The organism is Tabrizicola flagellatus (assembly GCF_046295235.1).
Lineage (GTDB): Bacteria > Pseudomonadota > Alphaproteobacteria > Rhodobacterales > Rhodobacteraceae > Tabrizicola > Tabrizicola flagellata_A.
In genome coordinates this window covers 1-54,850 of record NZ_JBKBLV010000015.1, presented here as the reverse complement: position 1 = coordinate 54,850, position 54,850 = coordinate 1, and the positions used below count along the sequence as shown (strand labels likewise).

Genomic DNA, 54,850 nt, shown 5'->3' with positions numbered 1-54,850 from the left:
AGCCCTGCGCCCCCTTGTCCGCCCCATAGGCCAGCGCCGACGCCTGCACATCGTTCAGCCGCCCCAGCGCCGCCGTCAGCGTGCCGCGCCAGTCGGTGCCCTGCCGCGGGTCCAGGTTCAGCGGCATCTTGATCATGTCCTCGGCATGCAACTCGCGCCCCGTCACCTCGACCAGCAGGTTCGCGTGCCGCGTGCCCCCGGCGCGGGTGCGCACATCCTTGGGCGTGGCGGTCAGTTCCAGCACGAAGATCGGGTTGAACCCGTAAAGCGTGTCATGCGCCAGTTCGGACGTGGCCTTCTGCCCCTCGTCCATCACCACAACCGGCCTGATCTTGCGCAGCGCGTTGCCAAGCGAGTCCTTCACCATCGGGAACATGCCCTGATACCCGTCCAGGTTCGGCACGGCCGCCAGTTCGCGGGCATGCGCCGCCTGATCGCCCTCGGGCGGAAAGAACCCGTGCACGTCGCCCCGGTCGCGGAACATCCGCAGCGTTTCCTGCGTCTGCCGGTTCGCCGCCTGCAACATCAGCACCATGACGCAGAGGTTCGCCGCCACGTCGCGCGCATCCAGCCGGTCGCCCTTTTCCATCACCTTCACCCGCCCCGCCGCCGCGCGGTCCAGCGCCTGCCGATAGGGGTGCTGGCGGTCCTTGAGGTGCTTCAGCGTCTGGGAATAGATCGCCTCGTTCGGCACGATCCACAGCACGAACCCGGTGTTCCTGCCCAGATAGCGCCCCATGATCCGGCTGACGGCATTGACCGCCAGCCAGGTCTTGCCGCCGCCCGTGGGCACCTTCAGCGTGGCATTGGGCACCGCCCGCCCGATGCCGTCCTTGCGTGGGGAAAAGGGGATGCCCGCGCGCGAGGCTGGCAACCGCCCCGCCGCCTGCATGTTCGCCCAGGCGGTCGCGGTGAAATCCAGCGCCGGGATCGGCAGGCCGGGGTTGGCGGCGCGCAGCGCCTCCACCTGATCCGCCTCGGCCTTGCGCGCCTTGAGCTCGTCCAGCCAGGCATCCAGCGTGTCCAGCACCCGGACCTGAAAATCCAGCGTGCGCATCTACGCCCGCTCCAGCCGGTAGAGCGCGAAGGGCAGGGGCACGAATTCCACCGCCAGCCCCTCGGCATCCAGCAGGCGCTGCGAGACATGCCGCGCAGGGGCAAAGACAAGGTGCCGGTCGCCGGGGTGTTCCGCCGCCCGGTCCCGCGCATAGGTCAGCGTCAGCGCGGCGGCGGGGGATTTCAGCCAGTCCAGATCGGGGCGGTAGATCAGCCAGACATGCGCGCCGCCCGCAGGACCGACATAGCCGCGCCCCTCGTCCATCTGCGCGGGGTTCAGCGGCTGCGCGGTCGCCATGTGGAACAGCACGCCCGCCAGTGCCGCAAAGGACGGCAGGTCCGCGCCTTGCAGGATCGCGTCCAGTTCCACCGGCGCGCCCAGCGTGCAATAGGTGAATTCGCCCCCCAGCCCGGACTTCAAAGGTTCACTCATCGCGCCCGGAACACCAGCTTGGACCCGCGCAACTCGCTCGCGCGTAAGTTCGTCCGCGTAATTCTCACCCTCGACAAGAATGAAACGTCGTTGTCCTTCGTCCTTTGCATTAAGATTCATCACCGCATGCGCTGTGGTTCCAGACCCAGCAAAGCTGTCGAGAACAAACGAGTTGCGTTTTGTAGCGTAGGAGAGGATTTTTTCAACCAACTGTGTCGGCTTCGGTGTATCAAACACCTTCTTCCGATCTGGAAATATGTCACGCAATTCGTATGCGGCTGCTCGTCCATCAAGTTCAATCACGCTTGGCAATTTATCTAAAAAGTCTTTGGCGTAGACTTTCAGTTCAATTATCTTTTCGTGATCATCACCAAAAATAATCTTGTCTTGCTGCAAAAGTTCTCGCATTGTTTCTTCTGGGAATCGATACCCCATCAATGGCTGTTTGCAGGGCTTACCGGTCCGGGGATGAATTACATCGTATCTATAGCCTTCCCTTCCAGGGTTGTGGACGCTTTGGCTTCCTGTGAAGATGCCGTCCTTGTCGATGTATTTGTATCGATCAAGTGGCCACAACTCACCTTTGTGCTCGCGAAACCACTGCGTATAGGCAGATTGCAGCGCATTTTGATCAGGAAAGCCTCGCACAAATTCTTCACCAATGCGCACAAGAAGGTCCTTCACTTCTGAAAATGTAGACTTCCAAATCTTCTCAACGGAATTCTTGTTTTTTGAGAAACAAAGGATGTATTCATGTTCAACCGCAATCCGAGTAGGATTGTTGTCCGTTACGTTCTTCCAAATTATTGTTCCAATCCAATGCGATGAATCGCCGGATATTTCGTCCATCATGAGGCGAAGATTATACAGTTCATTGTCATCAATGCAGACGAATATGACTCCATCTTCCGCCAGCAACTCATGCAGCAACCGCAGCCTTGGCCACATCATCGCGCACCATTTGTCGTGGCGCAGGCCGTCCTCGATGCCGATGGGGTTGGCATCCAGCCATTCCCGGATCATCGGCGCGTTCACGTTGTCGTTGTAGCACCAGCCCTCGTTGCCGGTGTTGTAGGGCGGGTCGATGAAGATGCAGTCCACGCGCCCCGCATACATCGGCAGCAGCGCCTTCAACGCATGCAGGTTGTCGCCCTGCACGATCAGGTTGCCGTCCAGCCGCGGCGCGCCGATACCCTTTCCGGGGTGCATCACCAGCGGCCGGAACGGCACGGCAAGGTGGTGATTCCACACGAATTCCTTGCCCTTGAACAGCAGTTCCGTCATCCCCCGCCCCCCTGCGCCGTCTTTGCCCCCTTAGACCATTTCCCGCCGCCCCCGGGCAAGCCGAAACCTTCAAGCCCCACGCGACCACAGGCGTTGCGCTTGCGTGAAAGTCTGCGCGGCCTTTTGCGCCTTGCGGGATTTCAGCCAGCCCATGTCATAGCCGAAATGTTCAAAGAACGCAGCCTGAGCGGGTGTCAGCAGATGCACCGCCTGCAAGGGGGGAAAGAACGTCACCCCCTCGCCATCCCGCCGTGTCTGGCGTCCACTCGTCGTCCTGCGCTCGGCCATGAGCGGGCGCAGGTGCAACGCCACCTTGTCGGCATGGTGGGGCGAGGCTTGCTCGACCGACTGGAAGAACGCGCTGACCAGCACATCGGCCAGTTGCAGCCCGGCAAGCTGTGACGCCGGGGCGCGGTCGATCAGGCTGTAGCGCAGCACGGCCGGGTCGATGTCGCGCGTATCCAGCCAAGTGGTGCCCGCCGTGGCCTGATTGATCTTTTGCTGGATGTAGGCCTTGAACCGCCCAAAATGGTGCCCCCTGCGGCTGGCCATGACGATACGCAGGACGGGGTTTACGATCCCGTGGCGCTGGGCGTGATGGGCGACATAATGCGTCACCCGTTCCAGCAGCAGCCGCACAACCCAGTTGTAAAGATAGTCGCGCGGATTGCCCGATGCCGCCGCCGCGCGCGGGTTGTGGTGGTTCAGCATGGTCTGCTTGAGCGAACAGACGACAAAGCCCCGCGCGGGATTGCCTTTGCTGGCCAGCGTCTGCGTAGCCAGCGCCCGGCTTGCCGGTTTCAGATTGCGGAAATGCAGCACGCCGCCCGGTTTCTGCCCTATGGCGCGCAGGATTTCATCCCTGCGCCGATCCAGATCGGGTTCCGCCTCGGCCCGGACCAGATAGCCGCCCAGGCAAAGCCATTCCGAGTTTCCATCCGGGGTTTCCGGTTTCAGGCGTTCAACCTTGTCGTCGCCCGCCTCGTCAATGAACAGGGTGTAATGGTAATCCAAACCGGGTCCTTGTGCGGGGATAGACGATCATCTGGCGGTTGCGCCGGATCGTCAAGTTACACCAGCGGTTCATCTTTCAGCGCGGCTTGGTAGCAGCCCCAGACGAAGCGCGCGGCAATCATGGCGTCCCTGTCGCCTTTCCGTTTCAGATAGGCCCGGAGATCGGCCCAAGTCCGAACATCGGGCATGTTGCGGTCGCCCAGCGCATCCTTCACGAAAGGTGCGAATTCGGGTTCCCAGGACTGGGGCATGCGCAGGTATTCGATAAAGGTCATGGTGCGTTACTCCGCTGTGCGGGTGGCGTGATTGCGCCCAATCGTGAACCCAGTGAACCCGATGAACCCCCGTTTCCTATATTGCCGCCCGAGACGCGCAGCCCGCCGCTCCGGCCCCACCGCTGCCGTTCCATCGCCAAGGGTTTTGGTAGAGCCATATGGGTTCACTGGGTTCGCTACCGGTGCAAAGCACTGGAAAGGCGTATGAAAATGCTGAACCCAAGCGCCATTCCCTGCGTTCACGCCGGGTTCACCCGGTTCACCTTTCCAAAGAGCAAACGCGCTGCAACCGATGACCCGGCAAAAGCGATGCACGGTCGCAGGTGATGATTGAACCTTCCGCATCACGGCCGCACCCAACGGTTGCCGCGTCCGGTATGCTTGGATTTCCAGCCAAGCATTCTCAGCGTGCCTGCAACATGTTTGGCATTTGTGCCGTTCTGCTTTTCAATCGGGATGCGCAGAAGCGTCAGCACCTCGGCAACCGTCACGCTGTCCTTCGGTTGCCGGTCAAAGCCGTCACCTTCGGTCAAGCCGTCCAGGATGCGCCGGATAGGCTGTTCCCACGGGTGTTCTTCGCGGGCTGCCTCTTGCTCAATCGCTGCCTGCCGTTCCAGATCGGGCGGCAAGTGCCACGCTTCACCGGCCCGGAAGGCTGCGACTGCCTCAGCGAATAGCTGTTCCCGATCTGCGGCAAGCGCCTCAGTCTCGATCTTCGCGCCGCAGGTCACAGGCCAGAAGCGCCGCCCGCCGCTGGCATCCCGGAGGAAGGCGGTTTCATTCGTGGTGCCCACAAAGACGCATTGGCGCGGCACAATGTCAGCCCGGCGCGCATATGGGGCGCGGATTTCATCGGTTGCCCGAGTCAGGAAGGCTTTCAAATCTTCCGCCTCTGCCTTGCGCGAAGGGGCGAGTTCGGCCAGTTCCACCAGCCAATGCCCGCGAAGGTATAGCCCGGCTTCCCGCGCCCCGTCGCGGATCGAGGGCATGTTGTCGCCTGACCAGTCACCGCCCAGAATGCGGCAGGCTGTGGATTTCCCGATGCCTTGCGCCCCGCCCAGCACAAGAACATGATCGTGCTTGCAGCCCGGCCGCATGACGCGCGCGACCATCGCCACCAGGAAGGCGCGCCCCACGGCACGGGAATAGGGGGAAGCGTCGACGCCAAGGTAACGGGTCAGCCATGAGTCAAGGCGCGGCTTGCCGTCATGGCGCAGCGACTCCAGCCAATCCTTGACCGGGTGATAGCGGTTCAACTCGGCAACCGCCCGAACCGCGCCCGCGGTCAGGTCTGCCCCTACATTGTGCATTCCGGCCTGTTCAATCGCCACGCGGATCAAGCCCAGATCGGCATCATTGATCGGCCCGGCGCGCCATTCGTCTTGGCCGGTCATATCGTTCTTGCGGATCGAATAGCCTTGATCCCGGTTCACGTTGCGCAAAACCAGAATGGCATTGTGCAGCGTCGGTTTCATTTCCCCGTTCTTGGCGGTGATTATTCCGATCTTCGCTTGTTTCGTTTCCGTAGGAAGTGCAGGCAGATCGTCAAAGTCGCTTTCGCAGAATCCAACCGATTGCCGTTCCCAACCATAGGCTTTTGCGAATTCAAAAAGCGTCCCTATGCCGATCTTGCCCGGCTTGAATGAACGCCAGCGCCCCCAGCAATCTTCCTCACCTTTGTATTTTTCGGACTGTGCAGACCATTCGTGAAATAGCTTGAAACCTTCCCTGCTTCCCCAGAATTCAGAGTGAAGCGCCATGCCTATGTCGACCCAGCTTTTCCGATCAATCCCGCTATCAATCAAGAAAAGCGCCCGCCGCACTTCGGCCCGGTCAGCCGGTTCCCGGAAAAGGTCCGAAAGATCGGTGGTCGACTTCCCCGGCTTGGGCTGCGGCCCGATCGAGGCAACGCCCGACACGCGGTCAAGCGGTTGCCCTTCCACAAGGAAGGATTCCGGGGGGCGTTCGGCCAAGCCGCCGAAGTAATAGGACTGCGACGGGGTGAAGGACTCGGTTGCGAGGATGCCCCCAAGCGCGCCATTCAAGCGGGCACAAAGGGCTTCCCGTTCGGCCGGTTCCACCTGCCGCGCCAGAGGCGCAAGGACGCGCCAGCGGGGCGCTTGTGCGGTGTGACTGGGGGTGGTGTAGATCAGGGATGCAATGCCCGCCCGGCGCAGCCGTTCGGCCGCTTGCCGTGGTGATACTGCGCCCGCGTCATAGTCGCCTTCCACGCCCGACACGCGCAACAGGTTGGCATCGTGGCGCAGGCTGCCCTTGTCGGTTCGGGCATCCCCGAAGGTTGCCAGCTTGACCAGGGGCAGGGCTGCCTTGTCGCGCGCCGTGGTGCTGTTCAGCCGGTCTTGGAGTTGCCGAAGGCTCAGGTGATTCGGTTCGATCCGTTGTGCCTTCACGTCTGCGAACAGCGAGACGGCAAGGGGCAGATCGCAGCCGGAATTATCCGCAGTCGCGCGGTTAATATCAGCCGTCAATAAGTCCCCATGCGTTTCAGTGCATCCCAGAAGGTCGCTCAGATCAGTTGCACTGATATTGAAATGGGCTTGCGCCATCGGGCGCGTTTCGGTATATTCCTGCATATCAACTCACTTCCGCTTCTCATTGAAAGCCCCGCCAGTTTTGCCGCTGCGGGGCTTTCTTCATTCCTGCATTTTACAGGCCCGGTTATATTCGGAGAAGCGGAATTTGAATTTCACATAAAATGAGAAAGGCCGCACTCATATTGTGCGGCCCCATACGTTTCAATGTGTCTCTGTTCGTCTCAGGAAAGCAGATCGGTTAAATCTGTGTCTGACTTTTTATTCACCGATTGACTTTCTTTCTTGTCCAGAAGGTCAGAATACCAGCACATCATGCGCCGCCGTTCTTCAAGGTAGAGTGCCGCGTTATAGGCGCTGCGAACCTCATTGGCGGGGACGTGGGCAAGCTGCCGCTCGATTGCATCGGCGCGCCACAGGCCCGACTCGTTCAGGATGGTCGACGCGGTGCTGCGGAAGCCGTGAACCGATGCGCGGGAATGGTAGCCCAGCCGGTAAAGCCCATAGATCAGCGTGTTTTCGGAAACCGGCTTGTGCCCGGACTGGCCCGGCAAGACCCATGGCGAACCGCCCGCCAAGTCCTTGAGTTCCGCGAACATGGCCTGCACTTGCGGGGACAGGGGGACGATGTGTTCCTTGCGCATCTTCATCTTTTCAGCGGCAATGCGCCATGTGTCCCCGTCCAGTTCATCCCAAGTTGCCAGCCGCAGTTCGGCGGTGCGAACAAAGGTGTGCGCGATGATCTTCAAGCCGAGAGCCGTTGCCCGGTCCCCGCTGTAGGTTTGCAGGGCCTTGAGGAAGTCGGGCAGTTGATCTTCCTTCAAGGCTGCCCGGTGCTGTTGCCGGGGTGCAGACTTCATCGCGCCTGCGAGGGGCGCGGCAGGGTCAGAGGAAGCCCAGCCGTTCGCCACCGAAAAGCGAAAGATCGCGCTCATGGTCTGGCGCAGCCGTTTTGCCATTTCGAGGGCGTTGCGGTTTTCCACGTCGCGCAACAGGGCCAAGACTTCGGCAGGGGTGATCGCTGCCACGTCCTTTGCGCCGATCTTGGGGAACACGTCCGCGTCAAGGCGCGACCAGATACGCGCCGCATAGCCGCTGACCCATTGGGCTTCCCGCGCGTTGAACCATTCCCGCGCTGCGTCTTTGAAGGGCTTCACGGGCGCAGCGCCTGCCGCCGTGCCTTCCTTCGCGGCCGGGTCAATCCCCGCTGCCATCTTGTCCTTGAGTTCCGCAGCTTTCAGGCGGGCAGTCGCAAGGGAAACATCGGGGTATGATCCGAAGGCAGCGGTGCGCTGTTTCGCCTGCCAGCGATAGTTCATGCGCCACAGTTTTGAACCGCCTGGCGTCACTTGCAGGAAGAGTCCGCGCCCGTCCGACAGCTTCTGAACCTTCGCGGCAGGCTTGGCGGCGCGGCATTGGGCATCGGTCAAGGGCATGGCTGCGACTCCGTTTGTTGGTATCGCGGGCATCAGACCAACAACTCATACCAACAAAAGACGGGACGCATGGGGACGCATCGCGCGGTATGGGGACGCAAGAATGAGGTAAACCACTGTTTTTAAGTGGATTACCTTCAATCTGGGATGCATGGGGATGAATTTTTGGTAGGCCCGGAGGGACTCGAACCCCCAACCAAGGCGTTATGAGCGCCCTGCTCTAACCAATTGAGCTACAGGCCCGTAGCCGGACCCTGCCTAGCAGAACCGGGCGGGCGGTCAAGCGGGCGGGCGCGCGTTGCACGCCTGCGGGCAATCGTCTATGCGGGCCGCAGGATCGATTCCGCGCGAAGGGGCAGGCAGATGACCACGGGGCACAACGGACTGACCTATGCCGATGCCGGCGTGGACATCGACGCCGGAAACGCGCTGGTGGACCGGATCAAGCCGGCGGCTAAGGCCACGAACCGGCCCGGCACGATGGGGGGCCTCGGCGGCTTCGGCGCGCTCTTCGACCTCAAGGCCGCGGGCTACCGGGACCCGATCCTCGTCGCCGCGACCGATGGCGTTGGCACCAAGCTGCGCATCGCCATCGACACCGGCCATGTCGACACGATCGGCGTGGACCTCGTGGCCATGTGCGTCAACGATCTCGTCTGCCAGGGGGCGGAGCCGCTGTTCTTCCTCGACTATTTCGCCACCGGCAAGCTTGAGGTCGATCAGGCCGCCCGCATCGTCGAGGGCATCGCCAAGGGCTGCGCGGACTCGGGCTGCGCGCTGATCGGCGGCGAGACGGCCGAGATGCCGGGCATGTATCAAAAGGGCGATTTCGACCTGGCCGGCTTCGCCGTTGGCGCCATGGAGCGCGGGCAGGACCTGCCGCGCGGCGTGGCCAAAGGTGACGTCCTGCTCGGCCTCGCCTCGTCGGGCGTCCATTCCAACGGCTACAGCTTCGTGCGCAAGGTGGTGGAGCTGTCCGGCCTCGGCTGGGACGCGCCCTCGCCCTTCTGCGAGGGCAGCCTCGGCGCGGCGCTGCTGACGCCCACCCGGCTTTACGTCCGGCAGGTGCTGGCCGCCATCCGGGCGGGCGGCGTCCACGGCCTCGCCCATATCACCGGCGGCGGGCTGACGGAGAACCCGCCCCGCGTCCTGCCCGCCCCTACTGAAAACGGGGGGCTGGCCTGCGAGATCGACCTTGGCGCCTGGGACCTGCCGCCGGTGTTCCGCTGGCTGGCCACCACCGCGAACATGGCGGAACCGGAACTGCTCAAGACCTTCAACTGCGGCATCGGCATGATCCTTGTGGTCGCCGAGGATCGGGCTGACGCCCTCACCGCGCTGTTGCAGGCCGAGGGCGAGACGGTGACCCGCCTCGGCCGGATCGTGGAAGGGCAGGGTGTGATCTACCGGGGCCGGCTGTTGTGACGCGCGTCGCCATCCTGATTTCCGGGGGTGGCTCGAACATGCTGGCCCTGGTCAGGGACATGCGGCAGGGCGGTTACGCCGAACCCGTCCTCGTCGCCGCGAACGATCCGCTCGCGGGTGGCCTTGCCAAGGCCGCGGCACTGGGCATACCGACCGTCGCGGTGGATCACCGCCCCTTCGGCCGCGACCGCGAGGGCTTCGAGGCCGCGCTTGCCGCCCATATCGACGCCGCCCGGCCCGACATCCTGTGCCTCGCTGGCTTCATGCGCATCCTGACGCCCGGCTTCATCGCCCGCTATGAGGGGCGGATGCTGAACATCCACCCCTCGCTGCTGCCGAAATATCCCGGCCTGCACAGCCACGCCCGCGCGCTGGCCGCCGGCGACAGCCATGCCGGCTGCACCGTCCACGAAGTCACCGCTGACCTTGACTCGGGCCCGATCCTCGGCCAGGCGCGTGTGCCCGTCCTGCCCGGCGATACCGAGGCCACGCTCGCCGCCCGCGTGCTGGAAGAGGAGCACCGCCTCTACCCCGCCGTCCTGCGCCGCTTTGTCCAGGGCGACCGGACGCCGGTCTACCTGGACTGAGGCCCGTCCGGCCGCGTCAGGATGAAGGCGCAGCCCGTCGCGATCAGAAGACCCTGCGCCAACAGGATCTTCCAGCCCAGCCCCAGGATCAGCGACAGGCCGAAGACCGCCGCCATGCTGCCCACCGCCACCCGCTTGGCCGGGCGCGAAATGGCGCCGTTCTCCTCCCAGTTGCGGATTGGCGGGCCGAAAGTCGGATGCGCCAGCAGCCAGCGATGCAGCCGGGGCGAGGATTTCGCAAAGCACCCGGCGGCCAGCAGCAGAAAGGGAGTGGTCGGCAGGACGGGCAGCACCACGCCCAGAAGCCCCAGCCCCAGGAACAGGAACCCCGCCAGAAGCCAGAGCCCGCGCATCACCGTCCCCCCATGTTCCGCGCCACTTGTTCACGCGCCGCCGGCCTCTGCAAGCCCGCCCTTTCCTTTTCCGCCCCAAAGCCCTAAGACGCGGCTGCACAGGCGGGATGACCCCGCGACGAAAGGACGGCACATGCGCACGATCACCACCACCGAAGACCTCGCCGCATACTGCGCGCTTGCCAAGAGCCAGCCCTTCGTCACCCTCGACACCGAATTCCTGCGCGAACGCACCTACTGGTCCAAGCTCTGCCTGATCCAGATGGCCCTGCCCGGCGCGGGCGAGGCCGTCCTGATCGACCCGATCGAGGGGCCGGACATGTCGCTGGAGCCGCTCTACGACCTCTTCCGCCACGAGGCGACGGTCAAGGTCTTCCACGCCGCCCGGCAGGATCTGGAGATCTTCTTCGTCGAGGGCGGGGTGTTCCCCAAGCCCCTGTTCGACACCCAGGTCGCCGCCATGGTCTGCGGCTTCGGCGAACAGGTGGGCTACGAGACCCTGGTCAAGAAGATCGCCCGCGCCGATCTCGACAAGACCTCGCGCTTCACCGACTGGTCGCGTCGGCCGCTGTCGGACGCACAGAAGGAGTACGCGCTGGCCGATGTGACCCACCTGCGGGTGATATACGAATGGCTGGCCGCGCAGCTGAAGAAGAACGGCCGCGCCGAGTGGGTGGCCGAAGAACTCGCCGTCCTGACCGATCCGGCGACCTATACCATCCACCCCGATGAGGCCTGGCAGCGGATCAAGACCCGCACGACCTCGGGCCGCTTCCTGGCCGTGGTCAAGGCGCTGGCCCGCTTCCGCGAGGCCTATGCCCAAGGTCAGAACGTGCCGCGCAGCCGCGTGATGAAGGACGATGCACTGCTGGAGCTTGCCTCGACCCGGCCCACCACGGCCGAGGAACTGGGCCGCTCGCGTCTCCTCTTGCGCGAAGGCCGCAAGCCCGAGATCGCCGAGGGTATCCTGGCCGCGGTGAAAGAGGGCCTGGAGATGCGGCCCGAGGATATCCCGCGGGTCGAAAACGGGCGCGAGCAGTTGCAGGTCAACCCCGCGCTGGCCGACCTGCTCCGCGTGCTGCTCAAGGCCAAGTCGGAAAGCCTGGGGGTCGCCCCTCGGCTGATCGCCTCCTCGGCCGATCTCGACCTGATCGCCGCGGGCGAACGCAACGTGCCTGCCCTCAGCGGCTGGCGGCGCGAAGCCTTTGGCGAGGATGCGATGCGTCTCTGCAAGGGTGAGATCGCCCTTTCTGTTAAAGGCAGCGAGGTTCGGGTGGTCCAGCTCTGACGCGGCAGCGCGTCGTCGGTAGCATCACGTTTCGCGCAAGCCGCGACGAGGCGACGCAGTCGCGCGAGGAGCCGCCTAGCGCCGCGAGGCCCGCGCGTTCGTGGCGCCCTGCACCACGATTTCGCGCACGTTCTCCAGCTTGACGTTCGAGATGTAGATCGCCACGTCCACCTGCCGCGATTGCGGGGTATTGGCGGCGGTCTTCGTCGTCGGGGGCGCGACCCGGAATTCGTAAACCAGCGTGCCGCCCTCGGTCAGCGGTTGCGGCACCAACTCGGCGTTCCAGTAGCCCTGCACCGGCATCTGGCCCCGCGCTCGGACGATGGCGCCGCCGGGCATCGGCTCTACCGCCATCGTCATGACGACTTCGGCAAGCTGACGATCATCGGCTTTCGCTGCCGGCAGGCTGACCTTCGCGCGCGGCTCGGATTTGCGGAACCAGTTGAAGGGGTTCAGCTTGCTTTGCCGCAGCCCGCCACAGCCGGCAACGGCAAGGGCAAGACCAAGGACGAGGTGACGGCGGGACAGGGACATGGAGCGATCTTCCTGATGCGTTGCCTCTTGGGTAGCCGATGGCACCGCGTTTGAAAAGCGCATCTTGGGCTGGACTGTCCCGGCCCAGCGCCTTACCTGACAGGCAAACACCGGAGCAGATCATGGCGAGCCAAGCCTTCGAAGAGATTGCCGAGACCTTCGACTTCCTCGACGACTGGGAGGACCGCTATCGCCATGTCATCGAACTGGGCAAGGCGATGCCGCCCATGGACGACAGCTTCAAGGTGCCGGCGCTCAAGGTCCAGGGCTGCGCCAGCCAGGTCTGGCTGCGCCCCATCGTCGAAGACGGTCGTTTCGATTTCCAGGGCGACAGCGACGCGATGATCGTCCGCGGCCTGATCGCCATCCTGCACGCGCTCTATTCCGGTCTGTCGGTGGACGAGGTGGCGAAGGTGGACGCCGTGGCCGAGCTTGGCCGGCTGGGGCTGAACGACCACCTGTCCAGCCAGCGGTCGAACGGCCTGCGCGCCATGGTCCAGCGCATCCGCGAGGAAGCCGCTAGCCGCGCGTGACGGTCACGCTGGGGTAGAAGGCCAGATAGCCGGCGATGGCGGCCACGTCGGCCTTGGGGTCCTCATAGGTCCAGACGGCGTTTTCGATCAGACCACCCTCGCCGCGGACCGAATAGTAGTTCGCGCGGCCCTTCCACGGGCAGGTCGTGGTCTTTTCGGTCCTGACCAGCCGCGACATGTCGATGTCCTCGCGCGGGACATAGGTGATTGCGGGGTAACGCCCCTCCTTCAGTTCCAGTGCCGCCCGGCTTTCGCCCAGCCGCAGATCGCCGACCGCAACAGTGACCGGACCGTCGATCGGCGTGATGGCGATGTGGCTTCCCATGGTCTTCTCCCCGGCCTCAGATCGGGGCGCAGGACGCCCTCAGCCAGTCAAGGGTAGCGCCCGAGACCCGCTTGGCCAGCTTTTCAAGCACCTCGGCATGGTAGGCGTCCAGCCAGCGCCGCTCGGCCGGAGACAGGTCCTCGACCAGGATCAGGCGGCGGTCGAAGGGGACGAAGGTCAGCGTCTCGAAGGCCAGCTGCGCCCGGTTGTCGCCAAGGGGCGGGGCTTCCTGCACCACGATCAGGTTCTCCAGCCGGATGCCGAAGGCACCCTCGCGATAGTAGCCCGGTTCGTTCGACAGGATCATGCCGGGTTCCAGCGGCACTTCGGACACGCGGCTGATCCGCTGCGGCCCCTCGTGCACCGACAGGAAGGCGCCGACGCCATGCCCGGTGCCGTGGTCGTAGTCCTGCCCGGCGACCCACAGGTTGAACCGCGCCAGCGCGTCGATGTCGCGTCCTGCCAGACCCCTGGGGAAGCGGACCCGGCTGATCGCGATCAGACCCTGAAGGACGCGGGTATAGCATTCCCGCGCCTCCCGCCCCGGATCGCCGACCGCGACGGTGCGGGTGATGTCGGTCGTCCCGTCCACATATTGCGCCCCCGAATCGACCAGCAGCAGTTCGTCCCGCCCGATCGGGCGGTTCGTCTCCTCGGTCACCCGGTAGTGCATGATCGCTCCGTTCGGGCCCGCGCCGCAGATCGTGTCGAAGCTGATGTCGTGCAGCGCGTTTGTCGCCCGGCGAAAGCCTTCCAGCGCCTCGACCACGGAAATCTCGCTCTGGTCGCCGCGGGGCAGGGCCTCGTCCAGCCAGTGCAGGAACTCCACCATCGCCGCCCCGTCGCGCAGATGCGCCTCCCGCGTCGCCGCGATCTCGGCCGCGTTCTTGCAGGCCTTGGGCAGGCGGCAGGGATCGTCGGCCCAGGCCACCTCGATGCCTGCGCGCTTCAGGATGTCCGACACCGCAAGCGGCGCGGTCACCTTGTCCACGCGCACCGGCCCTGCAAGACCCGTCAGCGCCGGTGCGAACCCGTCCGACGGATGCACCCGGACTTCAGCGCCCAGATGCGCGCGCACCGCGTCATCCAGCTTGGCCGGATCGACGAACAGATCGACTGAGCCGTCATCGCAAAGCAGCGCAAAGCCGTGCAGCACCGGGTTCCTCGGAACGTCGGCCCCCCGGAGGTTCAGAAGCCAGCAGAGCGAATCCGGCAAGGTCACCACCGCCGCCCGCTGGCCGGCTGTCCGCAGCCCCGCCGCCAGCCGCGCCCGCTTGTCGGCATGGCTCTCTCCGGCCAGGTCCAGCGGATGCACGAAGGCCTTGCCGCAGGGCGGAGCGGGCTGGTCACGCCAGATGGCATCAACCGGGTTTTCGCTTACAGGTGAAGGCTCTATGCCCGTTCCCTCGAGTGCCGCCTCAAGTCTCCCGATTTCGTCGGCCGTGTGCAGCCAGGGGTCATAGCCCAGCCGCCCGCTGTCCAGCCGCTCCTTCACCCAGTCTCCGGGCTTCACCTCCGGCCAGGGCACCGGCGTGAAGCTGCCCAGGTCCACTTGCGCCTTGACCTGCGTGCGGTAGCGTCCGTCGATGAAGACCCCGGCGACATCCGGCAGCACGATGCAGAACCCGGCCGATCCGGTGAACCCGGTCAGCCATTGCAACCTTTCGTCGTGTGGGGCGACGTATTCGCCCTGATGCACGTCCGCTCGCGGCACGATGAATCCGGCCAGGCCCAGGGTCCCCAGCTTCGCCCGCAAGGCGGCCAGCCGCGGTGGTCCCTGGTCGGGCGAGGCATGGCTGTCGAAGGTCTGGAACATCAGGTCAGGCTTTCCGTCAAAGGGCTCAACCGGCCCGCCGCATTCCAAGCGCGCGCGCCCGCTTCTTGGGGTCCACCTCGAACAGCGCGGCCAGCTGCTCGGTCATCGCGCCCGCCAGCTGCTCGACATCGGTGATCGTCACCGCCCGCTGGTAATAGCGCGTCACGTCGTGGCCGATGCCGATGGCGATCAGCTCCACCGCCCGCCGCTTTTCCACCATCGCGATCACGTCGCGGAGGTGTTTCTCCAGATAATTCGCGGGGTTGGCGGCCAGGGTCGAATCGTCCACCGGCGCCCCGTCGCTGATGACCATCATGATCTTGCGGGCCTCGGGGCGCGCCATGATACGCCGATGCGCCCATTCCAGCGCCTCGCCGTCGATGTTCTCTTTCAGGAGGCCCTCCTTCATCATCAGACCCAGGTTCGGCCGCACCCGCCGCCAGGGCGCATCGGCCGACTTGTAGATGATGTGGCGCAGGTCGTTCAGCCTCCCCGGCATCTGCGGCCGGCCCTGGGCCAGCCAGCGTTCGCGGCTTTGCCCGCCCTTCCAGGCCCGGGTGGTGAAGCCCAGGATTTCGACCTTCACGTTGCAGCGTTCCAGCGTCCGCGCCAGCACGTCCGCACAGATCGCCGCGATGGAAATCGGCCGCCCGCGCATCGACCCCGAATTGTCCAGCAGCAGCGTCACCACCGTGTCACGGAACTCGGTGTCCTTCTCCCACTTGAAGGACAGGGGTGTCGTCGGGTTGGCCACCACCCGCGCGAGCCGCCCGGCGTCGAGTATCCCCTCCTCCTTGTCGAATTCCCAGCTGCGGTTCTGCTGCGCCTGAAGCCGGCGCTGCAACTTGTTCGCAAGTCGGCTGACCGCGCCCTTCAGAGGTTCCAGCTGCTGGTCCAGATAGGCGCGCAGCCGTTCCAGCTCGGCCGGTTCGGCAAGATCCTCAGCCTTGATTTCTTCATCAAAATCAGTGGTATAGACGGTATAGTTCGGATCCGCATCCGAATGCGGCGCGGGGGGCGGAGGCTCCAGCGGCGCCTCGCCCTCGGGCAATTCCGCCTCGTCGCCCTGCTCCATGTCGGCGCTGTCTTCCATGGTGACCTGCGCCTGGGACTGATCCTGCTGCTCGTCCTGGCTGCGTTCGGGCGAGGCCTCGGAGTCCTCGGATTCCTCCTGTTCTTCGCCGGCGGAGTCGGGGGCATCCTGATCTTCCTCGGCCTGGTCGTCGCCCGTGTCCTCGGGCGCGTCAGGGTCGTCGCCCAGCTGGTCGCCATAGCCGAGTTCGGCGATCACCTTCCGGGCCAGCCGCGCAAAGGCCGCCTGATCGTTCAGCACATGGTCGAGGTTCGACAGCGTCTCCCCCGCCTGTTCCTCAACGAAACCACGCCAGAGGTCGGCGGCATGTTCCGCCGACTTTGGCAAGGCGCGGCCCGTCGCCATCTGCCGCACCAGATATCCGGCCGCCACCGGCAGAGGCACCTCGCTCGCCTGCGTCACCTGGCCATAGCCCTTGCGGTCCGCCTCGTGCGCGATCTTCGCGTCGATGTTGCCGGCCGTCCCCGGCATGTCGCCCGCGCCCACCGCCTCGCAGCGGGCATTCTCCATCGCTTCGTAGATGTCGCGCGCCAACGGCCCGGTCGGGGCATATTTTGCCGCGACACCCTCATCATGATACTTGCGCCGCAGCGCAAAGGAATCCGCCGTCCCACGCGCGAGCAGGACCTCGTCCCGGGTCATCCGGCGCGAAACCTGGGGCAGGCGGACGCCTTCCCTGTTCATCCCCGCCGGGTCCACGGAATAGGTGACCGTCATCTCCGGGTCATCCGCCATGGTGCGGGTGGCCTCGGCGAGGGCCTTCTTGAACGGGTCGGCGGGGTTGTCGCTGGGCTTGTTCATGGCCGCGATCCTAGTGCGTCCAGCGAGGCACTGCCAGATGCCAGATCGGCCAGAAGCGCCACATGCACGTCCAGCGCATCGATCACCCGGTATGGGGTAATCTGCCCGTCAAAGGCCAGGTTCAGGTCGGTCCCGGCCAGGACCACGGCCTCGGCGCCCTGATCGGCCAGCCTTTGCCCGGCATCCAGGAACCGCGCCCGCGTAGCAGGGTCGCAAGTGCCGGCCACCGCCATCTCCTGGTAAAGCTGGCCCAGGCTTTCGATCTCGTCGTCCAGCGCCAGGGCACGGGTCTGGCGCAACTGCCCATAAAGCCGCGTGCGCATCACGACGCGCGTCCCGAGAAGCCCGACCGTTCCGATCCCCTCCGCCGCAAAGAAGGCATCCAGCGGCTCGACCGCCGAGACCAGCGGCAGGGCAGATCGCGCCCTGGTTTCGTCAAGGCAGAAATGCCCGCCCAGCGAGGTGATCGCCGCGCAGTCTGCACCGGCGGCCTTCAACCGGTCGATCAGCCGGGCATAGATTTCGGCCTGCTCCGCGCGCCGGTCGGCCAGATTGTTCGCGATCAATTCGTGGATATCGGCCTGCACGATGGTCAGGTCAAGCCGCGCAGCGCGTCGGGCCATGGCCGCGCAAAGCCGCTGATAGTAGACCACCGTCGCTGCCGGGCCGATGCCGCCGATCAGGCCGATGTGCATGGGATTTCTCCTTTGGACAAGCTACTAGAACACCCCTCGCCGCCGGCTGCAAGCCGCCGTCGTGCGCTCTTGCACAGAACCGGCGCGTCCTTGAGGAGTTGGCTTCCCGACCCCGCCCGCCAGATACAGGGGGTACCCGCAGACCAACCCTCAAGGAAGTTGCCATGGCCAATCCCAAGATCGCGATCATCGTCTCCTCGACCCGTCCGACCCGCTTTGCCGATGTCCCCACCGCCTGGATCAAGGCCCAGGCCGAAGCGCGCGGCGACATGGATGTCGAGGTCGTGGACCTGCGCGACCATCCGCTGCCCTTCTTCGACGAGGTCGCCTCGAACGCCTGGGTGCCCAGCCAGAACCCGGTCGCCCAGAAGTGGCAGAAGAAGGTGGGTGAGTTCGACGGCTACATCTTCGTCGTCGCCGAATACAACCGCTCGATCACCGGCGCGCTCAAGAACGCGCTGGACCAGGCCTATGTCGAATGGGCCCGCAAGCCGTTCGGTGCCATCGGCTATGGCTCGATGGGGGCGGCGAACGCACTGGGCCACCTGCAGAACATCGGCGTCGAGCTTCAGATGGTCCCCACCCGCAACAACGTCCGCATCGGCGGCTCGGATTTCTTCAAGGTCCACTCCGGCTTTGGCGGTTCGGGCAACCTCGGCGACATCGAGGGCGCGATTGCCCCGGCGGCCAAGGCCATGCTCGACGACGTGGTCTGGTGGGCCAACGCCACCAAGGCCGCCCGGGGCTGAGCCTGCCGGCTAGCTGAGAATCATCGCCTGACAATGCGCGGCCAGGGCTTCGGCTCTGGCCGCTGCCGTTTGCGAAAGGCGCCGGTCCGCCGCGAACCGGACCTGGGCCAGAAGCGTACGCTGTGCCACCTTGGCGTCGATCCGCCAGGCCATGACCTGGGTGGAGGCGCCCTCGGGCATCGAGGCCTCGATCACGGCGACCACGGCATGCAGTTCGGCCTGCGTCCGCTCAGACGCCGGCCCGTCGAACATCCACTGATCTTCCATGACCGCCGAAAGGCGCCCCGCGCAGACCGCGAAGTCTCGCAACAGCGGACCTGCTGCCCCGGGCACGCTTGTCGCCCCGAGCGCAAGGACGGCCAGAAAAATTTCCAAACCGCGCGCCATTTCGGCATGAGGCCCGCAGAATCAAGCGCCTTCAAGGCGGAATGAAAACCTTCTGCCGTCCGCAAAGGAAAGGGGCCGCCCCGAAGGACGGCCCCGCGGCCCGGACGCGCCGGGTTTACTTCATCGCCATCGAGGCCGCGCTTTCCGGCAGTTCCTCGGCAAAGCAGCGCTGGTAGAACTCGGCCACGGTCTGCCGCTCCAGTTCGTCGCACTTGTTCAGGAAGGTCAGCCGGAAGGCATAGCCAACGTTGCGGAAGATCTCGGCGTTCTGCGCCCAGTTCAGCACCGTCCGGGGGCTCATCACGGTGGACAGGTCCCCGTTCATGAAGGCCGTCCGGGTCAGGTCCGCGACCGTCACCATCTGGCTGATCGTCTTGCGGCCCTTCTCGGTGTTGTAATGCGGGTTCTTCGCGAGCACGATCGCGGTTTCCGCGTCATGGCTCAGGTAGTTCAGCGTCGCCACGAGCGACCAGCGGTCCATCTGCGCCTGGTTGATCTGCTGGACCCCATGGTAAAGGCCAGTGGTGTCGCCCAGACCCACCGTGTTCGACGTGGCGAACAGCCGGAAATAGGGGTTGGGAGTAATGATCTCGTTCTGGTCCAGAAGCGTCAGCTTGCCGTCATGCTCCAGCACGCGCTGGATCACGAACATCACGTCCGGCCGGCCCGCGTCGTACTCGTCGAAGACGATGGCCACCGGGTTGCGCAGCGCCCAGGGCAGGATGCCCTCGTGGAACTCGGTCACCTGCTTGCCGTCGCGCAGCTTGATCGCGTCCTTGCCGATCAGGTCGATCCGGCTGATGTGGCTGTCGAGGTTCACGCGCACGCAAGGCCAGTTCAGCCGCGCCGCCACCTGCTCGATATGGGTCGATTTCCCGGTGCCGTGATAGCCCTGGATCATCACTCGGCGGTTATAGGCAAACCCGGCCAGGATCGCGAGCGTGGTGTCCGGGTCGAACTTGTAGGTCGGGTCGATCTCGGGCACGCGGTCGGTGCGCTCGGCGAAACCCTTCACACGCATGTCGGTGTCGATCCCGAACACCTCGCGGACCGAGATTTCCTCGGTCGGTTTCATCACCTGATCCAGCATCGAAAGCGCCCTTGACTGTCGCACGGCGCCCCATTGCACCGGCCCTGCATCCTTGGAACATATCGCGGAGGGGTTCAAGGGGAAGGGAGCCGCCGCCGCCGTCGCGCGCCGCAATGCGCCTGCCGCGGCGAGGTGACACGGCGCGACGGCCGTGCGGCGCGCTAGGATTGCGGCATGGACAGGATGGATCGGCCCCGCGTGCCAGCCCCGCCCGGCAAGGACGTGATCGTCTTCGACGGGACCTGCGTCTATTGTTCGGGCTTCGCGCGGCTGATGGCGCGGTTCGACCACGCCGACCGCTTCCGCTTCGTCACTGCCCATTCGCCGCTTGGGCAGTGACTGTACGGCGCGTATGGTCTTGATCCTGTCGCGATGGAGACGAACATCGTCATTCTTGATGGACGGCCCCACGTGAAGATGGCGGCCTTCGCGGCGGCCATGGGTGCACTTGGCTGGCCATGGCGGGCGGCGGCGGTGCTGGGCTGCCTGCCAAAGCGCCTGTCCGATCCGCTTTACGACTGGATCGCACGCAACCGGTATCGCTTCGGGCGGCAGGCCTGTGTCCTGCCGAGTGCGGCCTTGCGGGCGCGGCTGATTGAGTAACCGGGTGATCGTGATCGGCGGCACCGGCGTGTTCGGCGCCCGCCTCTCTGCTGCCCTGGCCCAGGATCCCGGGATCGACCTGGTCATCGCCGGGCGCAAAGCGCGCCAGACCGCCGCCTTCGCCGCCCGGATCGGCGCGCGGGCCCTGGTGCTTGACAGGGGCGCGCCCGACCTTGCGGCGCGCCTTGCCACCGAGGCGCCCTTTGCAGTGATCGACGCCGCTGGCCCGTTCCAGCCCGATGCCGGCAAGGGCCATCCAGTCGCCCCGGCGGCCCTTGCGGCGGGGGCGCATTACCTGGACCTGTCCGACGACGCGACCTTCACCGCCGGGATCGCGGCTCTCGACGACGAGGCACGAGGCAGGGGCCTCGTCTGCCTCTCGGGCGCCTCATCCGTCCCCGCCCTGTCGGCGGCGGCGGTGCGTCGCCTCGGGCAGGGGCTGACCGACATCAACCTGATCGACAGCATGATCCTGCCGGGCAACCGGGCGCCGCGCGGATTGTCGGTGATCCAGGCGATCCTGGCGCAGGCCGGGCAGCCCCTGGCCGAATGGCGCGGCGGCATGGCCAGTCCGACCCGCGGCTGGGGGCGGCTGGCCAGGGTCGATCTCGGCTTCGGCCGCCGCTGGTCGAGCCCGATCGGCGCGCCCGACCTGACGCTGTTCCCGCAGACCTTCCGCGCCCGGTCGGTCCGCTTCTCGGCGGGGCTGGAACTGTCGGCTCTGCACCTCGGCCTCTGGGCCCTGGCGCTGCCGGTCCGCGCCGGGCTGGTGCGCAGCCTTGTCCCGCTCGCCCGCCCCCTGCGCTGGATGGCCGACCGCCTGCGCCCCTTCGGCACCGACCGGGGCGGGATGCGGGTGCGCGTCGTGGGCCAGACCCCGGACGGCCGGATGGAGCAACGCGACTGGACCCTTGTCGCCGGTTCGGGCGACGGCCCCGAGGTGCCGGCGATCCCCGCCCGAGCGCTGCTGGCCGCGCTGATCCGGGGCGACGTGACCCCCGGCGCCCGGCCCTGCATCGCAGACCTCGACCTTGCGCTGGCCGAGGCGGAAATGGCCCGGCATGACATCACGACATCGGTGGAGACCTCGGAGTTCACCCCCGTCTTTGCCCAGGCACTCGGAGCGGACTGGGCCGCCCTGCCGCCCGCCTTGCAGGACCTGCACCGTCTGGCCGACCGCCGCCACTGGTCGGGTCGCGCCCGGATCACCCGGGGCACGGGCCGCCTTGCCCGACTGACCGCCTGGGCGATGCGCTTTCCGGCCGCGGCCGCGGATGTGCCGGTCACCGTCACCCTGGACCGCCACGCCGGCCACGAGGTCTGGACCCGGAATTTCGCCGGACAGCGGTTCCGCTCGCGCCTGCGGCCCGTCGAAGGTGGCATGATCGAACGCTTCGGCCCGCTGTCCTTCCTGATCGACCTCACGGTCCGCGACGACCGGCTCTGCTATCCGGTCACCAGGGGCTGGTGCCTCGGCCTGCCGCTGCCCCACGCGCTGTTGCCGGTCAGCGACACGGTCGAGGCCGTGGACGCCCTAGGCAGGGCCACTTTCGACGTGGCGCTGTCGCATCCGCTGACCGGCCCGATCATCCGCTACCGCGGCTGGCCCACCGACGCTCAATCGCGGAAATAGCGGCTGTCCTTCAGCTGGTCCCAGGCCCAGACCACCTCTTGCAGCTGCTCCTCGTGGCTGCGGTCCCCGCCGTTCATGTCGGGATGCAGGACCTTGATCAGCCCCTTGTAGACCTTGCGGATCTCGGCCTTCGACATGGTGTCGCGCGCGTCGAGGATCTCGATGGCCTTGCGCTCGGTCGGCGGCAGCTTGCGCGTCGCGGTCGCCTGCACGCGCCCCGGGTTCTGCGTCGCCTTCTCGCCCAGAAGCGACATCGGGTCGTTCACCCCCAGCCGCGCCCATGCATTGCCGTCGCCCTGCCGGCTGAAGGGCCTGGTCTCGCGCTCCCAGACCCGGCCCTTGTCGAGGAACTTCTGGAACTCCTCGTCGGTGGTGCCCTGGAAGAAGTTCCACTTCAGATTGTATTCGCGGATATGGTCCTTGCAGAACCAGAAATAGGAGTCCAGCTGGTCCGGCGATTTCGGCGCCCGGTAGGCGCCGCGCTCCTTGCAGTCCGGATAGTCGCAGGGCCGGTCCGCCGTCTCGAACGCCCCCGACATGCCCCGCCGCCCGGTCGTCTTGCGCTTCTTCGCCGCTGCGGCGCTGATGTTGAACTCGAAGGGCGGACGACTGGACATGCTTCGGGGGCCTTTCCGACTCGGGCGCCCAAGTCTAAGGCTTTTCCCGGAAGTTGGAAGGGCAGGGGGCGCTGACATGGCCGTGAAAGACGAAATCGAGGAGCGCCTGACCGCCGCCTTCCACCCCTCGGTGCTGACCGTGGTCAACGAAAGCCACCGCCACGCCGGCCATGCCGGGGACGACGGCACGGGCGAAAGCCATTTCCACATCACCATCCGCGCCGAGGCGCTTGCCGCGATGTCCCGCCTCGCGCGCCATCGCGCGGTGCAGAAGGCGCTCGGGGACCTGACCTCGCGCATCCACGCCATCGCCCTCGATATCGGCTAGCCACATCGGAGACGGCGCTTGCCGCCGAACCGCGTCCCGTGTAGGTTATACTATAACATAACATGAGGCTGACATGACCGACTCCCGCCTGCCCGTCACCGTCCTCTCCGGCTTTCTCGGCGCCGGAAAGACCACGCTTCTGAACCACATCCTGAACAACCGCGATGGCCGCCGAGTCGCGGTGATCGTCAACGACATGTCCGAGGTGAACATCGACGCCGACCTCATCCGGGAGGGGGCCGAGCTGTCTCGCGCCGAGGAAAGGCTTGTCGAGATGACGAACGGCTGCATCTGCTGCACGCTCCGTGACGATCTTCTGACCGAGGTCCGCCGTCTGGCCGCCGAAGGCCGCTTCGATTACCTGCTGATCGAATCGACCGGAATCGCCGAACCCTTGCCCGTTGCCGCGACCTTCGATTTCCGCGACGCGGCCGGGCAAAGCCTTTCGGATGTCGCGCGCCTCGACACCATGGTCACGGTCGTGGATGCGATCAACCTCCTGAACGACTTCTCCAGCCATGATTTCCTTGCCGACCGGGGGGAAAGTCTTGGCGCAGGCGACGGAAGGACACTGGTCAACCTGCTGACCGACCAGATCGAATTCGCCAATGTGGTGATCCTGAACAAGGTGCGGGACGCGGGCCCCGACCGCGCCCGTGCCGCCCGCAGGATCATCAAGGCCCTGAACCCCGATGCCCGCCTGATCGAGACCGACCACGCCCGCGTCGATCCGGCAGCGATCCTCGACACCGGCCTGTTCGATTTCGACCGCGCCGCCGAACATCCGCTCTGGGCCAGGGAACTGTACGGTTTCGCCAGCCATACGCCCGAAACCGAAGAATACGGGATCGCCTCTTTCGTCTATCGCGCCCGCGCTCCCTTCCACCCGGGCCGTATCCATGCGGTCCTGAACGGCGATCTTCCAGGCGTGATCCGCGCCAAGGGGCATTTCTGGCTGGCCACAAGGCCGGACTGGGTGGCCGAGTTTTCCCTCGCAGGCGCGGTGTCCTCGGTCACGCCGCTTGGCATCTGGTGGGCCTCCGTCCCGCGCGAGCGGTGGCCGGCGCATCCGGAGGCGTTGAAGGAGGTGCTGTCGAAATGGCAGGAGCCCTGGGGCGACCGGCGGCAGGAGATCGTGTTCATCGGTGCCGGGCTTGACGAGGCCGCCTTGCGGGCCCGGCTGGACGCCGCCCTCGTCCCCGCCCGCGCCTTCACCCCCGAAGCGTGGACGGGTCTTTCCGATCCCTTTCCCACCTGGCAGCGCCGCGCGGCATGAACGGGAATCTCGCCTCGCCCCGCGCGCGGTGGCACAAGGCAGATCCGATGGCCGCATACGACCGGCTTCCCGCGGAACTGCGGCGCTGGCTGGCCCAGGCCGCGCTTCCCTGGAGCGCGGCCTCGGCGCTGCGGCTCTGGCACCGCGCCCTGCGCGAGACCGGCTGTCCGCGACAGGCCCTTGTCCGGCTGACCCGTGCCGAGGCAAGGAGCCTCGCGCGGGATCGGGTCACGGTCTGGGGGCCGGCCTATCCGACCGGCGACCTGTCGGACCCTGTCCTTTGCCTGTCGCCTTCCGCACTGGCCAAGGGCCCTGCGCCCGTCAGGCGCCCGCCGCCCTGTCTTGCCCTTTTCGCAAATACTCTCGGGGGGTCCGGGGGGCGAAGCGCCCCCGGGGCGGCCGAGGAGGAGGCGAAGGCCGACGACGAGACGAAAGGACTTCGCGCGTCAGCGCCCATTCTGAAAACCGCCCCAACCCGCCCGAAGCGCAGGTTAAGAAACTCCTAACGTCCGCGGCCAAGCCTTTGACTTCAAAGGATCATCAGCGATTGTCCACCGTGGACACTACCCCGCCTTCACCCGCAGCCGCCAGGCGTGGAGCAGGGGTTCTGTATAGCCCGAAGGCTGCTCCCGCCCCTTGAAGACAAGGTCGCAGGCCGCCTGGAAGGCCGCGCCCTGGAAGGCCGGGGCCATTGGCCGGTAAAGCGGATCGCCCGCGTTCTGCCGGTCCACCACGGCGGCCATCTTCTTCATCGCCTCCATCACCTCGGCCTCGGTGACGACGCCATGATGCAGCCAGTTCGCGATGTGCTGGGCCGAGATCCGGCAGGTCGCGCGGTCCTCCATCAGCCCCACGTCGTTGATGTCGGGCACCTTGGAACAGCCCACCCCCTGGTCGATCCAGCGCACCACATAGCCCAGGATGCCTTGCGCGTTGTTCTCGACCTCGCGCATCACCTGGTCGCGGTTCCATGCCCGGAAACTGGCCAGCGGGATGTCCAGGATCCCGTCCACATGCGCCCGCCGTCCCCCCTTCGCCAGCCGCGCCTGCACCGCGAAGACATCCACCTTGTGGTAGTGGAGCGCGTGCAGCGTTGCTGCGGTGGGCGACGGCACCCAGGCCGTGTTCGCCCCGGCGCGGGGGTGCGCGATCTTCTCGTCCAGCATCGCCGCCATCAGGTCCGGCATCGCCCACATCCCCTTGCCGATCTGCGCCCGCCCCGACAGCCCGCATTCCAGGCCAATATCGACGTTCAGGTTCTCGTAGGCCGTGATCCAGGACTTCCGCTTGATGAAGTCCTTCCGGCTGAAGGGCCCGGCTTCCATCGAGGTATGGATCTCGTCCCCTGTCCGGTCGAGGAAGCCGGTATTGATGAAGGCAACCCGTCCCTTCGCGGCTCGGATGCATTCCTTGAGGTTGACCGAGGTCCGCCGTTCCTCGTCCATGATCCCAAGCTTCACCGTGTTGCGGGCAAGGCCCAGGATGTCCTCGACCCGCGCCATCACCGCGTCGGCGAAGGCCACTTCCTCGGGCCCGTGCATCTTGGGCTTCACCACATAGACCGAGCCCATCACCGAGTTGCGCATGCCTTCCGTCTTCTTCAGGTCATGCAGCGCGATGGCCACCGTCACCATCGCGTCCATCAGGCCCTCGGGGACCTCCGAGCCATCCGGCAACAGGATCGCCGGGTTAGTCATCAGGTGGCCGACATTGCGCACCCACATCAGCGCGCGGCCCTTCAGGGTGAAGGGTGAGCCGTTCGGGTCCAGATACTCCCGATCCGCCGCCAGCCGCCGCTCGACCTGACGGCCGCCCTTCTTGAAGACCTCGGCCAGCGTCCCCTGCATCAGCCCCAGCCAGTTGCGATAGGCCCCGACCTTGTCCTCGGCGTCCACGCAGGCGACGGAATCCTCGCAGTCCATGATCGCGGTCAGCGCGCTTTCCAGCTGCACGTCGGCCAGAAGCGCCTGGTCGCGCGAGCCGATGAAATGCGCCCGGTCGAAGACCAGCTCGACATGCAACCCGTTGTTCCGGAGCAGGACCGAATCCGGAGCCTTCGGGCTCCCCCGATAGCCCGCGAACTTATCCGGCTGCACCAGGGGCAGATCATCGACCAGAAGCTGTCCGTCCTTCACCATATAGCGCCGGACATCTGCATGGCTGGTTCCGGCGATGGGGAAGGCCTCGTCCAGGAAGACGCGGGCCCGGGCGATTACCCGAGCGCCCCGGCCGCGCTCATACCCGCCAGACGGCGGCAGCGAGCCCATCGCGTCGGTGCCGTAGAGGCAGTCGTAGAGGCTTCCCCAGCGGGCATTGGCCGCGTTCAGCGCATAGCGGGCATTGGTGATCGGCACCACCAATTGCGGACCCGGGATGCGGGCAATCTCGGGGTCCACGTTCGTGGTCTCGATCGTGAAGGCAGGGCCTTCGGGCAGAAGATAGCCTATCTCGGCGAGGAAGGCCTTGTAGGCAGCGTGGTCATGCGGCTGGCCGCGCCGCGCGACGTGCCAGGCGTCGATCCTGGCCTGCAACTCCTCCCGCCGGGCGAGAAGCGCCCGGTTCCGCGGCGCGAAGTCGGCCAGCAGGCCTGCAAAGCCCTGCCAGAAGGCGCCCGCCTCGATCCCCGTGCCCGGAAGCGCCTCATCCTCGACAAAGCGGGCCAGCACCGCATCGACCTGAAGTCCCGCCCGGTCCAGACGTTCGGTCATCGCTTGTCCTCCTTGGGGGCCAGGGGTCGCCTTGTATGCTGTAGCACACAATAGGCGAGGGTGCGTGTCCGGGCAAAGGAAAGCGGGGCGGGAATTTCAAGCAGGGCCGAAAATCACCTGTCGGGAAATCCTGAAGGCAAAACTTAGCCGGTTTGCTAAGTTTCTGCTTGTGCGACTCGATGAGGTCAGATTGGTTAGCGATATGGCTAAGCATGATCCCCAACTCGACCTCCTGTTCCACGCGCTGGCGGACCCGACGCGGCGCATGATGCTCAACCGGCTGGCCAGGGGGCCCGCGCCGGTGACGGAGCTGGCCGAACCCACGGGGTTCAAGCTGCCGACGATCCTGCGGCATCTGGCGGTGCTGGAGGCAGCGGGGCTGGTCGCCACCCAGAAGGACGGCCGCGTGCGCTCCTGCGCCTTCCAGCCCGCGGCCCTGCGCCCGATGGCCGAGTGGATGGAAGAGCAGCGCAGGCTCTGGGAAGGGCGGCTGGACCGGCTTGACGACTATGTCACCAGACTGATGAAGGAACGCGAGACATGACCACGATCCCGGACCTGGACCCGGCAACCGACCTCAGCTTCACCCGGACGCTTTCCGTGCCCCGTGCGCTGGTCTGGGAATGCTGGACCGAACCGAGGCACATCCCGCATTTCTTCGTGCCGAAGCCGCATCGGGTCACGGCCTGCGACATCGACCTGCGCGTGGGCGGCCGGTTCAACACCACCTTCGACGTCGAGGGCAACGTGATGGAGAACAAGGGCGTCTACCTGGAGGTCGTGCCGCAGGAAAGGCTCGTGTTCACGGATGCTTACAGCGAAGGCTGGAAGCCCGCGCCCGACCCCTTCATGACCGCGCTACTGATCCTGTCCGACGCGCCGGCCGGGGGCACGACCTATACGGCCATCGCCCGGCACCGGAACCCCGACACCCGCAAGGCGCACGAGGACATGGGCTTCTTCGACGGCTGGGGCACGGTGGTCACCCAGCTGGAGGACTATGCGCGGGGTCTCCTGTAATGAGCCTGGATCGCGATTCCGACCGCTTTGCCACCCTGACCTTCGACCGCAAGGTCGCGGCCCCGGTCGAGACGCTTTTTGCCGCCTGGACCTCGCCGGCCGCGCGCGCCGTCTGGGCCTCGCCCGCGCCTTCGGTGACGGTGGAGTTCCTGGAAGCCGACGCCCGCGTGGGCGGCCGCGAGGTCTCGCTCTGCAAGGTCGCGGGCGAGCCGGACCTCCGGGTCGACGCCGGCTGGCTGGACATTGTGACCGAGACGCGGACCGTGGGCTACGAGGTCGTCTCGCGCGACGGGGTCAGGCTATCGGCGGCGCTGGTGACGGCCAATTTCCATGCCGAAGGCGCGGAGAGCCGGATCATCGTCACGGTCCAGCTTTCGTCGCTGGCCGAGGACATGGCCGCAGGCTACCGTCAGGGCTTTGCCGCCGGGTTGGCGAACCTTGTGGGCGTGGCCGAGCGGACGATGATCCTTCAGCGCGTCATCAAGGCCCCGGTCCCGGTGGTCTGGGGCGCCTGGTGGAACCCGGACTCCTTGCCGAAGTGGTGGGGGCCGGAGGGGTTTTCGTGCCGCACGGCCCGCATCGACCAGCGTGCCGGGGGTGAATGGGTGTTCGACATGATCGGCCCGGACGGGACGGTCTGGCCGAACCACCACAAGTATGGCGCGGTCATCCCCGGGGCGAGGCTCGACTACACGCTGCACTGGGGCGAGAACGGGCCGAAGCATGCCGATGCCTGGGCGATGTTCGAGGATCTGGACGGCCAGACGCGCATCACGCTGGGCATGGTCTTTGCCACCGCGCAGGAATTCCAGGAGGCAAGGAGCTTCGGCGCGGTCGAACTGGGCAAGCAGACCCTGTGCAAGCTGGCGCGGATCATCGGGGCAGACTAGGCGTCAGTTGGTGGGCGCGCCGCCCTCGGCCTTGCGGCGGGCGACATAGGCCTCCAGCGCCTCGACCGTGCCAGCGTCGATGGGCGGCGGTTCGTAGGCGGCCAAGAGGTCCTTCCAGATCCGGTTGGCGCGGGCCGGGGCTTCCTCGGCCCCCTTGGCAAGCCAGGTCGGATAGTTGTCCCAGTTCGACAACATGGGCGGATGAAAGGCGGTTTCATACTGCGCCAGCGTCTGCGCCGTGCCGAAGAAATGTCCGCCCACCCCGGCCTCGGCAATGGCGTCCAGCGAAAGCGCCTCGTCCGTCACCTGGATCGGCCGGAACCAGGCCTGCATCATCCCCAGAAGCTCGGCATCCAGCACCAGCTTCTCGAAACTGGCCGTCAGCCCGCCGTGCATCCAGCCCGCGCCATGGATCACCAGATGCGCGCCGCCCATCAGGCAGCCCCAGAGCGACATCATCGACTCGTAGGCCGCCTGCGCGTCGAGCGCATTCGCCGCCGTGGTGTTCGAGGACCGGAACGGCACCCCGATCCGCCGCGCCAACTGGCCGCTCGCCTGGGCCGCCTTGGCATATTCGGGCGTGCCGAAGGCGGGCGCGCCGGTCTTCATGTCCACATTCGAGGTGAAGCCGCCATACATGGCCGGCACGCCCGGCCGCACGATCTGGGTCAGCGCGATGCCGAACATCGCCTCGGCATGCTGCAGGACCAGCGCGCCGGCCAGGCTGACCGGGGCCATCGCGCCGGCCAGCGTGAAGGGGGTCACGATCGCGACCTGCCCGTGTTCCGCCAGCGCGATCAGGCCCTGGCTCATCGGGTCGTCCAGCTGCCGGGGCGAGTTGGTGTTGATGACCCCCATCATCATCGGCGTCCGCGCAAGGTCGTCGAGGCTCCACCCCATCGCGATGGCGGCCATGTGGATCCCGTCCATCGTGCGCTCGGTCCCCAGCGCATTCAGGTTCCAGCTCTTGTCCAGCAGCGTGCATTGCGACAGGTAGAGGTCGAGGTGCCGGGTGTTCGCCGGCAGGTCCATCGGCTCCAGCGGCCCGCCGGATTCCTGCTGGATCACGTTCAGGCTCTGGCACAGGCGCAGGAAGTCCTGCATGTCCCGCAGGGTGCCGTCGCGGCGGCCGCGGTCGAGGTCCATCACATAGGCCGGGCCGCCGACCGAGGAGAACACCATGTCGTTTCCGCCGAAGCGCAGGTCCTTCGCCCGGTTCCGCGCGGCGATGGTGAAGGTGCGGGGGACGGTGGCCAGGCAGGCCTCGATCAGTCCGGGGTCGGGGTGGACCATGTTGCCCTCGACCCGCGCCCCGGCGCGCCGGAACAGGTCCAGCGCCCGGCCGTTGAGGACGCGCATCCCCTGTTCGGCCAGCAGCCGCAGCGCGGCCCGGTGGATCGCCTCGACCTGGTCGTCGGACAGGACGCGGATCGGGTCATAGGGGCGCGGCACCTGGCCGAAGGGCGGCTGCGGAATGGCATTCGCGGCGCGGGCCGGGCGGCGCTGGCGCATCAGGGGCTCCTTTCCGGGGGCATCTCGCGGCGCGGCGGCAGGTCGGGTTCGCCGAGAAGGCGCGCGAAGCGGTGGGCAGAATAGACCGCGTCGGCGATGGAGGAAGGGGCGAGGCAGTCGCCAACCCGCGATGCCGCGATGCCGGCCGAGGACAGTTCATCGGCCAGCGCGCTGTCCGGCAGGCGTCCGGTCGTCAGGATCAGCGTGGCGCAGGGCAGGGCTTCGGTGCGGCCGGTATAGACGCAGGCAAGGGTCGCAGTCCCGCTGTCGTGCGATATCAACGCCTTGAGGGGATGAAGCTTCACACCCGCCTCGATCAGCCGGGCCTGGAGGAAGTCCTGTTCGTTGGTCATCACCGTCCAGGACGAGGCGACGGCGGCGGTCGTCACATATTGGACCTCGTGCCCCGCGACGGCCAGTTTCTCGGCCAGAGCGCCACCCATGAAATAGTGCTCGTCGTCGTAGATCACGACGGGCCCCGCGACGGGTGTGCCCGCGAACACGTCGTCGGGCGTCAGAGCCTCGGGCAAATCGAGCGGGCGGGTCGCACATACACCAACCCCGTCCCGCCGCCAGTGCGACCCGTTGGCCAGCACGACATGGTCCGCCCCGAACCCGGCCACGTCCGCCGCCGTCATCCGGCTGGCGGGATAGAGGTCCACATTCGCCAGCTTGCCCAGCATGTGCAGCCGCCAGTCCCGGACCCGCAGCCAGGTCTGCAACCCCGGCAGCGTCGCCTCGCGCAGCAGCCTGCCGCCGAACCGATCCGATGCCTCGGCCAGCGCCACCTCCAGCCCCCGGCGGCCAAGTGTCAGCGCCGCCTCCAGCCCCGCCGGGCCGCCGCCGATGACCAGCGCCCTTTCCCGGCGGGGATGGACCGCGATCCGCTCGGGATGCCAGCCGCGCCGCCATTCCTCGCCCATGGTCGGGTTCTGCGTGCAGCGCAGGCCCACGCCCTCGTTGTTCGCCGCGCGGCAGATGTTGCAGCCGATGCATTCGCGGATCTCGTCCTCGCGCCCCTCGCGGATCTTCGCGGGCAGGAACGGGTCGGCGATGGACGGCCGCGCCGCGCCGATGAAATCCTGCACCCCGCGCCGGATCTGGCTGACCATCCGGTCTGGCGAGGTGAATCGGCCGACCGAGACCACGGGCTTCGAGGTCAGGGACTTCACGAAGGCGACGTTCTCTTCCTGGAACCCTTCGCCCGAGAACCGGGCCGAGCGGCTGTCGTTGCCCAGCGCGCCGGCGACGTTCACGTCCCAGAGGTCCGGCAATTCGGCCAGCATCGCGATGATCTCGCGCCCCTCGCCGTCGGAGGTGATCCCCTCCGGCCCGTGCAACTCGTCCACCGCCAGCCGCACCGCCACGGCGCAGGTCTCCCCGACCGCGTCCTTCGTGTCCTCGATCATCTCGCGCAGCAGACGGACGCGGTTTTCCAGGCTTCCCCCGTATGCGTCGCTCCGCTGGTTGGTGCGGCGAGACAGGAACTGGAAGGGCAGGTAGTCGTGCCCGGCATAGACATAGACTATGTCGAAGCCGGCCTGCCTTGCCCGCCGTGCCGCATCCCGCTGCCAGCCCCGGAAGGTGCGGATGTCGGACAGGTCCATCGCGCGGGCGGTAGCGGGCAGATGGTAGAGCGCCGGCTGCGTCATCGGTGCGATGCCCGGAACCCGCGTCATCCGGTTCGAGGCATGGGCGCCGCCGTGCCACAGCTCGATTCCCGCGAGCGATCCGTGCGCATGGATCGCCTCGGCGGTCAGGGCGAGGGGCGCGATGTCCTGGTCGTCCCAGAGGGTCAGGAAGGCATAGGGGCTGTCGTCGGACGAGGGATGGATCGAGCAGTATTCGGTGCAGACCACGCCCCAGCCGCCTTCGGCCTTCACGCCCCGTAGCGCCGCGCCCGACTGCGGGCGCTGCCAGCCGAAGCCGGTGGCATGCGGGGTCTGGTAGAAGCGGTTGGGGGCGGTGACCGGGCCGATGCGGACAGGCTCGAACAGGATGTCGTAGCGGGGATCGCGGGGCATCGGGCGGCCTTGCTGACTGGGCCGACAGTAGGGCGGCCGTGAAAGCGGCGTCAAGCCGATCCGGCCTGCGTCACGTCCGGGGCCTGGCCGCCGCCTTCCGCCCGTCCCGGCAGCGATCCGAGCAATAGCGCACCTCGTCCCAGACCTTCGCCCATTTCTTCCGCCAGGCGAAGGGGCGGCCGCAGGTGGCGCAGGTCTTCTGCGGCAGGTAGGCCTTTTTCTGCATCCGCGCCATGGTCAGAGGTCCAGCGACAACTGGCCCGCCGGCTCGGGGCGGCGACGGCGCGGCGGGCTGCGGTCGTTGACAAAGCGCGGATCGGCGCGGCTGGCATGGCGGGTGACGATGGCGGCGATCTCGGCGCGGTCGCTGGTGCGGCGCAGGCCGAAGATCGCCTCGCGCGCGGCCCGCTGCGCGGCGGCGGGGTCCACCACGGGCGCGGGGTAACGCCGGCCAAGGAGCGCGCTCGCGCCCTCCCAGGCCCAGGGGGTTTGCAGGAAGGCATCTGGCACCCCTGCCAGTTCCGGCACCCAGGCCCGGGTGAAGGCGCCGGTCGGGTCCTGGTCCAGCCCTTGCTTGACCGGATTGTAGATCCGCGGGGTATTGATGCCGGTCGTGCCCGACTGCATCTGCACCTGCGGCCAGTGGATGCCGGGTTCGTAATCGGTGAAGCGGCGGGCGAGGATCGCCCCGGTCGCCCGCCAGTCGAGCCACAGGTGGTAGGAGGCCGCCGCCATGACCATGCTGCGCATGCGGAAGTTCAACCAGCCCGTCGCCCGCAGATAGCGGATGCAGGCGTCGAGGAAGGGCAGGCCGGTCTCGCCCGCCTCCCAGGCGGCCAAACGTGAAGCGTCGGGGTCGCGGGGGCGCAGGGTCTCGGCGGCGCGGTGCAGGCAGCGGGTCTCGATCTCGGGCTCGTCCTCCAGCTTCTGGACGAAATGGTCGCGCCAGGCCAGCCGCGACTGGAAACTGGCCAGCGCCCCGCCCCAGCGCCCGCCCGGGCGTTCCGCCTGCCGGATGGCGGTGGCCTGCATCCCCTCGCGGATCGAGAGCGTGCCGAAGGCGAAGTGGGGCGAGAGCCGCGAACAGGCCCGCTCGGCCGTGAGCGGCGAGGACATCGCGGTGCGGTAGGGCTCGCCCCGCCGGGAGAGGAAGCTGTCAAGCAGGTCCAGCCCCCGCGTCCGGCCGCCGAGCTGGCGATGCGGGCAGGGGTCCGGCGCCAGTTTCAGCGCGCGGGCCGTGGGGATGGGGCCGGGTTCGACACCCTCGACCGCGCGCAGGGCGGGGTCGGGCAGGGCGGGCGTGGCCATGAAGGCGTCGCGGCCCGCCGACCAGGCATCGCGCGAGGCAAGCCTGCGCACCACGCCCGATTGCGGCAGTTCCACCCACTCGATCCCCGCCCCCCGCGCCCAGGCCGCCACCCGCCGGTCGCGGGCAAAGGTCCAGAGGTTCCCCGTCTCCTCATGGCTGACGATCCGGGCAATCCGGTGACGCCGGCAGAGGCCCGCCAGCGCCTCGACCGCATCGCCCGTGCGCACCACCAGGGGCGCCCCGGCCCCGGCAAGGGCGGCGCGCAGATCGGCCAGGCTTTCGGCAAGGAATTCCCATTGCCGGGCCGAAGCGTCGGGTTGCATCCAAAGTTCCGGCTCGACGACATAGACCGGCAGAACCGGCCCCAGCCCCGCCGCCAGCGACAACGCGGGATGGTCATGGATGCGCAGGTCGCGCTTGAACCAGACGAGAACATTCATGGAACACATGATGTAGCGGCGCGCCGGGATTCGTAAAGCGGCAAAAGACTGTTACCCGCCGCCCCCTTGCGTCCGGGACGTTTGGCCGTAGCTTGCAAGGGCAAAGGAGTCCTTCATGTCCGAGCAAAAGACCGTCTACCTGGCCGACTACCGGCCCTATTCCCATGTCGTCGAAAGCGTGGACCTGACCTTCCGCCTGCATCCCACGGCGACCCGGGTGGTCGCCCGGCTGAGCCTTCGCCAGAACCCCGCGCGCAAGGACCGCGACCACCTTCGCCTCGATGGCGAGGGGCTGAAACTCATCTCCTGCAAACTGGATGGCCAGGCCATCACCCCTGCGGTCGATGAACGGTCCCTGACCATCGCCGCCCACGAGCTGCCCGACGGCCCCTTCATCCTGGAAACCGAAGTCGAGATCGCACCAGAGGCGAACACCGCGCTGGAGGGGCTTTACATGTCGAAGGGCATGTATTGCACCCAGTGCGAGGCCGAGGGGTTCCGCAAGATCACCTATTACCCGGACCGCCCGGACGTTATGAGCCGCTTCAAGGTGCGGATCGAAAGCGACCTGCCGGTCCTGTTGTCGAACGGCAACCCCGTCGCCAGCGGTGAAGGCTGGGCGGAGTGGGACGATCCCTGGCCGAAACCGGCCTATCTTTTCGCCCTGGTCGCCGGCGACCTGCGCGCCCATTCGGCAAGTTTCGTCACCGCCTCGGGCCGCCCGGTCGATCTGAACATCTGGGTCCGCCCCGGGGACGAGGACCGCTGCGCCTATGCGATGGACAGCCTGATCCGCTCGATGCGCTGGGACGAACAGGTCTATGGCCGGGAATACGACCTCGACGTGTTCAACATCGTCGCCGTGGACGATTTCAACATGGGCGCGATGGAGAACAAGGGGCTGAACATCTTCAACTCGCGCTATGTCCTGGCCTCGCCCGAAACCGCGACGGACGACGACTATTACCGGATCGAGGCGATCATCGCCCACGAATACTTCCACAACTGGACCGGCAACCGCATCACCTGCCGCGACTGGTTCCAGCTGTGCCTGAAGGAGGGTCTGACGGTCTTTCGCGACCACCAGTTCTCGGCCGACATGCGGTCTGCCGCCGTGCGCCGGATCGAGGATGTGGTGACACTGCGCAGCCGCCAGTTCCGAGAGGACGACGGGCCGCTGGCCCATCCGGTCCGCCCGGAAAGCTTTGTCGAGATCAACAACTTCTACACCGCCACGGTTTACGAGAAGGGCGCCGAGGTCATCGGCATGCTGAAATCGCTGGTCGGCGATGCCGGCTACAAGCGCGCCCTCGACCTCTACTTCGAGCGCCACGATGGCGATGCGGCGACGATCGAGGACTGGCTGAAGGTTTTCGAGGACGCCACCGGCCGCGACCTCAGCCAGTTCAAGCTCTGGTATTCCGAGGCCGGCACTCCCCGCCTGAAGGTCGAGGAAACCTGGGACAACGGCGTCTATACCCTGACCTTCACCCAGAAGAACCCGCCCACGCCCGGTCAGCCCATCAAGCACCCCAAGGTCATTCCGATCAAGGTGGGGCTGCTCAATCCGAACGGCGACGAGGTAGTGCCCACGATCACGCTCGAAATGACGCGTGCCAAGCAGTCCTTCCGCTTCGAGGGGCTGGCGGCAAGGCCGGTTCCCTCTATCCTGCGCGGCTTTTCCGCGCCGGTGGTGCTGGACCGGAAGGCGCCCCCGGAAGAACGCGCCTTCCTGCTCGCCCATGACACCGACGCCTTCAACAAGTGGGAGGCAGGCCGCGCGCTGGCCAAGGAGGTCATGGCCGATATCGCCCTGAAGGGCGCGCCCGTCAGCCCGGCCTGGCTGGATGCCCTGGCGGCCGTCACTTTCGACGACACGCTGGACCCGGCCTTCCGCGCGCTCTGCCTGCGGCTTCCGGGCGAGGACGACATCGCCCAGACCATCCACGCCATGGGCCGCATCCCCGACCCGGCCAAGATCCACGCCGCCCGGCGCGAGATGACGGGCGCGCTGGCGATCCGGCTTGGTGAAGGATTGTCACGCCTTTACAAGGATCTGGACGACAATGCGCCCTTTTCGCCCTCGGCCGCGCAGGCGGGACGGCGGGCGCTGAAGATCGCGGCGCTGGGCCTTCTGTCGCGGCGCGACGGCGGCAAGCTTGCCGCCTCGGCCTTCGCCCGCGCGCGCAGCATGACCGAGGAGGTCGGCGCGCTGTCGGCGCTATTGGAGGTGGGGCAGGGGCAGGCGGAACTGGTCAGCTTCGCCGCGCGCTGGGGCCGCGATGCGAATGTGATGGACAAATGGCATGCGCTTCAGATCGCTCATGCCGAACCCGCCGAGGCGGCTGCGGTGGCGGCGCGGCTGATCGGGGCGCCGGGCTTCGACTGGAAGAACCCCAACCGCTTCCGCACCGTCATCGGGGCGCTGGCCGCCAACCACGCGGGCTTCCATCACCGTTCGGGCGCGGGCTACAGGCTCGTCGCCGACTGGCTTCTGAAGCTTGACCCCCTGAACCCGCAGACCGCGGCCCGGGTCTCGACAGCTTTCGAGACCTGGCCTCGATACGACGCCGCACGCCGCAAGCTGGCTCGGACCGAGCTGGAGCGGATCCTGGCCGCCCCCGACCTCAGCGGCGACCTGCGCGAGATGGCGGAACGGATGCTGGCGGCAGGCTGAGGCGCCCGGCGTGCCATAAAGTTGCCAATCTGTCCGGCTATGCAGCCTGCAATTGCGCAAGGGGACAAGCAATGTCGTATATCATCGCCATGCTGGTCCTGATGGCCGGCTGTTACTTCTGGATCATCAACGCCGGGGCCGTTTCCCATGCGATCCGCGAATGGACCCGATCGGTCCGGGACCCGGGCACCCTGGCCCGGCGCTTCGACCGTCCTCGCAAGTCTGGCGTCCACCCCGTGAGAGCGCCGGAATAACCGGACCTGACGGTCGCCTCCTCGGGGTTCGCCCCTCGGCGTTCAACTGGACAACTGGCTGCTATGTAGTCTTCGGTTGCACCTGCATCAGCCCCCGGACGCCGCGGAAGATGCCGCGCGCCCCGGGTCTCGCAGGTCTGCAAAGCTGACGACGCAGGATGCGGTCTCGCGTGCCTGAACGTGCGGCTCCTGAAGATCGGCGGCGCCGAGAGTTTCCACCGCTTCGTCGGAGCCGGTCACCCGGCCTGGCAATAGGGCTGCGCCCGGGTCCAGGCCGCCATCGCCGACCGCTTCTCGTTCGACCGCAGCGGTGCCCAGTCGCGCCCGATGCCGCGGTTGCCGCCGCCGGCCACAAGGCCATCCTTGGCGACCTGCGTCGACATGATCTCGACCGCGCATTCCAGGTTCGCCTCGCCGTCCTTCAGCGCGCCGACCGAGGTCGCCTCGCAGCCGTAGTTCGCTGCCGACCGGGGCGAGATCTGCATCAGCCCGATCCAGCGACCGCCGCCGCCCGACGCCTTCTCGTTCCAGGTGCTTTCGTATTTCGCGACCGCCGACAGGAGACCCGCCCAGAAGGCGCGACGCTCGGGCACCGAGGCGGTTTCATATCCCGGGCACCACGTCTCGATGTCGGCGGGCACCCGTTCGGACAGGATCTGATCCTTCGTCGAAACGGCGAGCAGCGTCGATTCGGTCCATTCATCGCCTTCCGGGTGATGGTCCCACTGCATCGGCGGCGCGACGAAAGCCATGGGTTCGACCGGTTCGGTCTTCACACAAGCCACCAGCGAAGCCGCTGCAAACAATCCGATAATTCCACGAACCAGCATGGTGACGTCACCCGAAGATCACTGCATTTCCCTTTTTTCGCCCCGATCCGCCGGCAGGTTGCACGCACGGCAGGCGCTCCCTGCCCGGAGGGCGAGTCGATGCTAGTTACACCGTCACTGTTGCATGTGAAAACCCGGACGGGTCGCAGTCAGCAAGAAGATGCCGTCGCACTGCGGTCGCAGCTGCGATCCTCGGCGCCGATGCCGGACGGGCTGGCGGCCGAGCAGGTGCTCTCCCGGCTTGACGCGCCGGTGCTGCGGATCGGCGCCGAACGCACGGAGTGGGACTGCGTGCGCGACGACCACGCCGCGATGGCGGCGGCCGGGGAATGGGCGGATCTTCTCGAAGCCCTGCGCTACACCGACCAGGAACGGGTGATGGCCTCGGGCGGGCATCGCGTGGCCCCCCTGATCAGCGAGGGCATGCGCGCCCGCCTTTCTGTCGCCATTGCCGCGCGCAACTGGACCGCCGCCAGGGACGAGCTTGCGGCGCTTGAAAGCCTTTACGAGCGCAATCAGGACGACTACTGCGCTGCCCAGGTTCTTGCCCAGGGTCATATCGACCTCGCGAGGGCCCGGCGCATGTCCGTCCCCGAGGGCCAGATGTCCCGCGAGATCGGGGCCGAGTGTACCGCGCACTACGACCGCGCCGAGGCGCTGGTCACGGACTTCGACCCCATCGAGGAGATGTCCCCGCTTCTGGCCGCGACCCGCTATGCGCTGCTTCCCGGGATCGAGGATGGAGGCTCGGTCTGCCGCGAATGGTACGAGGACTGGGTCGATCTTGACCCAGAGGATGCACAGGCCCACGCCGCGCATGCCGTGGACATGCTTCCGGGCTGGCATGGCTCGCTGGAGGGCTTCGAACGCGAGGCCCGCCGCGCCGTCCGCATGACGCAGGGCGTCACCGGCAAGGCGGCCTATGCCATTTACCACATCACCGCAGTCGAGGTTCTGGGCGACCTCTCGCCGACGGTCGATCTCGAATACTTCTGCGAGGCGATCGCCGATTACCAGTCCGCGACCGGCTGCCAGCAGCGGGCCAACATCGCGGCGCACCTGTTGTCCAATCTTGCGCTCGACTACCGCAAGGGCGGTGCCGAAACGGCGTGGCAGCTGACCAAGGTTCGCGCCGCGCTGTCGGACGTGCTCTGGAACAGGCTGCGCGAGGTGCAGATGGATTGCTGGACGAAGGGACCCGAAAGCCTGGCCTTCGCCATGGCCGAGGTCTTCGGCCCGGCCCTGAAGCGTGGCGCACGCATCGTGCGGCGCGGCGAAGGGCTCGGCACCCTGGTCCGGCGCACCTGACGCATCCTCTTGCCCTGCCGCCCCGCGCGGCCTAAACCGGCCGGCAAGACCGCAGCCGGAGACGACCCATGCTTGACCTGACCTATACCGCGCCCGCGCCCAAGGTGATCGCCGGGGCCAAGCACGACTGGGAACTGGTGATCGGCATGGAGATCCACGCCCAGGTCTCGTCGAATGCCAAGCTGTTTTCCGGCGCCTCCACCGCCTTCGGGGCGGAACCCAATTCCAATGTCTCTTTCGTCGATGCCGCGATGCCGGGGATGCTGCCCGTCATCAACGAATTCTGCGTCGAACAGGCGGTGCGCACCGGGCTGGGGCTGAAGGCGCAGATCAACCTGGTCTCGGCCTTCGACCGAAAGAACTACTTCTACCCCGACCTGCCGCAGGGCTATCAGATCAGCCAGCTTTACCACCCCATCGTCGGCGAGGGCGAGGTGATCGTGGAAATGGCCCCCGGTGTCGCGCGTCGGGTGCGGATCGAGCGGATCCACCTGGAACAGGATGCGGGCAAGTCGATCCACGACATGGACCCGAACCTTTCCTTCGTCGATTTCAACCGCACCGGTGTCGCGCTGATGGAGATCGTCAGCCGCCCGGATATCCGGGGGCCGGAGGAAGCAGCGGCCTATGTGACCAAGCTGCGCCAGATCCTGCGGTATCTTGGCACCTGCGACGGCAACATGCAGAACGGCAACCTGCGCGCGGATGTGAACGTGTCGGTCTGCCGGCCCGGGGCCTACGAGAAGTATCAGGAAACGCAGGATTTCAGCCATCTCGGCACGCGATGCGAGATCAAGAACATGAACTCGATGCGCTTCATCCAGGCCGCCATCGAGTATGAGGCGCGGCGCCAGATCGCCATCATCGAGGACGGCGGAGAGGTCGTGCAGGAAACCCGGCTCTATGACCCTGACAAGGGCGAGACACGCTCGATGCGGTCGAAGGAAGAGGCGCACGACTACCGCTATTTCCCCGACCCCGACCTCTTGCCTCTGGAGATCGAGCAGGTCTGGGTGGATGACATCAAGGCGCGGATGCCGGAACTGCCGGACGCCAAGAAGGCGCGCTTCATGGCGGATTACGGGCTGACCGACTACGACGCCAATGTGCTGACGGCCGAACTCGACGCGGCGAACTATTTCGACGCGGTGGCCAAGGGCCGCGACGGCAAGATGGCGGCGAACTGGGTCATCAACGAACTGTTCGGCCGGCTGAAGAAGGAAGGCCACGACATCACCGAAAGCCCGGTCTCGGCCGCCCAGCTGGGCGGCATCATCGACCTGATCGCCGCCGGCACGATCAGCGGCAAGATGGCCAAGGACCTGTTCGAGATCATCTATACCGAAGGCGGCGATCCGGCCGAGGTGGCCAGGGCGCGGGGCATGCAGCAAGTCACCGACACCGGCGCCATCGAGAAGGCGGTGGACGAGATCATCGCCGCGAATCCCGAACAGGTGGCAAAGGCCCGGGCAAATCCGAAGCTCGCCGGCTGGTTCACCGGCCAGGTGATCAAGGCGACCGGCGGCAAGGCCAACCCGGCGACCGTCAACGCCATGGTGGCGGCCAAGCTGGGTCTCTGACCTCCGTCTGTGGCCGATCTGGCGCGCTTCTGCCGGAAAAACTCTGCGTGATTTGCGGCAAGCCGCAGAATCTTCTATGTCTTCCTGCGGACAGGGACGGGAGAGACCCGATGCAGCGTTTCGAGTTCAAGGTCATTCCGGCCCCCAGGCGAGGCGAAAAGGCGCGCGGGGTCAAGACCACGGAAGACCGCTTTGCCCTGGCTCTTACCAACCTGATGAACGAACTTGGCGCCGAGGGGTGGGATTACGTCCGCGCGGACACCTTGCCTTGCGACGAAAGGGTCGGGCTGACCGGCACCAAGACCACGTTCCAGAACGTGCTTGTGTTCCGCCGGGTCATGTCCGGCGCATCCTCCGCCACGGCGCCGGCCGGTGGCCGGCTACTCTTGCAGGAACCTGTGGCTGCCAAACCCAGACTCGGCCCGGCCGAGAGCCCCGCACCCGGCAAGGCCCCGGCCGTTGGCCCGGCCAAGCCGGATCTCGCCGCCGAGTGATCAGTCCGCTGCCTGCAGCGCCGCGGGCAGGGCATCTTCAAGGATGTCCAGTGCCGGGTCGTCTCCCAGACTGATACGGATGCAGCGATCCAAGGGCGCGACACCGGGCATCCTGATGAACACGCCCCGGACGGCCAGCGCCTCCAGCACCTTGCGGGCGTGGTTTCCGTCCCGGCCGCAGTCGATGGTGACGAAGTTGGTGGCCGAGGGCAGCGGGCGAAAACCGTTCTTCTCGGCAATGGCCGAAAGCCGGGCGCGGGCGGCCAGCGTTCGGCTCTGAACTCTCCGGAGCCAGTCCTGGTCCGCCAGCGCCGCCAGCGCCCCGGCCTGGGAGATGCGGCCCATGCCGAAATGATCGCGCACCTTGTCGAAGGCCAGCGCCAGGTCCGGGTTGGTGATCGCATAGCCGACACGGGCGCCTGCCAGCCCGTAACCCTTGGAAAAGGTGCGCATCCGGATGACCTGCGGATGGTCGGCCGGGATGTCGGGCACCGTGCCGGGCGGGGCAAGGTCGGCATAGGCCTCGTCCAGGATCAGGAGCGTCTGCTCTGGCAGGTTCGCCACCATGTCCTCGATCACCGCCGCCGGATGATGACTGCCCATCGGGTTGTCCGGATTGGCCAGGTAGATCAGCCGCGCACCCGTCGATTTCGCCGCGGCAAGCAGCGCCTCCGGGTCCTCGTGATCGCCCCGGTAAGGCACCCGGGTCAGCACCCCGCCGTAGCCCGCGACGTGGAAGTTGAAGGTCGGATAGGCCCCAAGGCTGGTGACAACCGGCGTCCCCGGTTCCAGGACCAGCCGGCAGACCAGGCCCAGAAGGCCGTCAATCCCGGGTCCGACGGCGATGTGGCTTGGCGTCACCCGGTGATGCGCGGCAAGCGACTGTTTCAGATCGTGATTTTCCGGATCGCCATACATCCAGGCGTCCTCGGCCGCCGCCTTCATCGCGGCGATGGCCCGGGGGGAGGGGCCGAACAGGCTTTCGTTCGCCCCAAGCCGCGCGCGGAAGGGGATGCCGGTCCTGCGCTCCAGCGCCTCGGGGCCGGTGAAGGGAACGGTGGAGGGAAGGGCGGCAGCGTGGGGGGTCAGGAAACGGCTCATGCCGCAGAGGCTGGCACGGGCCGGGGGCGACACGCAAGCCTCAGCGCAGGAACTTGCGGCGCGATTCCTCGGCGATGGCCTGCAACATCTCCAGCCGTGCCAGCTCCGCCATCGCGGCCTTGCGCTCGGCTTCGTCGGTCAGGGCCTGGAGCCGCTCCCGCTGGGCGGCGACCTGTTTCTTCAGGGTTATCTTCTCGGGCAGGACCCCCGCCTGCGCCATGATGAGGAACCCCACCGCATCTCCGGGAGAGACAAAGGCATCGCCCGGCCGGTCGGGCAGCGGCTTGCCTTCGCCTGCAAGCCCCTGCAACTGGCCCTTCAGACGGGCCTTCTGGATCTGCCGTTCGGCAAGACGCGAGAGCCAGGACATCGCAACGCCTCCTTCCCCGACTGTGGCCAGATCCGCCTCTGGGTGCAAGGCATCAGTCCACCGGGCCGTAGTTCACCGTCAGCGTGTAATCGGGCAGCTCGGGCGACCTGCCCAGCTTGGCCAGCTCTTCTGTCGAGGGCGCAAGACCGACGAGTCCGAAGGTTTGTCCCGCGGCTGCGGAAAGATCCGCAGCATCCTCGCAGCGGTTGCAGAGCGTGATTTCCTGAAACGTCCCATCGTGCATGACGGCAAGATGGACCCGGATCATCCCCTCCCAGACGCAATCCACCCCGGTCGGGCAGCGCTGATCCTCGACCTCGGTCAGGGTCAGCGTGATGTCGGTCCCCGGAACCCTCGTCGGCTCGCCGCCGGGAAGGCGCAACTGCGGAAAGACCTCCGGTGTCAAGGCGCCGGAGGCTGAGGCAAGGCTGGAAAAGGCAAGGATGGCGAGGGCAAGGCGCATGGGTGGATCCTTTCCGGGGTTGGCATCGTTGTGACGCATCGGCCCCGGAAAGGCTTGGGTCCGACTTCCTTACCCCAGATCGGCAAGGCGGGCCAACGCTTCGCGGATCTTCTGTGCCTCGTCCTGCCGCGCCTCGAGGTTCGAGGTCGCCTCCATCACCACGTCTTCTGGGGCCGACTTGACGAAGTTCGGGTTGTCGAGCCGACCCTTCAGCCCCCCGATCTCCTTCATCAGCTTGTCCAGCGCCTTTTGAAGGCGGGATTTCTCCTCCGCGATGTCGATCAGCCCTTCCAGCGGAATCGCGAAGGCCGCGCCTTCCGCCGCCACGGCGATGGACCCCTTCGGCGCCACGCCTTCGGTGACATTGTCCACCCGGGCGAGGCGCTTGATGAGTGCCTCATTGCGTTGGAAGGCCGCGCGGGCCTCGTCGGTGAGGGAGGTTGCCACGAGGTCGGCCTTCAGCCCCACCGGCACATGCACTTGCGCGCGTGCGCTGCGGATGTCGTCGATCAGCGTGGTGACGAAGGTCATCTCGCGTTCCGCGTCGCGGTCGATGAGGGTCGCCGGAAGCTCGGGCCAGTCGGTGTGAACCAGCAGCTTCGCGCGTTTGCCGGTGGTGCCCCAGAGTTCCTCGGTGATGAAGGGCATGAAGGGGTGCAGAAGGATCATCGACTGGTCGAGGACCCAGGCCATGGTCTGGCGGGTTTCCTGCGCGTCGGGGCCGTCGAACAGGGGCTTGGCGAATTCGACATACCAGTCGCAGACCTTGCCCCAGACGAATTTGTACAGCGCATCCGCCGCCTGGTCGAAGCGGAAGTTCTCCAGCGCCTCGTTGACCTCGGCCAGGGTCCTGGCGGTTTCGCCGATGATCCACTTGTTCGCGGTGGCCTTGGGGCTGGGGGCGGGGCCGGTCGCGTGACCTTCCCAGACCCCGTTCATCTCGGCAAAGCGGCAGGCGTTCCAGAGCTTGGTGCCGAAGTTGCGGTAGCCCGCGATGCGCTGGGTGTCGAGCTTCAGCACGCCACCCAGCGAGGCCATCGCCGCATTGGCGAACCGCAGCGCATCGGCGCCGTATTCGTCGATGATCTCCAGGGGGTCGATGACGTTGCCCAAGGACTTCGACATCTTCTTGCCCTTGGCGTCGCGGACGAGGCCATGCAGGTAGACGGTGCGGAAGGGCACGTCGTTCACCACGGCCAACTGCATCATCATCATCCGGGCGACCCAGAAGAAGAGGATGTCCTGCCCGGTCACGAGGACCGAGGTGGGGAAGTATTTCTTCAGTTCCGGCGTGGGTTCGGGCCAGCCGAGCGTGCCGATCGGCCAGAGGCCGGAGGAGAACCAGGTATCGAGAACGTCCTCATCCCGCCAGATCGGGTAGACCAGCTTCGTCGCGTCCTGCTCTACCTCGTAAGCTGCAAGCGAGGCGGCAAGAGCCTCTACCGCCGCCGCACGATCCGCGACTTCGACCACGCGGGCGTGGTTCAGCGGATGGGGCAGGGCGGCGAGACTGTCGCGGAAGCGTTCCGTCACCGACCCGACATCGGCCGCGCAATGGGAAATCGCCTCGCGCTGGACATATCCGCCGTCGCCGAGGACGCGGAGGATTTCCACCTCGTCCAGCGCCTCGTCGCCCTCGTCGTCGCGGAAGCCGGGGGCGGACAGGTCGAGGCCATACCACACCGGGATCTGATGCCCCCACCAGAGCTGGCGGCTGATGCACCAGGGTTCGATGTTTTCCAGCCAGTGATAATAGGTCTTCTCGCCCGAGGGCGGGATGATCTTCGTCCGGCCCGTCCGCACCGCGTCGAGCGCGGGGCCGACGATTTTCGCGGTATCGACGAACCACTGGTCGGTCAGCATCGGCTCGATCACCACTTTCGAGCGGTCGCCGAAGGGCTGCATGATCGGTTTGGACTCGACGTAAGGCACCCGATCCAGGTGCTCGGCGCCGGTTTCCTTGTCGATGCTCTTCTTCAGGATGGTGACGGCGAGGCCTTCGGCGGTGATCTGGTCAACCACGCGTTTCCGGGCCTCATACCGGTCCAGCCCGCGCAATTCGTCGGGGACGAGGTTCAGGGCATCGATCTCGGTCTCGGTCAGCTCGAAGGGCTGTTCGGCGATGCCGGGGGTGGCGTAGCCCTTGGCCACCAGCCAGGCCCGCGACATGCGGCCGGCAATCTCCGCCGCCTCGGCGTAAGGCATGCCGTCGTCGCGCATCCGGGCGCGGGTGTCCATCAGGCGGTAGCAGGGGATGCCCGCGCGCTTGGCCACGCCATAGTCGTTGAAGTCATGCGCCCCGGTGATCTTCACCGCGCCCGAGCCGAAGGTGGGGTCGGGGTATTCGTCGGCGATGATCGGGATCAGACGGCGGTGTTCCTTCGGCCCGACCGGAATTTCGCATAGTTTCCCGACGATTGGCGCGTAACGCTCATCCGATGGATGAACCGCCACCGCCCCGTCGCCCAGCATGGTTTCGGGGCGCGTCGTGGCGATGGAGATATAGTCGCGCACCTCGCGGAAGGTCACGTTGCCGTCGGCGTCCTTCTCGACATACTCATAGGTCTGACCCCCCGCCAAAGGATACTTGAAGTGCCACATGTGGCCGGGGACTTCGATGTTTTCGACCTCGAGGTCCGAGATCGCCGTCTCGAAATGCGGGTCCCAGTTCACCAGCCGCTTGCCGCGGTAGATCAGGCCCTTGTTGTAGAGATCGGCGAAGACCTTGATGACCGCGTCGTGGAAGTTGCCTTCCTCGCCCGCCGGTGCGCCCGGGGCGCCGGACATGGTGAAGGCCTCGCGGTCCCAGTCGCAGGAGGCGCCCAGCCGCTGCAATTGCCCGATGATCGTGCCGCGCGATTTCTTCTTCTGTTCCCAGACCCTTGCGGTGAATTTCTCACGCCCCATCGTGCGGCGGTCGGGTTCCTCGTTCAGCGCCATCTCGCGCTCGGTCACCATCTGGGTCGCGATCCCGGCATGGTCCGTCCCCGGCTGCCAGAGCGTGTCGTCGCCCTGCATCCGGTGCCAGCGCGTCAGGATGTCCTGCAGCGTGTTGTTGAAGGCATGGCCCATGTGCAGGCTGCCGGTGACGTTCGGCGGCGGGATCATCACGGAAAAGGCCGGCCGGCCGGGTTTCGCGTTCGCCCCGGCGCGGAAGGCCCTGGCGTCGAGCCAGAGCTTCGAGATGCGGGCTTCGGCCTCGGCGGCGTTGAAGGTCTTTTCCATCGGCATGCGCGTTTCCCCTTGATCGCGGGCGTTCTAGCGCGGCCCGCGACCAAGGGAAAGCGTCAGAAGGGCGACAGGCCCTGAAGTGCGCGGGCAAGGCACCAGCCTACCAGCGCTGTGAAGCCGGCCGCCGTGGCCCAGACTGCGGTGCGGTTGCCGGTCAGCCCAGCCAGCGGCACCGCGTGCATCGCATGGGTCGCAAGGAAATGCGGCAGGCGCAGGTCGCCGACCTCGGCCGACCAGCCGAAGAAGGGAAAGCGCGCGCCGGTCACCGGCGTGCCGACGAGGTGCCCGGGGTTGTTCGCCAGCGTCCCCGCGACCGGGACGGTCAGCACGAAGGTCAGGATCAGCCCCAGCGCGATCGACAGGTGCAGCGCATCCTGCCGCTCGCGCCAGAACAGCAGCCCCATCGCCAGCGACAGCGAGGTCAGGATGATGGCGGCGAGGCCCATCAGAGGATAGAGCGCCGAACCAAGCCCCGTCGTGTTGAAATGCGAGGCCGTCCCCAGCGCCGCCGCGCCGTCGATCCACGCGAGCTCGGCCAGGATGCAGGCGGCGACGAGGCCCAGGTAGAGACGCCAGCGGCGCGAGGCGAGGCTGCCCTCGGGCAAGAGCATCCCGAAGAGCGCCAGCGTGCCGGTATAGACCACCAGCGCAAGGTGGAACTTCAGCGGCTTCAGCCAGATGCCGTCGCCCTGGAACATCCGGTCGTCCAGCCCGTAGGCCACCATCAAGGGCAGCGCGGTCAGCGCGATGAACCAGGTGAGGCGCAGGAGCAGGGTGTCAGGCCGCGACAGGACGGCAAGGCGAGGGGCGGTAAGGGTGGCGGTCATGGCAGGACCTTTCGGACAAGGGTGAAGCGCAGGATCGCGAAGGCCAGCAGGCCCGCGGGACCGAAGAGGAAGGTCAGGACGAGGCAGGGCAGGACCATCCCGTGCGGGATGCCCTCGGCCCGGGCGGTGCGGACCTCCCAGGCGCCGAGGAAGAGGTCGAAGGCCAGGTAATGCAGCCAGCCTGCCAGCGCGATCTGGGGGTGGGTGAAGAGCTGCATCACCTCGGGCAGCGACCCGAACCCGCCCGGCGCCTCCCACCAGAAGGCCAGGACAAGCCCGGCATAGGCGAGCGACAGCAGAAGCGGGACTGCCGCCCCGGCCAGGGCCTGCGCGGCCCGGGGTGCCAGCGGGCTGGCAAGCAGCGTCAGCCAGCCCAGGAGGGCCAGGGGATTGGCGATCTGGAACAGGGCGTCGGGGGTCATCGCGGCCTCATATCTTTACAGTGTCAGGACTATCCGGCGCCCGGCGGGGGCGTCAAGAAAAATCTTTACGCTGGAAAGATTGGGCGTTACGCCTTGGGCATGTCTGAAAGACCCTATCACCACGGCGATTTGCGGGCGGCCCTCCTGGCGGCGGCCGAGGAGGAGTTGACCGAGAAGGGCGTCGAGGGGTTTTCCCTGCGCTCGGTGGCCAAGCGGGCCGGGGTCAGCCATGCGGCGCCGGCGCATCATTTCGTCGACACGGTCGGCCTTCTGACGGCGCTGGCCACGGAAGGCTTCACCCGGTTCCAGGATACGCTGGATGCGCGCGAGGTGGGGGCGGCGGACGATCGCGACCGGGCCGTGCGCGCCGGCCTCGGCTATCTGGAGTTCGCGCTGGCCCGACCGGCGCTGTTCCGGCTCATCTTCTCCTCGGCCCGGCCCGATTTTGCCGCGCCCGATCTGCTCGCGGCGGCGAACCGGGCCTACGAACACCTTGTCGGCCTGGTCGCCGCCTTGGGCGGGGGCGAGACCGACGTGATCGCGCTCTGGGCCACCAGCCACGGCATTGCCGATCTCTCTGCCGGCCAGAAGATGCGAACCTTGCAGGGAAAATCGCCAGAGGAGCGTGAGGCGATGATCCGCGCCGTGCTCTCGCGCTGCCTGCCCGCGTCAGACGGGTAGCCCCGAATCGGGCTTGGGTTGCGCCATCACGATCTGGCTTTGCACCCGGGCGACGGCAGGGTTCGGCAGCAGGCGGTGGTGGATCAGGTCGTTCAACGCGGGCAGGTCGGCGCACCAGACCCGCAAGAGGTAGTCGGCCTCGCCAGTCAGGGTCCAGCAGGCCGTGACCTCGGGCAGGGTGGCGATCAGGCGCAGGAAGGCGGCGGCCGTCTCGGGGGCATGGGCGGCCATCTGCACGCTGACGAAGGCCTGCACCGCCAGCCCCAGCCGCTCGGGCGACAGCCGGGCGCTGTAGCCGGCGATCACGCCCTCGGCCTCCAGCCGGGCGCGGCGGCGGGCGGCCTGGCTCGCCGACAGGTTCAGCCGCGCGCCCAGATCCTCGGCGGTGATCCGGGCATCGGCCTGCACCGCGGCGAGAAGGCGGGAATCGGTTTCGTCCAGCATGCGATCCTTTCGCACAGAAAACCCATTTGTCGACAGGATCGCGCATGTTCACACGATTTCAAGCCGAAAGATGCGCGCCATCGGCGCCCGATCCGTGCCAGACTGTGCGCATAACCCCCTGACCGGAGGCAGCCATGGGTCCCTTTCCGCACACCGCCCCCCGCGCCGTGATCTCGGCCGAGAACCCCGCCGGGACCGACGGCTTCGAATTCGTCGAATTCGCCCATCCGAACCCGGACGAGCTGCGTTCACTGTTCGCGAAGATGGGCTACAGCCTGACGGCCCGCCACCGGACCAAGGCGGTGGAGCTCTGGCAGCAGGGCGACATCACCTATATCCTGAACGACGAGCCCGGCAGCCATGCCCGCCGCTTCGTCGACGAACACGGCCCCTGCGCGCCGGCGATGGGCTGGCGGGTGGCGGATGCGGCGCATGCCTTCAACCATGCCGTGAAGAACGGCGCGGAACCCTTTGAAGGGCCGCGGAAAACCCTGGACCTGCCCGCGATCGTCGGCATCGGCGGCTCGCTGATCTATTTCACCGACCGGTACGGCGAATCGAACCCCTATGACGCCGAGTTCGACTGGGTCGCCCCGGCCAAGCCGAAGGGGGTGGGCTTCCACTACCTCGACCATCTGACCCACAATGTCCATCGCGGCAACATAGACACCTGGTTCGACTTCTACGGCCGGCTGTTCAACTTCCGCCAGATCCGCTTTTTCGACATCGAGGGCAAATATACCGGCCTCCATTCCCGTGCGCTGACCAGCCCGTGCGGCCGCATCCGCATTCCGATCAACGAGGATTGCGGCGAGACCGGGCAGATCGTGGAATATCTCAAGCGCTACAAGGGCGAGGGGATCCAGCACATCGCGGTCGGGAGCGACGACATCTATGCGGCGACCGATGCCATCGCCGAGGCGGGGCTGAAGTTCATGCCGAAGCCGCCGATGGCCTATTACGAGCTGTCGAAATCCCGCGTCGTCGGGCATGAGGAGCCGATCGAGAAGCTGGCGAAGCACGGCATCCTGATCGACGGCGAGGGGGTCGTGGACGGGGGCGAGACGAAGATCCTGTTGCAGATCTTCTCGAAGACCGTGATCGGACCGATCTTCTTCGAGTTCATCCAGCGCAAGGGCGACGAGGGGTTCGGCGAAGGAAACTTCCGCGCGCTCTTCGAATCGATCGAGCAGGACCAGATCGACCGGGGTGTCCTGAAGGCGTCCTGAGGTTCATTCGTCGAAGCGCGAGACCGCCACCACCAAGCCTTGCACCATCTGCCGGGTTCCGTCCGGTCCTGCAAGGATGCGCAGGCGCGAGGCATCGCCGACCTCGGGTTTGCGGCCGACGGCTTCCAGCGCCATCCTGGCGTGTTCGGGCGTGACTTTCCGGCAGGCGGCCTTGCGCCACAGCGCGTGCGAGAAGGGGCTGGTGACGGCAAAGGTGACGCCCGGCCCCGAGATGTCGCCCGCCTTCACGCGCCCCGATCTCTCCAGCGCCTTGATGCTTTCGGCGATGATCTCTGCCGAGTCCTGGAAGGTCAGGTCCTCAAGTGCCTGATGGACCGGATCGGTACTGCCCGCGTTCAGGCACTGGCGGGCCATGAACACCCAGTCATGGACGATATAGGCCGGGCCATAGTTCCAGGGGGTGAAGCCGCGGAAGGCACGGGCCAGACCCGGCACCGAGCCGCCGTCCGTGTACATCATCGGCGGCGTGATGATCTTTCCGGCAGTTTCGCCCTCTGGTCGGGTGAAGGTCAGAGGTCGGTTCGGGGTCGGCACGTAGATGAAGGTGCCGTCGCCCAGCGATCCGGTGCCGCGCAGCCAGACAACCGCGACTTCTCCTGAGAATGTGCCTTCGTCGATGGTGCCGTAGTTCACGCTGGCGCAGGCCGCCAGCATCGCCGAAAGGGTCAGGGCAGGGATGAGTCGCATGGTCGGCCTCTGGGGCTGCGCCGCGACAGTCTGCCACGATCCGCGACCTCTGTCGCGGCGTTCATCCGCGCGCGGCGATATGCGCGGCCAGCCGTTCGGCGTCGGTCCAGGCGCCCCAGATGAAGGCGGACCCCCGGCAGGACAGCCAAGGCAGCCCGATGAAGTAGAGCCCGGACACCTCGGTCACGCCGTCCTGGTGGCGCGGGCGGCCGTCCGGGCGGAAGATGTCGAGATCGATCCAGCCGAAATCCAGCCGGAAGCCGGTGGCCCAGATCACGGTCGAGATGCCGGCGGATTTCAGATCCAGGGCGAGGATCGGATTGGTCACGCAGTCGGGCAGGGGCCCGAGCTGCCGCGCCTCGGGTTCCTCGGGCAGGTCGAGGCCATGGGCTGCGGCATAGGCGTCGGCCTCGTCGAGCACCGAAAGGTAGTTGCGGTCCCCGGCCTCCATGTTGGCTTGCAGGTCGTCGGCCAGCTGCAGGACGCCGTCGGTGCAGGCGCCGGCCCGGCCGAGGAGCGTGACGCCGAGGCCCGCCAGGCGGCGGAAGTCCATCGTGTGCCCGCCATAGGCGCCAGAGACGGCGATGGTGATGTGTTCGGTTCCCGGCGTGGGCGCCTTCATGTCCCACTTGCCCAGCTTGCCAAGCCACCAGACGAAATCCTGCCCCCGGTAGCGGCGCGGCGGGCGGTCGTGCGGGCCGACCGAGAGATAGACGCGGCGACCGGCCCGGACCAGTTCCTCGGCGATCTGCGCGCCCGAAGATCCGGCGCCGACCACCAGCACCGCGCCCTCTGGCAGCGCGCCTGGGTTGCGGTAGCTGTTGGAGTGGAGCTGGGTGATCCCGGGGTCGGAGATCGCGGTCGGGATGACCGGCACCTGGAACGGGCCGGTCGCGACGATGACGTTCCGCGCCTCGATCGGGCCGGTCGAGGTGGTGGCGCGGAAGCCGTCGCCGCTGCGTTCCAGCCGGGTCACTTCCACCCCCGTGCGGACCGGCAGGGCGCGGTCGCGGGCGAAACGTTCGATATAGTCGGCGACCGCCTCCTTCGGGGCGAAAGCCTCGGGGTCGATCCCTTCGAACTCGGCTTCGGGGAAGCGGTCGTGCCAGGCGGGGCCGTTCGCGACCAGGCTGTCCCAGCGCCAGCTGCGCCAGCGTTCGGCGATGCGGTCGCGTTCCAGGACGAGGTGGGGGATGCCGTGCTTCTGCAAGTGGGCCGACGCGGCAACCCCCGCCTGGCCGCCGCCTATGACCAGCGTGTGGACGGTTTCGGTCATGCGCAAGCCCCTTTCCCCAGGGTTAAGCTTCCGTAAACGTCCGCGAGCATGTTCTTGATTCCCATGTGACTTTTGGAAATGTCCACCGTGGACAGACCGGACCTATTCATCCCCCGGCACCCCGTAGGAGGGGGCAAGGGTCGGATCCTCGGCGCGCTGGACGTAGGCGGCCATCTGCGGCGCATAGACATCCCAGGCCGCGCGCAGCATGCCGATCGGGTCGTCGGACCAGTCGATCCGCAGGTCCACCAGCGGCCAGGACAGCCGGTCGGCAACCTTCAGCCCCGCCGAATGGACCGGCCCGGCCTCGCCCCCGGCGGCAAGCCCGGCCTCGAGCGCCCGCATCAGCCGTTCCCCCAGATGCCCCGTCGCGCCGGTGAAGGCCTCGACCATCGCCATGGGCACCAGCTCTGCGGCCAGCAGGTTTCCCCCGGCGGCGCAATCGGTGGCGCGGGCCTCGCCCCAGAGGCCCAGCACCTGGCGGCCGGAATGGATGGCCGTCCGGCCCGCGGCATCGACCACCAGAAGCTGGCGATAGTCTATATGCGGGCGGCCGTCCGCGACGGCGGCCAGCGCCTCGGCGGCGGAAAGCCCGGCCTCGAGCTTGTCGAGCAGGAGCGGCCCGAGCGCCGGGTCGGTGATGTTCTGGCTGGCGACCGCGCCGACGCCGGCCCGGACATGGGCGCAGCGCGCCGCGACGGCGGGGGAGGACGAGGAGATGGCCATGCCGAACTGCCCGGTCCGGGCGCAGCGGGCGACGATGGAGAAGGTCATGCGCCGCCCTTCACTCTTCGTCCGGGATGACGGCGGTGCCGTCGATCTCCACGAGCCAGGAGGGGCGCGCGAGCGCGGTAACGACGACCCCGGTCGAGACCGGATGCACGCCCCTGATGTATTCGCCCATGGTGCGATAGACCGCCTCGCGGTGGCGGACGTCGGTGAGGTAGACGACGATCTTGCAGAGATGCTCCATCCGGCCGCCGACCTCTTCCAGCAGCTGGCGGATGTTCTGCATCACCTTGTGGGTCTGTTCGACCGGGTCATGGCTGCCGATGTCCTTCGCGGTGTCCAGGTCCTGCGGGCACTGGCCGCGCAGGAACACGATCCGGCCCCGGGCGACGACGGCCTGGGCGAGGTCGTTGTCGAGCTTCTGTTCGGGGTAGGTGTCGCGGGTGTTGAACTTGCGGTGGCGAAAGTGGGTCATCGTCGGGTCCTGCTGGCCTTGGCGGCGGGTGAATCGAGCGCGTTCCGCGCGAGCCTTCGTCTCGCCTCTGTGCCTGCGGCACAACCGGCTCGGACGTGCCTCCGGCGGGGATATTTGCGGACAGATGAAACCAGCCCGCGCGCCATGGCAAGGGCCATTGCGCGCAGGAGCCTGTCGGGTGTCGGGGCGGGTCAGCCCTCGACTTCGAGGCCGGCCTTTGGGCGCGGGTCGCTGGGCAGGGCGCCGGTGGCGAGGTAGAGCGCCTGTTCGGCGATGGTCGTGGCGTGGTCGCCGGCGCGTTCGATGTTCTTGGCGATGAAATGCAGGTGCATCGAGGGGCCGATGTTGGCCGGGCTTTCCATCATGTAGGTGAAGAGCGAGCGGAACAGCGTGTTGTACATCTGGTCGATGTCGAGATCGCGCTTGCGCACCGCCGCGGCAAGGTCGGCATCCTTGGTCACAAGCGCGCGGGTGGCCTCGTCCAGGAGGCGGACGACGAGCGCGCACATGCGGCGGATCGTGCCGGCGTGGCCTTCCACGGGGGCGGACGGCGGCAGGACGCGGGTGCGCTTGGCCACGTTCTTGGCATAGTCGCCGACCCGTTCCAGGCTATGGGCGGCCCGCATCACGGCGAGGAGCCGACGCAGGTCAACGGCGGTCGGCGCGCGGCGGGCGATGATGCTGGCGGCCTCCATCTGGATGAACTCTTCCAGCTCGTCGATGGCGGCGTCGGCGGCGATCACTTTGTCGGCGGCGGCGAGGTCATGGGTCTCGAGCGCCTTGGCGGCCTCGGTCAGCGCGGTTTCGGCCAGGCCGGACAGGCGGATGAAATGGGCCTGGAGGGCCTCGAGATCCCGGTCGAAGGCCGAGAGGATGTGCTGGTCGCTTTCGGTCATCTCGGGCTCCTTAGCCGATGCGGCCGGTGATGTAGGATTCGGTCCGGGGGTCTTTCGGATTGGTAAAGATCTGGGTGGTGTCGCCGTATTCCACCAGGTGGCCGAGGTGGAAGAAGGCGGTCTTCTGGCTGACGCGCGCGGCCTGCTGCATCGAGTGGGTGACGATCACCACCGAGAACTGGCTGCGCAGCTCGTCGATCAGCTCCTCGACCTGGGCCGTGGCGATCGGGTCGAGCGCCGAGCAGGGTTCGTCCATCAGAAGCACCTCGGGCGAGGTCGCCACCGCGCGGGCGATGCAGAGCCGCTGCTGCTGGCCGCCCGACAGGCCGGTGCCGGGCGCGTCCAGCCGGTCCTTGACCTCGTTCCAGAGCGCGGCCTTCTTCAGCGAGCTTTCCACGATCCCGTCAAGTTCGGCCTTGTTGCGGGTCATGCCGTGGATCTTCGGCCCGTAGGCCACGTTGTCGTAGATCGACTTCGGGAAGGGGTTCGGCTTCTGGAACACCATGCCGACCTTGGCGCGCAGCTGCACCGGATCGACGCGGGGGTCGTAGATGTCCTCGCCGTCCAGCGTGATCCTGCCCTCGACCCGCGCCGAGGCCACGGTGTCGTTCATCCGGTTCAGGCAGCGCAGGAAGGTGGACTTGCCACAGCCCGAAGGCCCGATGAAGGCCGTAACCGCCCGGTCCCGGATGTCCACGTCCACGTCCTTCAGCGCGTGGTTCTGGCCGTAATAGACCTGCACCCCCCGCGCCGAGATCTTCGCCGTCGC

53 protein-coding genes, 1 tRNA gene and 1 pseudogene (1 of these 55 cut by a window edge) are annotated in these 54,850 nt (G+C 66.8%); 20 read left to right on the top strand and 35 right to left on the bottom strand.

The window, feature by feature from the left end; translation table 11 throughout:
• The 7 genes from ACK4IU_RS08670 to ACK4IU_RS08640 form a co-directional block, all read right to left on the bottom strand.
• A protein-coding gene (locus ACK4IU_RS08670) for a DEAD/DEAH box helicase (RefSeq protein ID WP_409733814.1) crosses the window boundary here: on the bottom strand, window positions 1-1,057 show its start. It extends 1,541 nt beyond the left edge of the window; only the first 1,057 of its 2,598 coding nucleotides appear in the window; it begins with the start codon at window positions 1,055-1,057; its stop codon lies off the left edge, out of view.
• On the bottom strand, window positions 1,058-2,773 hold the full coding sequence (locus ACK4IU_RS08665) for a site-specific DNA-methyltransferase (RefSeq protein ID WP_409733812.1): 1,716 nt from the start codon (window positions 2,771-2,773) through the stop codon (window positions 1,058-1,060).
• 69 nt (window positions 2,774-2,842) lie between these two features.
• The gene (locus ACK4IU_RS08660) at window positions 2,843-3,787 is read right to left on the bottom strand and encodes a DUF3800 domain-containing protein (protein WP_409733810.1); all 945 of its coding nucleotides are present in this window, start codon (window positions 3,785-3,787) and stop codon (window positions 2,843-2,845) included.
• Between the two features lie 56 nt (window positions 3,788-3,843).
• Window positions 3,844-4,062, bottom strand: a complete 219-nt coding sequence (locus ACK4IU_RS08655) for a hypothetical protein (protein ID WP_409733808.1) — start codon at window positions 4,060-4,062, stop codon at window positions 3,844-3,846.
• Window positions 4,063-4,406: 344 nt separating this feature from the next.
• Window positions 4,407-6,656 (bottom strand): VapE domain-containing protein, encoded by a 2,250-nt coding sequence (locus ACK4IU_RS08650; protein ID WP_409733806.1) that lies wholly within the window; start codon window positions 6,654-6,656, stop codon window positions 4,407-4,409.
• A gap of 182 nt (window positions 6,657-6,838) precedes the next feature.
• Window positions 6,839-8,050, bottom strand: a complete 1,212-nt coding sequence (locus ACK4IU_RS08645) for a tyrosine-type recombinase/integrase (RefSeq protein WP_409733804.1) — start codon at window positions 8,048-8,050, stop codon at window positions 6,839-6,841.
• A gap of 166 nt (window positions 8,051-8,216) precedes the next feature.
• Window positions 8,217-8,293: transfer RNA gene (locus ACK4IU_RS08640), tRNA-Ile, on the bottom strand.
• Window positions 8,294-8,413: 120 nt separating this feature from the next.
• Here ACK4IU_RS08640 and purM point away from each other — a divergent pair.
• Complete coding sequence (gene purM / locus ACK4IU_RS08635; RefSeq protein ID WP_409733802.1) at window positions 8,414-9,475, top strand: phosphoribosylformylglycinamidine cyclo-ligase; 1,062 nt, start codon at window positions 8,414-8,416, stop codon at window positions 9,473-9,475.
• Window positions 9,472-10,062 (top strand): phosphoribosylglycinamide formyltransferase, encoded by a 591-nt coding sequence (gene purN, locus ACK4IU_RS08630; RefSeq protein WP_409733800.1) that lies wholly within the window; start codon window positions 9,472-9,474, stop codon window positions 10,060-10,062. Before purM ends, purN begins: the two co-directional genes overlap by 4 nt.
• Here purN and ACK4IU_RS08625 read toward each other — a convergent pair.
• A complete protein-coding gene (locus ACK4IU_RS08625; protein ID WP_409733798.1) occupies window positions 10,050-10,415 on the bottom strand; it encodes a YbaN family protein in 366 nt (121 codons plus the stop codon). The two genes, purN and ACK4IU_RS08625, sit on opposite strands and share 13 nt — an antisense overlap.
• Window positions 10,416-10,548: 133 nt before the next feature.
• Here ACK4IU_RS08625 and rnd point away from each other — a divergent pair, with 133 nt between their 5' ends.
• On the top strand, window positions 10,549-11,703 hold the full coding sequence (gene rnd / locus ACK4IU_RS08620) for a ribonuclease D (RefSeq protein ID WP_409733796.1): 1,155 nt from the start codon (window positions 10,549-10,551) through the stop codon (window positions 11,701-11,703).
• Window positions 11,704-11,778: 75 nt separating this feature from the next.
• Here rnd and ACK4IU_RS08615 read toward each other — a convergent pair whose 3' ends face one another.
• Window positions 11,779-12,237 carry a hypothetical protein gene (locus ACK4IU_RS08615; protein WP_409733794.1) on the bottom strand — a complete coding sequence of 153 codons (459 nt, stop codon included), beginning with the start codon at window positions 12,235-12,237 and terminating at the stop codon, window positions 11,779-11,781.
• Between the two features lie 122 nt (window positions 12,238-12,359).
• Here ACK4IU_RS08615 and ACK4IU_RS08610 point away from each other — a divergent pair, with 122 nt between their 5' ends.
• Entirely contained in the window at window positions 12,360-12,770 is a 411-nt protein-coding gene (locus tag ACK4IU_RS08610; protein WP_409733792.1) for a SufE family protein, read from the top strand.
• Here ACK4IU_RS08610 and ACK4IU_RS08605 read toward each other — a convergent pair.
• From ACK4IU_RS08605 to ACK4IU_RS08590, 4 genes are read right to left on the bottom strand one after another with little or no spacing between them, the layout of a single operon-like run.
• Window positions 12,757-13,095, bottom strand: coding sequence for a DUF427 domain-containing protein (locus tag ACK4IU_RS08605; protein WP_409733789.1), 339 nt, complete (start codon window positions 13,093-13,095; stop codon window positions 12,757-12,759). The genes ACK4IU_RS08610 and ACK4IU_RS08605 overlap by 14 nt on opposite strands.
• Before the next feature lie 16 nt (window positions 13,096-13,111).
• Window positions 13,112-14,911: an aminopeptidase P family protein gene (locus ACK4IU_RS08600; protein ID WP_409733787.1), complete on the bottom strand. Its 1,800-nt coding sequence runs from the start codon at window positions 14,909-14,911 to the stop codon at window positions 13,112-13,114.
• Between the two features lie 25 nt (window positions 14,912-14,936).
• Complete coding sequence (gene cobT / locus ACK4IU_RS08595; protein ID WP_409733784.1) at window positions 14,937-16,805, bottom strand: cobaltochelatase subunit CobT; 1,869 nt, start codon at window positions 16,803-16,805, stop codon at window positions 14,937-14,939.
• The gene (locus ACK4IU_RS08590) at window positions 16,802-17,500 is read right to left on the bottom strand and encodes an aspartate/glutamate racemase family protein (RefSeq protein WP_409733782.1); all 699 of its coding nucleotides are present in this window, start codon (window positions 17,498-17,500) and stop codon (window positions 16,802-16,804) included. The genes cobT and ACK4IU_RS08590 overlap by 4 nt, the downstream gene beginning before the upstream one ends.
• 164 nt (window positions 17,501-17,664) lie before the next feature.
• Here ACK4IU_RS08590 and ACK4IU_RS08585 point away from each other — a divergent pair, with 164 nt between their 5' ends.
• Window positions 17,665-18,249, top strand: a complete 585-nt coding sequence (locus ACK4IU_RS08585; RefSeq protein WP_409733780.1) for an NADPH-dependent FMN reductase — start codon at window positions 17,665-17,667, stop codon at window positions 18,247-18,249.
• 9 nt (window positions 18,250-18,258) lie between these two features.
• Here ACK4IU_RS08585 and ACK4IU_RS08580 read toward each other — a convergent pair whose 3' ends face one another.
• Window positions 18,259-18,636 (bottom strand): hypothetical protein, encoded by a 378-nt coding sequence (locus tag ACK4IU_RS08580; protein WP_409733778.1) that lies wholly within the window; start codon window positions 18,634-18,636, stop codon window positions 18,259-18,261.
• Between the two features lie 115 nt (window positions 18,637-18,751).
• Window positions 18,752-19,726 carry a cobaltochelatase subunit CobS gene (cobS, locus tag ACK4IU_RS08575; RefSeq protein WP_409733775.1) on the bottom strand — a complete coding sequence of 325 codons (975 nt, stop codon included), beginning with the start codon at window positions 19,724-19,726 and terminating at the stop codon, window positions 18,752-18,754.
• 174 nt (window positions 19,727-19,900) lie between these two features.
• Here cobS and ACK4IU_RS08570 point away from each other — a divergent pair.
• Window positions 19,901-20,329: pseudogene (locus ACK4IU_RS08570) on the top strand (thiol-disulfide oxidoreductase DCC family protein).
• Window positions 20,330-20,333: 4 nt separating this feature from the next.
• Window positions 20,334-21,962, top strand: a complete 1,629-nt coding sequence (locus tag ACK4IU_RS08565) for a DUF4166 domain-containing protein (RefSeq protein WP_409733773.1) — start codon at window positions 20,334-20,336, stop codon at window positions 21,960-21,962.
• Here ACK4IU_RS08565 and ACK4IU_RS08560 read toward each other — a convergent pair.
• The gene (locus ACK4IU_RS08560) at window positions 21,947-22,579 is read right to left on the bottom strand and encodes a J domain-containing protein (RefSeq protein ID WP_409733771.1); all 633 of its coding nucleotides are present in this window, start codon (window positions 22,577-22,579) and stop codon (window positions 21,947-21,949) included. The genes ACK4IU_RS08565 and ACK4IU_RS08560 overlap by 16 nt on opposite strands.
• Before the next feature lie 76 nt (window positions 22,580-22,655).
• Between ACK4IU_RS08560 and ACK4IU_RS08555 the strand changes: the two genes are divergently transcribed.
• The 3 genes from ACK4IU_RS08555 (at window position 22,656) to ACK4IU_RS08545 (ending at window position 24,689) form a co-directional block, all read left to right on the top strand.
• Window positions 22,656-22,907, top strand: a complete 252-nt coding sequence (locus ACK4IU_RS08555; RefSeq protein WP_409733769.1) for a BolA family protein — start codon at window positions 22,656-22,658, stop codon at window positions 22,905-22,907.
• Window positions 22,908-22,980: 73 nt separating this feature from the next.
• Complete coding sequence (locus ACK4IU_RS08550; RefSeq protein WP_409733767.1) at window positions 22,981-24,183, top strand: GTP-binding protein; 1,203 nt, start codon at window positions 22,981-22,983, stop codon at window positions 24,181-24,183.
• A complete protein-coding gene (locus ACK4IU_RS08545) occupies window positions 24,180-24,689 on the top strand; it encodes a DUF6525 family protein (RefSeq protein WP_409733765.1) in 510 nt (169 codons plus the stop codon). Before ACK4IU_RS08550 ends, ACK4IU_RS08545 begins: the two co-directional genes overlap by 4 nt.
• 57 nt (window positions 24,690-24,746) lie before the next feature.
• Here the strand turns inward: ACK4IU_RS08545 and ACK4IU_RS08540 are convergent, their stop codons facing one another.
• Window positions 24,747-26,891, bottom strand: coding sequence for a malate synthase G (locus ACK4IU_RS08540; protein ID WP_409733762.1), 2,145 nt, complete (start codon window positions 26,889-26,891; stop codon window positions 24,747-24,749).
• Between the two features lie 202 nt (window positions 26,892-27,093).
• Here ACK4IU_RS08540 and ACK4IU_RS08535 point away from each other — a divergent pair, with 202 nt between their 5' ends.
• Genes ACK4IU_RS08535 through ACK4IU_RS08525 form a run of 3 tightly spaced genes read left to right on the top strand, consistent with a single transcriptional unit; the run spans window position 27,094 to window position 28,801 of the window.
• On the top strand, window positions 27,094-27,435 hold the full coding sequence (locus ACK4IU_RS08535) for an ArsR/SmtB family transcription factor (RefSeq protein WP_149589030.1): 342 nt from the start codon (window positions 27,094-27,096) through the stop codon (window positions 27,433-27,435).
• Window positions 27,432-27,911: an SRPBCC family protein gene (locus ACK4IU_RS08530; protein ID WP_409733760.1), complete on the top strand. Its 480-nt coding sequence runs from the start codon at window positions 27,432-27,434 to the stop codon at window positions 27,909-27,911. The genes ACK4IU_RS08535 and ACK4IU_RS08530 overlap by 4 nt, the downstream gene beginning before the upstream one ends.
• Window positions 27,911-28,801: an SRPBCC domain-containing protein gene (locus tag ACK4IU_RS08525; protein WP_409733758.1), complete on the top strand. Its 891-nt coding sequence runs from the start codon at window positions 27,911-27,913 to the stop codon at window positions 28,799-28,801. The genes ACK4IU_RS08530 and ACK4IU_RS08525 overlap by 1 nt, the downstream gene beginning before the upstream one ends.
• Window positions 28,802-28,804: 3 nt before the next feature.
• Here ACK4IU_RS08525 and ACK4IU_RS08520 read toward each other — a convergent pair whose 3' ends face one another.
• The 4 genes from ACK4IU_RS08520 to ACK4IU_RS08505 form a co-directional block, all read right to left on the bottom strand.
• Window positions 28,805-30,313 (bottom strand): trimethylamine methyltransferase family protein, encoded by a 1,509-nt coding sequence (locus ACK4IU_RS08520; RefSeq protein ID WP_409733757.1) that lies wholly within the window; start codon window positions 30,311-30,313, stop codon window positions 28,805-28,807.
• Window positions 30,313-32,337 (bottom strand): FAD-dependent oxidoreductase, encoded by a 2,025-nt coding sequence (locus ACK4IU_RS08515; RefSeq protein WP_409733754.1) that lies wholly within the window; start codon window positions 32,335-32,337, stop codon window positions 30,313-30,315. The genes ACK4IU_RS08520 and ACK4IU_RS08515 overlap by 1 nt, the downstream gene beginning before the upstream one ends.
• Window positions 32,338-32,407: 70 nt before the next feature.
• A complete protein-coding gene (locus ACK4IU_RS08510) occupies window positions 32,408-32,572 on the bottom strand; it encodes a DUF2256 domain-containing protein (protein ID WP_409733752.1) in 165 nt (54 codons plus the stop codon).
• 2 nt (window positions 32,573-32,574) lie between these two features.
• Window positions 32,575-34,086, bottom strand: a complete 1,512-nt coding sequence (locus tag ACK4IU_RS08505; protein WP_409733750.1) for an FAD-binding domain-containing protein — start codon at window positions 34,084-34,086, stop codon at window positions 32,575-32,577.
• Between the two features lie 115 nt (window positions 34,087-34,201).
• Here ACK4IU_RS08505 and pepN point away from each other — a divergent pair, with 115 nt between their 5' ends.
• A complete protein-coding gene (pepN, locus tag ACK4IU_RS08500) occupies window positions 34,202-36,763 on the top strand; it encodes an aminopeptidase N (RefSeq protein ID WP_409733748.1) in 2,562 nt (853 codons plus the stop codon).
• A 71-nt stretch (window positions 36,764-36,834) separates the two neighbouring features.
• Complete coding sequence (locus ACK4IU_RS08495) at window positions 36,835-37,017, top strand: hypothetical protein (RefSeq protein ID WP_409733746.1); 183 nt, start codon at window positions 36,835-36,837, stop codon at window positions 37,015-37,017.
• A gap of 236 nt (window positions 37,018-37,253) precedes the next feature.
• On the opposite strand, the gene ACK4IU_RS08490 is transcribed toward ACK4IU_RS08495, so the two are convergent.
• The gene (locus ACK4IU_RS08490) at window positions 37,254-37,847 is read right to left on the bottom strand and encodes a transglycosylase SLT domain-containing protein (RefSeq protein ID WP_409733744.1); all 594 of its coding nucleotides are present in this window, start codon (window positions 37,845-37,847) and stop codon (window positions 37,254-37,256) included.
• A gap of 201 nt (window positions 37,848-38,048) precedes the next feature.
• Here ACK4IU_RS08490 and ACK4IU_RS08485 point away from each other — a divergent pair, with 201 nt between their 5' ends.
• The 3 genes from ACK4IU_RS08485 (at window position 38,049) to ACK4IU_RS08475 (ending at window position 41,229) form a co-directional block, all read left to right on the top strand.
• Window positions 38,049-39,155: a hypothetical protein gene (locus ACK4IU_RS08485; protein ID WP_409733742.1), complete on the top strand. Its 1,107-nt coding sequence runs from the start codon at window positions 38,049-38,051 to the stop codon at window positions 39,153-39,155.
• A gap of 68 nt (window positions 39,156-39,223) precedes the next feature.
• Entirely contained in the window at window positions 39,224-40,735 is a 1,512-nt protein-coding gene (gene gatB, locus ACK4IU_RS08480; RefSeq protein WP_409733740.1) for an Asp-tRNA(Asn)/Glu-tRNA(Gln) amidotransferase subunit GatB, read from the top strand.
• A gap of 110 nt (window positions 40,736-40,845) precedes the next feature.
• Window positions 40,846-41,229, top strand: a complete 384-nt coding sequence (locus ACK4IU_RS08475; RefSeq protein WP_409733738.1) for a DUF4177 domain-containing protein — start codon at window positions 40,846-40,848, stop codon at window positions 41,227-41,229.
• On the opposite strand, the gene ACK4IU_RS08470 is transcribed toward ACK4IU_RS08475, so the two are convergent.
• The 6 genes from ACK4IU_RS08470 to ACK4IU_RS08445 form a co-directional block, all read right to left on the bottom strand.
• Window positions 41,230-42,330: a pyridoxal phosphate-dependent aminotransferase gene (locus tag ACK4IU_RS08470; protein WP_409733736.1), complete on the bottom strand. Its 1,101-nt coding sequence runs from the start codon at window positions 42,328-42,330 to the stop codon at window positions 41,230-41,232.
• A 40-nt stretch (window positions 42,331-42,370) separates the two neighbouring features.
• Window positions 42,371-42,700, bottom strand: coding sequence for a DnaJ family domain-containing protein (locus ACK4IU_RS08465; protein WP_409733734.1), 330 nt, complete (start codon window positions 42,698-42,700; stop codon window positions 42,371-42,373).
• A 52-nt stretch (window positions 42,701-42,752) separates the two neighbouring features.
• Window positions 42,753-43,163, bottom strand: coding sequence for a hypothetical protein (locus ACK4IU_RS08460; RefSeq protein WP_409733732.1), 411 nt, complete (start codon window positions 43,161-43,163; stop codon window positions 42,753-42,755).
• 69 nt (window positions 43,164-43,232) lie between these two features.
• Window positions 43,233-46,394, bottom strand: coding sequence for a valine--tRNA ligase (locus ACK4IU_RS08455; protein ID WP_409733730.1), 3,162 nt, complete (start codon window positions 46,392-46,394; stop codon window positions 43,233-43,235).
• Between the two features lie 56 nt (window positions 46,395-46,450).
• Window positions 46,451-47,221 carry a hypothetical protein gene (locus ACK4IU_RS08450; protein ID WP_409733728.1) on the bottom strand — a complete coding sequence of 257 codons (771 nt, stop codon included), beginning with the start codon at window positions 47,219-47,221 and terminating at the stop codon, window positions 46,451-46,453.
• Window positions 47,218-47,643: an ABA4-like family protein gene (locus ACK4IU_RS08445; protein ID WP_409733726.1), complete on the bottom strand. Its 426-nt coding sequence runs from the start codon at window positions 47,641-47,643 to the stop codon at window positions 47,218-47,220. The genes ACK4IU_RS08450 and ACK4IU_RS08445 overlap by 4 nt, the downstream gene beginning before the upstream one ends.
• A 99-nt stretch (window positions 47,644-47,742) precedes the next feature.
• Here ACK4IU_RS08445 and ACK4IU_RS08440 point away from each other — a divergent pair, with 99 nt between their 5' ends.
• Window positions 47,743-48,324, top strand: coding sequence for a TetR/AcrR family transcriptional regulator (locus tag ACK4IU_RS08440; protein WP_409733724.1), 582 nt, complete (start codon window positions 47,743-47,745; stop codon window positions 48,322-48,324).
• On the opposite strand, the gene ACK4IU_RS08435 is transcribed toward ACK4IU_RS08440, so the two are convergent.
• The gene (locus ACK4IU_RS08435) at window positions 48,313-48,768 is read right to left on the bottom strand and encodes an Lrp/AsnC family transcriptional regulator (protein WP_409733722.1); all 456 of its coding nucleotides are present in this window, start codon (window positions 48,766-48,768) and stop codon (window positions 48,313-48,315) included. The genes ACK4IU_RS08440 and ACK4IU_RS08435 overlap by 12 nt on opposite strands.
• Before the next feature lie 134 nt (window positions 48,769-48,902).
• Between ACK4IU_RS08435 and hppD the strand changes: the two genes are divergently transcribed.
• Window positions 48,903-49,997 (top strand): 4-hydroxyphenylpyruvate dioxygenase, encoded by a 1,095-nt coding sequence (hppD, locus tag ACK4IU_RS08430; RefSeq protein ID WP_409733720.1) that lies wholly within the window; start codon window positions 48,903-48,905, stop codon window positions 49,995-49,997.
• Window positions 49,998-50,000: 3 nt separating this feature from the next.
• Here hppD and ACK4IU_RS08425 read toward each other — a convergent pair whose 3' ends face one another.
• From ACK4IU_RS08425 to pstB, 6 genes are all read right to left on the bottom strand, one after another.
• Window positions 50,001-50,705, bottom strand: coding sequence for a hypothetical protein (locus ACK4IU_RS08425; protein WP_409733718.1), 705 nt, complete (start codon window positions 50,703-50,705; stop codon window positions 50,001-50,003).
• A gap of 61 nt (window positions 50,706-50,766) precedes the next feature.
• On the bottom strand, window positions 50,767-51,981 hold the full coding sequence (locus ACK4IU_RS08420; RefSeq protein WP_409733716.1) for a flavin-containing monooxygenase: 1,215 nt from the start codon (window positions 51,979-51,981) through the stop codon (window positions 50,767-50,769).
• A gap of 102 nt (window positions 51,982-52,083) precedes the next feature.
• Window positions 52,084-52,755, bottom strand: a complete 672-nt coding sequence (locus tag ACK4IU_RS08415) for a DUF1028 domain-containing protein (RefSeq protein WP_409733713.1) — start codon at window positions 52,753-52,755, stop codon at window positions 52,084-52,086.
• 10 nt (window positions 52,756-52,765) lie between these two features.
• Complete coding sequence (locus tag ACK4IU_RS08410; RefSeq protein WP_149589007.1) at window positions 52,766-53,185, bottom strand: RidA family protein; 420 nt, start codon at window positions 53,183-53,185, stop codon at window positions 52,766-52,768.
• A gap of 191 nt (window positions 53,186-53,376) precedes the next feature.
• Window positions 53,377-54,081 carry a phosphate signaling complex protein PhoU gene (gene phoU / locus ACK4IU_RS08405; protein WP_409733708.1) on the bottom strand — a complete coding sequence of 235 codons (705 nt, stop codon included), beginning with the start codon at window positions 54,079-54,081 and terminating at the stop codon, window positions 53,377-53,379.
• A 10-nt stretch (window positions 54,082-54,091) separates the two neighbouring features.
• Window positions 54,092-54,838 (bottom strand): phosphate ABC transporter ATP-binding protein PstB, encoded by a 747-nt coding sequence (gene pstB, locus ACK4IU_RS08400; protein WP_409733871.1) that lies wholly within the window; start codon window positions 54,836-54,838, stop codon window positions 54,092-54,094.
• Window positions 54,839-54,850: the final 12 nt, after the last annotated feature.

Excerpts from the sequence above, each read along its gene's own strand:
- ACK4IU_RS08505 (WP_409733750.1), bottom strand. The coding sequence starts at position 34,086 with ATGAATGTTCTCGTCTGGTTCAAGCGCGACCTGCGCATCCATGACCAT.
- ACK4IU_RS08510 (WP_409733752.1), bottom strand. The coding sequence starts at position 32,572 with ATGGCGCGGATGCAGAAAAAGGCCTACCTGCCGCAGAAGACCTGCGCC.
- ACK4IU_RS08425 (WP_409733718.1), bottom strand. The coding sequence starts at position 50,705 with ATGCGACTCATCCCTGCCCTGACCCTTTCGGCGATGCTGGCGGCCTGC.
- purM (WP_409733802.1), top strand. The coding sequence starts at position 8,414 with ATGACCACGGGGCACAACGGACTGACCTATGCCGATGCCGGCGTGGAC.
- ACK4IU_RS08475 (WP_409733738.1), top strand. The coding sequence starts at position 40,846 with ATGCAGCGTTTCGAGTTCAAGGTCATTCCGGCCCCCAGGCGAGGCGAA.
- hppD (WP_409733720.1), top strand. The coding sequence starts at position 48,903 with ATGGGTCCCTTTCCGCACACCGCCCCCCGCGCCGTGATCTCGGCCGAG.
- ACK4IU_RS08665 (WP_409733812.1), bottom strand. The coding sequence starts at position 2,773 with ATGACGGAACTGCTGTTCAAGGGCAAGGAATTCGTGTGGAATCACCAC.
- ACK4IU_RS08580 (WP_409733778.1), bottom strand. The coding sequence starts at position 18,636 with ATGGCGCGCGGTTTGGAAATTTTTCTGGCCGTCCTTGCGCTCGGGGCG.
- ACK4IU_RS08540 (WP_409733762.1), bottom strand. The coding sequence starts at position 26,891 with ATGACCGAACGTCTGGACCGGGCGGGACTTCAGGTCGATGCGGTGCTG.
- ACK4IU_RS08515 (WP_409733754.1), bottom strand. The coding sequence starts at position 32,337 with ATGCCCCGCGATCCCCGCTACGACATCCTGTTCGAGCCTGTCCGCATC.
- ACK4IU_RS08410 (WP_149589007.1), bottom strand. The coding sequence starts at position 53,185 with ATGACCCACTTTCGCCACCGCAAGTTCAACACCCGCGACACCTACCCC.
- ACK4IU_RS08465 (WP_409733734.1), bottom strand. The coding sequence starts at position 42,700 with ATGTCCTGGCTCTCGCGTCTTGCCGAACGGCAGATCCAGAAGGCCCGT.
- ACK4IU_RS08435 (WP_409733722.1), bottom strand. The coding sequence starts at position 48,768 with ATGCTGGACGAAACCGATTCCCGCCTTCTCGCCGCGGTGCAGGCCGAT.
- ACK4IU_RS08590 (WP_409733782.1), bottom strand. The coding sequence starts at position 17,500 with ATGCACATCGGCCTGATCGGCGGCATCGGCCCGGCAGCGACGGTGGTC.
- rnd (WP_409733796.1), top strand. The coding sequence starts at position 10,549 with ATGCGCACGATCACCACCACCGAAGACCTCGCCGCATACTGCGCGCTT.
- ACK4IU_RS08650 (WP_409733806.1), bottom strand. The coding sequence starts at position 6,656 with ATGCAGGAATATACCGAAACGCGCCCGATGGCGCAAGCCCATTTCAAT.
- ACK4IU_RS08645 (WP_409733804.1), bottom strand. The coding sequence starts at position 8,050 with ATGCCCTTGACCGATGCCCAATGCCGCGCCGCCAAGCCTGCCGCGAAG.
- ACK4IU_RS08545 (WP_409733765.1), top strand. The coding sequence starts at position 24,180 with ATGAACGGGAATCTCGCCTCGCCCCGCGCGCGGTGGCACAAGGCAGAT.
- ACK4IU_RS08605 (WP_409733789.1), bottom strand. The coding sequence starts at position 13,095 with ATGGGAAGCCACATCGCCATCACGCCGATCGACGGTCCGGTCACTGTT.
- ACK4IU_RS08610 (WP_409733792.1), top strand. The coding sequence starts at position 12,360 with ATGGCGAGCCAAGCCTTCGAAGAGATTGCCGAGACCTTCGACTTCCTC.
- gatB (WP_409733740.1), top strand. The coding sequence starts at position 39,224 with ATGCTTGACCTGACCTATACCGCGCCCGCGCCCAAGGTGATCGCCGGG.
- ACK4IU_RS08470 (WP_409733736.1), bottom strand. The coding sequence starts at position 42,330 with ATGAGCCGTTTCCTGACCCCCCACGCTGCCGCCCTTCCCTCCACCGTT.
- pepN (WP_409733748.1), top strand. The coding sequence starts at position 34,202 with ATGTCCGAGCAAAAGACCGTCTACCTGGCCGACTACCGGCCCTATTCC.
- cobS (WP_409733775.1), bottom strand. The coding sequence starts at position 19,726 with ATGCTGGATCAGGTGATGAAACCGACCGAGGAAATCTCGGTCCGCGAG.
- cobT (WP_409733784.1), bottom strand. The coding sequence starts at position 16,805 with ATGAACAAGCCCAGCGACAACCCCGCCGACCCGTTCAAGAAGGCCCTC.
- ACK4IU_RS08495 (WP_409733746.1), top strand. The coding sequence starts at position 36,835 with ATGTCGTATATCATCGCCATGCTGGTCCTGATGGCCGGCTGTTACTTC.
- ACK4IU_RS08615 (WP_409733794.1), bottom strand. The coding sequence starts at position 12,237 with ATGTCCCTGTCCCGCCGTCACCTCGTCCTTGGTCTTGCCCTTGCCGTT.
- ACK4IU_RS08585 (WP_409733780.1), top strand. The coding sequence starts at position 17,665 with ATGGCCAATCCCAAGATCGCGATCATCGTCTCCTCGACCCGTCCGACC.
- ACK4IU_RS08655 (WP_409733808.1), bottom strand. The coding sequence starts at position 4,062 with ATGACCTTTATCGAATACCTGCGCATGCCCCAGTCCTGGGAACCCGAA.
- ACK4IU_RS08485 (WP_409733742.1), top strand. The coding sequence starts at position 38,049 with ATGCCGGACGGGCTGGCGGCCGAGCAGGTGCTCTCCCGGCTTGACGCG.
- ACK4IU_RS08530 (WP_409733760.1), top strand. The coding sequence starts at position 27,432 with ATGACCACGATCCCGGACCTGGACCCGGCAACCGACCTCAGCTTCACC.
- ACK4IU_RS08625 (WP_409733798.1), bottom strand. The coding sequence starts at position 10,415 with ATGCGCGGGCTCTGGCTTCTGGCGGGGTTCCTGTTCCTGGGGCTGGGG.
- ACK4IU_RS08445 (WP_409733726.1), bottom strand. The coding sequence starts at position 47,643 with ATGACCCCCGACGCCCTGTTCCAGATCGCCAATCCCCTGGCCCTCCTG.
- ACK4IU_RS08555 (WP_409733769.1), top strand. The coding sequence starts at position 22,656 with ATGGCCGTGAAAGACGAAATCGAGGAGCGCCTGACCGCCGCCTTCCAC.
- phoU (WP_409733708.1), bottom strand. The coding sequence starts at position 54,081 with ATGACCGAAAGCGACCAGCACATCCTCTCGGCCTTCGACCGGGATCTC.
- ACK4IU_RS08420 (WP_409733716.1), bottom strand. The coding sequence starts at position 51,981 with ATGACCGAAACCGTCCACACGCTGGTCATAGGCGGCGGCCAGGCGGGG.
- ACK4IU_RS08415 (WP_409733713.1), bottom strand. The coding sequence starts at position 52,755 with ATGACCTTCTCCATCGTCGCCCGCTGCGCCCGGACCGGGCAGTTCGGC.
- ACK4IU_RS08450 (WP_409733728.1), bottom strand. The coding sequence starts at position 47,221 with ATGACCGCCACCCTTACCGCCCCTCGCCTTGCCGTCCTGTCGCGGCCT.
- ACK4IU_RS08600 (WP_409733787.1), bottom strand. The coding sequence starts at position 14,911 with ATGTTCCAGACCTTCGACAGCCATGCCTCGCCCGACCAGGGACCACCG.
- ACK4IU_RS08525 (WP_409733758.1), top strand. The coding sequence starts at position 27,911 with ATGAGCCTGGATCGCGATTCCGACCGCTTTGCCACCCTGACCTTCGAC.
- ACK4IU_RS08460 (WP_409733732.1), bottom strand. The coding sequence starts at position 43,163 with ATGCGCCTTGCCCTCGCCATCCTTGCCTTTTCCAGCCTTGCCTCAGCC.
- ACK4IU_RS08520 (WP_409733757.1), bottom strand. The coding sequence starts at position 30,313 with ATGCGCCAGCGCCGCCCGGCCCGCGCCGCGAATGCCATTCCGCAGCCG.
- ACK4IU_RS08490 (WP_409733744.1), bottom strand. The coding sequence starts at position 37,847 with ATGCTGGTTCGTGGAATTATCGGATTGTTTGCAGCGGCTTCGCTGGTG.
- ACK4IU_RS08550 (WP_409733767.1), top strand. The coding sequence starts at position 22,981 with ATGACCGACTCCCGCCTGCCCGTCACCGTCCTCTCCGGCTTTCTCGGC.
- ACK4IU_RS08440 (WP_409733724.1), top strand. The coding sequence starts at position 47,743 with ATGTCTGAAAGACCCTATCACCACGGCGATTTGCGGGCGGCCCTCCTG.
- ACK4IU_RS08535 (WP_149589030.1), top strand. The coding sequence starts at position 27,094 with ATGGCTAAGCATGATCCCCAACTCGACCTCCTGTTCCACGCGCTGGCG.
- ACK4IU_RS08560 (WP_409733771.1), bottom strand. The coding sequence starts at position 22,579 with ATGTCCAGTCGTCCGCCCTTCGAGTTCAACATCAGCGCCGCAGCGGCG.
- ACK4IU_RS08455 (WP_409733730.1), bottom strand. The coding sequence starts at position 46,394 with ATGCCGATGGAAAAGACCTTCAACGCCGCCGAGGCCGAAGCCCGCATC.